Source organism: Pseudomonas sp. RGM 3321, from assembly GCF_022836805.1.
Classification (GTDB): domain Bacteria; phylum Pseudomonadota; class Gammaproteobacteria; order Pseudomonadales; family Pseudomonadaceae; genus Aquipseudomonas.
In genome coordinates, this window is sequence record NZ_JALHBH010000102.1 from 1 (window position 1) to 57671 (window position 57671).

A 57671-nucleotide genomic window follows, 5' to 3' on the forward strand; every position below is an offset into this window, starting at 1 on the left:
CTCAAGCGCTGGTCATGCTCGCCCGAAAGTTAGCTTGAGTAGTCTTCGCTCTGTTAAAGAACCAGAGCGAATATCAAACAAAAGTGGCTTGAGGGCTTTCCCAAAACCATAGAATCTCCTACGGCCTGCGGCCAGAAGCTGGGGATCACGGTTTGCTTCTGCCCGAAGGGCGTAGGAGCGAACTTGTTCGCGAAGACTGGCTTTCACACAACATAGCTTCCGGAAATAAAACGCCCGTTTTCGAGCATCAAAGTGCGAAGCGCGACACCATGCTGTTGAGGTCCACGGCCAGGCGTGACAGTTCGGTGCTGGCTGCGCTGGTCTGGTTGGCGCCAGTTGTGGATTGTGCGGACAGGTCGCGGATGTTGACCAGGTTGCGGTCCACTTCGCGAGCGACTTGCGCCTGCTCTTCGGCGGCGCTGGCGATGACCATGTTGCGTTCGTTGATCTCTTCGACCGCGACGTTGATGGTGTTCAGCGCCAAACCCGCGCCCTTGGCAATGTTCAAGGTCGATTCGGCGCGTTCGGTGCTGTTGCGCATCGAGCTGACGGCCTGCTCCGTGCCGGTCTGAATGCTGCTGATCATGCGTTCGATTTCGCTGGTCGATTGCTGGGTGCGATGGGCCAGGGCACGGACTTCGTCGGCCACTACGGCAAAGCCACGTCCTGCTTCACCGGCCCGCGCTGCTTCGATGGCGGCGTTCAATGCCAGCAGATTGGTCTGGTCGGCCAGGCCGCGAATCACGTCGAGCACCTTGCCGATATCACGCGACTCATTGGCCAGGCTGATGATCAGCTCGGCGGTGCCTTGCACGTCGCCACTCATGCGCTCGATGGCGCTGACGGTTTCCTGAACCAGGTCGCGGCCATCGCCCGCAGAGGTCGCTGCGCTGCGCGATGCCTGCGAAGTGCTGGTGGCGTTGCGCGCCACTTCTTCCACGGCGCTGGTCATCTGGTTGACCGCAGTGGCAGCCTGTTCTATTTCGTCGTTCTGCTGCACCAGCCCGCGTGCGCTTTCGTCAGTGACGGCATTCAGTTCTTCGGCTGCTGAAGCCAGTTGCGTGGCCGAGCCGGAAATACCCTGCAAGGTATCGCGCAGCTTGTCCTGCATGGTTTTCATGGCCAGCAGCAGACGACCGGCTTCATCGGTGCCGTCGATACTGATCGGCCGGGTCAGGTTGCCTTGCGCGATGGTCTCCGCCGCAAGCAGTGCGGTGGCAATCGGTGTGGTAATGCTCTTGATCAGCATCCAGGCAAACACGAGGGTCAGCAGGGTGGCGGCGATCAGCAGTCCGATCACCATATTGAATGCCGAGTCATACTCGATGGAGGCCTGCTCCTTGACCTCATTCAATTGCGCCGTATTGATATCCACCAGCTTGCGCAGCACAACGTTCATCTGGTCGGAGTTGCTGACCATTTCTTTGTTGAGCAAACCCTGCAATTCGTCGATTTTGTTGGCACTGCTCAGCGCCTTCAGACGGTCTTCAAGCTGGCGATACTGCCCCAGCAGCTGCACGTACTGGCTATAGAGATTGCGCTCGTCGGGGGTACTGATCAGCTTCTCGTAAACGGCCTGAGCGTCAGTGATCTGCTTGTTGCGCATCGCCATCAGCTCGATGGTTTTCTGCTGGGTTTCCGGATCGCGATTGACCAGCAATCGATAGGACAGCACCCGCAGACGAATGCTGACTTCAGCGAAGCGATCGAGGCTCTTGATGCTGGGCACGTTGCTATCGGCCAGCACCTCGGTGGCGCTGCGGATCTTGCTCATCTGTGACAGTGCAAAGACGCCCAGAATCAGCATGAGGGTGCCGATCATGGCAAATCCAAGAAACGCTCGAGGCGCGATGTTCATATTTCGCAGGGACATAGAAAGCTTCCAGGGTCATTCACGCGTTCCATGCGATTTAGAGACGGAGATAAAGCCGTAAGTGGGGTGCCTATCGGACGTGCGACTAAAGTCTTGAGCCGATAGGCACTTATTGGGGGTGACTTAATCGTGACGATTTCTTCATCTCGCTCGCGGCTCGGACGCAACCCCTTGAAAAGACGGGGTGGGTGCTTTTTTCGCGATGGCAGTCTGCCCATTGGCTGCGCGCATTTGTCGCAGTTTCAGACGGTCTGACGAACAGCAGGAACCGGATTCCGAATACGTAGTCACAAGCCCCCTACGCGTCTACGTTATCGACATGTCAACGTCATGACAGATCAGTATCAAAGCCTGAGCGCTGGCATGCGCAGCGACTTTTCTTTATCGTACGCGCCCGTTGAAATTTGCTCGAGAAATCAAAATGTTGGAAGCCTCCCTTAGCCAATTGGAACAACTTGTCGGTGATCTGGTGCAACAGAACCAGGCCCTTCAAGACACAAATGCACAGCTCGGTGCCGAGCTGGCAAAAGCCAAGGACGAGAACGAGAACTTGCAACTGAGCCTGATGGAGCAGGAAGAGAAGCAGGGCAGCACCGCCGCCCGTATCCAGGCACTGGTTGACCGCGCGACCAGCGCAAGTGCTGTTGGCGCATGAACGTCGATGGCAACGGTGTAACCGTTCTCACCATTCTGGGTAACGAGTACTCGGTCAAAGCCCCGGCCGGTGAAGACCTGACCCTCATGAAGGCCGCAGCGATGCTCAACGCGTCGCTGGCCGACACCAAGCGCAAATACCCGACGTTGATCGGTGACCGTCTGCTGGTTCTGGCAGCGCTGAACCTCTGTTCGCAGCAAATCGAGCTTGAGCAATTGCACAAGGTCGAGCTCAAGCGTTACCGCGAGCAGGTGGACGCGACGGTGGATGTAATCGCCAAGACCATTTCCCAGAGCTGAGCGCAGGTCGCAGTCAAAAAGAGTGCGATTGTTTACGTCTGCGCCATTGCCCAAGTCGCTCTTCCAGTAGTCGCGGGCTGTCGATCTGCTGACGACGTGCGTGGCTGAACAGGATCAGCGCCAGTTCTGCGGTGACCAGTGCATCAGCGCTGGCGTTGTGACGCTCTTCGGCATGCAGGCCAAAAAATTGCGTCCAGTTGTCCAGCCCTGCATGACGCAGGTTGGCTTGCTCGCAGAGCATCGGGGCGATTTCGGCGGCATCGAAAAACGGATGCTGCAAGCGGTAGCCCAGGCTTTCTTTCAGCGCGCGCGACAGCATGTGCTGATCGAACGGCGCATGAAAGCCCAGAATCGGGCTTTCGCCGACGAACTCCATAAAGTCCAGCAATGCCTCGGCGGGCTCGCTGCCCGCGGCAATCGCACTGGGCGCCAAACCATGAATAAGCACGGCCGGGCTGACCTTGTGATCGACGCGCAACAGCGTACGCTCGAACTGCTGGCCCAGATCGATGGCACCGTCTTCAATCACGACCGCGCCGATGGACAGCACTTGATCGCGGTTCATGTTCAGGCCACTGGTTTCGAGGTCCAGCACTACCCAGCGCTGTTGGCGCAACGGCTTGTCGCTGAGGTTCGCGCAGACCGGCAGCTTTTTGAGGCGATCCAGTTGATGCGCTTGCAAGGGTGTCTTTTTCGCGCGCGGCTTGAGCCATTCGAACAGGTTCATAGTTGGTAACGCAGGGTCAGGCTGGTTTGCAGTCGCTGCGCCTGGCGAAACGATTCGCGCAGAATGCGTCTGTCCAGATGGTTGAGCGTGTCAGGGTCGATGCGATTGGAGTAAGGAAGATTCTGGCGGCTTTGCAGTTGATGTTGCTGCATGCGGGTCTGCTGAATGAAGTGGTAAGCCTCTTCATACGCAGCGCCATCCAGCGGGTCGATGACTTCACGTTCGACCAGTTGGCGCAGGCGTTCCTGGGTATTGTTGACGCCGACTCCGTTGGCCAGCGCCAGCAGGCGCGCCCCGTCGACAAAGGGCGTCAGGCCTTCGGTCTTGAGGTCCAGGGTGTCTTTTTCGCTGCCTTTTCGCGCCAGCACGAAATCCTTGAAACGGCCCACCGGCGGCCGTTGGCGCAGAGCGTTCTCGGCCATCATGCGCTGGAACAGCTTGTTGTCTGCCACCTGATCCAGAATGCCGCGGCGCAGTTGCTCGCCGCCACTTTCATCGCCCCAGACCACGCGTAGATCGAAATAGATACTCGATGCCAGCAGGTTCTCCGGAGTTGCTTCGCGGATAAAGGCTGCAAAGCGCTTTGACCATTCGAGCCGGGACAGGCACAGGTCGGGGTTGCCGGCCATGATGTTGCCCTTGCACAGGGTGAAACCGCACTGCGCCAGGCTTTGATTGATGCGCTCGGCAATCGGTAGAAGTAACGTTCGGATCTGCTCTGCTTCTGCCGCATCGCTGGCTTCAAACAGAATGCCGTTGTCCTGATCGGTATGCAGCGTCTGCTCGCGGCGGCCTTCGCTGCCAAAGCACAGCCAGCTGAATGCAATGCCGGGGTCGCCTTTTTCTGCAAGCGTCAACTCGATAACGCGGCACACGGTGTGGTCGTTGAGCAGGGTGATGATCTGGGTTATCTGGGTCGAAGAGGCACCGTGGGCCAGCATGCGGTCGACCAACTGGACGATATCGCCCCTCAAGCCGGCGAGCGCTTCGATACGCGGTGCATTGCGGATGGTCCGTGCCAGATGGACCAGGTCGACCCGTTGCAAGGAAAATAGATCGCGCTCCGACACCACGCCACACAATCGCCCGTCTCTGACCAGGCACACGTGGGCGATGTGACGTCCGGTCATGGCGATGGCCGCGTCGAATGCGCTGGCGTCCGGGCTCAGATGGAACGGCGACAGGCTCATGGTGTGTCTGACCGGCGCGCTGAAATCGGCATTCACATCGGCAACCGCTTCACGCAGGTCGCGCAGGGTAAAAATCCCCAGTGGGGCCTGCTGCTCGTCGACAATCACGATGCTGCCTACCTGCTGTTCATGCATCAGTTTCACCGCATCACGCATGGGTGTTTCAGGGCTGCACATCACCGGGTGACGCATGGCCAGTTCGCCGAGACGTGTATTCAGGGAATACTGCGTGCCCAGGGTTTCAGCGGCGCGCTGCTGAACTTGCTGATTGACCTGATCCAGCAGGCTGCTGACACCGCGCAGGGCAAAGTCGCGAAACGTTGTGGAAAGCGCGAACAGCTTGATGAACGCCTGCTTGTTCAATTGCAGGCAGAAGGTGTCCTCGGCGGCCAGGTGCTCGGTGCGAGTGGCACGCTCGCCCAGCAGGGCCGCAAGTGGAAAACACTCGCCAGTGGTAATTTCAAATGTTGTTTCTGTGCCGCCTTTGGCAGAATGCGGACGTTCACCAACGATTCGCCCTTGTTTGACGATGTAGAAGTGTTCTACCGGGCCATCGCCGGGCTTGATGATGCTTTCATCTGCGGCATAGAACCGGAGCTGACACTGCTCTACGAGGTACGCCAGATGAGCGTTTTCCATCTGGTTGAAAGGCGGGAATTTTTGCAGAAACTGCATGGTGCCGTGTATGTTCTGTAGCACGGCTGTCTTGCCTGCCTGGGTGAAAGCATCTGCCTTGCTCATGGCCTGTTCCGCGTTCTTGTTATTGGTGCTCATGGTCGGCCGCTTGCAGCCGGGTGCCCATTGGACGTAAGTCTTACGCTTGAACCGAGTGACATGGCCGTGTCTGCTGCTGCGTAACTGATTTGACGAACGCAATGGATTGCGAGCGAAGACCGGCCGGGATGCCGACGAAATGCATCGCAGATTGACCCATATCTGCTGTCGGATTAGTTCAGGGAAAGATGGGATTGCAATGATTGACCACGACATTTTGAGCGATGACGAGCGCAATGCCCTCCATGAGGTCATGCTCACGCCCGTCCGTGACGCACCGCAACGAGTCCTGATCGTCGATGACGACAGCGACGCGCGCGAGCTGCTGGCCGAAATTCTGAGCCTCAACGACATCAGTTGCATGACCGCACCCGGTGGCGACAGCGCGCTTGAAATGATCCAGACGCGTCAGTCCATCGGACTGCTGATCACCGATTTGCGTATGGCGCCTTTCGATGGGTTGGACCTGATCCGCAAGGTACGGGAGTCGGATCGCTCCGAACTGCCGATCATTATCGTCTCAGGCGATGCCAACGTGCGCGATGCCATCGATGCCATGCACCTTAACGTGGTGGACTTCCTGCTCAAGCCGCTTAACACCAAGCAACTGGTGAAGCTGGTGAAGCGAGAGTTGGGGATAAGTTGAAGCAGTGAGCCTTTGCGGATTGCTCATCCGGCAAGGACAAGCACCCGCAATGGCTCAGACGACTCGTTACAGACCTTTACTAGCCTTGAACTCACGACGGCGACGATGCAATACCGGCTCGGTATAGCCGTTAGGCTGCCGCGTGCCTTCGATCACCAGTTCTACGGCTGCCTGGAAGGCAATGTTGCTGTCGAAGTCTGGTGCCAGGGGGCTATACAGCGGGTCATTGGCATTCTGGCGATCCACGACCGGTGCCATGCGCTTCAAGCTTTCCAGCACCTGAGCTTCGGTGACAACGCCATGACGCAGCCAGTTGGCCATGTGCTGGCTTGAGATGCGCAGCGTTGCGCGGTCTTCCATCAGACCGATGTCGTTGATGTCCGGTACTTTCGAGCAACCCACGCCCTGGTCGATCCAGCGCACCACGTAGCCAAGAATGCCCTGTGCGTTGTTGTCCAGTTCGTTCTGGATTTCTTCGGGCGTCCAGTCAGTGTTCGGTGCAAGGGGAATGGTCAGAATGTCATCCACCGATGCCTGCTCGCGCTGAGCCAGTTCGGCCTGGCGAGCGAACACATCGACCTTGTGATAATGCAGGGCGTGCAGCGCGGCCGCTGTAGGCGAGGGCACCCAGGCAGTGTTTGCGCCAGCCAGCGGGTGGGCAATTTTCTGTTCCAGCATGGCTGCCATCAGGTCGGGCATGGCCCACATGCCCTTGCCGATCTGCGCACGACCTTGCAAACCGCATTTCAGGCCGATGTCGACGTTGGAGTTCTCGTAGGCACTGATCCATTTCTCGGCTTTCATCTGCGCCTTGCGCACCACCGGGCCCGCTTCCATCGAGGTATGAATTTCGTCACCGGTGCGGTCGAGGAAGCCGGTGTTGATGAATACCACGCGCTCGCTGGCTGCCTGAATACAGGCTTTGAGGTTGACCGTGGTACGGCGTTCCTCATCCATGATGCCGACTTTCAATGTGTTGCGCGGCAAGCCCAGCACCTGCTCGATACGCCCGAACAGTTCGTTGGTAAACGCGGCTTCCTCCGGCCCGTGCATCTTCGGTTTGACGATATACATCGAGCCGCTGCGGCTGTTGCTGCGCGAGCTATTGCCGTTGAGGTTGTGGATCGCAGCCAGACTGGTCAGCAGGCCGTCGAGAATACCTTCCGGCACTTCATTGCCATGCTTGTCGAGGATCGCGTCGATGGTCATCAAGTGACCTACGTTGCGAATGAACAGCAGCGAACGACCGTGCAGCGTGGCTTCGCCGCCTTGTGGCGTGGTGTAGACCCGGTCCGGGTTCATGGTGCGGGTGAAGGTCTCGCCGCCCTTGGACACCGATTCCGCCAGATCGCCTTTCATCAGGCCCAGCCAGTTACGGTAGACGACCACTTTGTCGTCGGCATCGACGGCTGCAATGGAGTCTTCACAGTCCATGATGGTGGTCAGCGCGGCTTCCATGAGGATGTCTTTCACGCCTGCCGCATCGGTTTGGCCAACCGGGCTGGAAGCGTCGATCTGCAATTCGAAATGCAGGCCATTGTGCCTGAACAGCACGGCGAACGGCGCTGAGGCATCACCCTGGAAACCCACCAGTTGTGCATCGTCGCGCAGGCCAGTGTTGCTGCCGCCCTTGAGGCTGATGACCAGTCTGCCGTCGATCAACTTGTAAGCAGTCGAATCAACGTGGGACCCAGCCGCCAAAGGGGCAGCCTGATCGAGAAACGCGCGGGCGAAGGCGATCACCTTGTCGCCACGCACCTTGTTGTAACCCTTGCCTTTCTCCGCGCCGCCTTCTTCGCTGATGGCATCGGTGCCATAGAGCGCGTCATACAGCGAGCCCCAGCGGGCATTGGACGCATTGAGCGCAAACCGTGCGTTCATCACCGGCACGACCAGTTGCGGTCCGGCCATGGAGGCTATTTCTTCATCGACGTTTTGCGTGGTGATCTGGAAGTCCGCTGCTTCTGGCAGCAGGTAGCCGATCTCCTGAAGGAAGGCTTTGTAAGCCGAGGCGTCGTGAGCCTGTCCGGCACGCGATTGGTGCCACGTGTCGATCTGCGCCTGCAATTCATCTCGTTTGGCGAGCAGTGCCTTGTTCTTTGGCGCAAGGTCGTGGATCAGTTGGTCCGCACCGGCCCAGAACGCAGTGGCGTCGATGCCGGTTCCGGGTGTGGCTTCGTTCTGCACGAAGTCGAACAGGACTCTGGCGACTTGCAGGTCACCGACTTGAACGTACTCAGTCATTGCACTTGCCTCACTCTGCTCAGCAGGGTCGAGCACACTCGGGGAGCGCTCTGTTATTGATCTTGGTGTCATGTAGTGCGAGATTTCGGATACTACATGAGCCGCCGTCGCGTGAAAACGTCGCTGAATATGTCACTAAACGACTGGATATTCATATCGGGTCACGATGATATTCATTGTGTTCCCAAAAGCGCTCGGGATTGTTCCATAAAGCGTGGTAAACGGTACACGATTTACCGCGCACGGGCTGCCCTCGGGTCTGTCTATACTCGTGCGACCGACGCCGTTTTCAAATCACCTGCACAGAAAGAGGAATTGACCGTGGATCATCTCGTCGTAACGCTGGTTGCTCCCGACAAACCGGGTCAGGTCGAACGTATCGCGCAGTGCATTGCCGAGCAGGGCGGCAACTGGCTGGAAAGCCGCATGTCGCGCATGGCCGGGCAGTTTGCCGGGATCCTCAAGGTGGGTGTCGAGCCGGAAAAGTACGATGACCTGATCAAGGCGTTGAACGCCCTGTCAGCCCACGGCATTCGCATGCTGTTGGCCGAAAGCGTGATAGAGCCAACCGCCCCGACCCAGTTGATCAGCATGCAGCTGGTCGGTAACGACCGCCCCGGTATTGTGCGCGACATTACCCGCTTGCTGGCCGGGCAGGGCGTCAACGTCGAACACTTGATCACCGACGTTTCCCCTGCGCCCATGAGCAGCGAGTTGCTGTTCCACGCCGATGCCGTGCTGGGCGTACCGCTGGGCTTGTCGCTGGATGAGTTGCAGGCAGGGCTTGAGACCCTGGCTGATGATCTGATGGTGGAGTTGGTGTTGCGGAGTGAGGAGTGAGGCTATACTCAGTCACCAATGTAAGGTTGGCGACTGAGCGCACTTATCATCCCAAGTCAATTTAAAGCCCGATTTACCGTTGGCTGAGCGACAGTTCTTTATGAGTTCAAGAATAGCAAGGGGATTGTCCTTGTCATGTGACTCTGGGTAAAAAATCAGGTCAGTGCCCAGAGGATGTTCCATGACGCTGACAAAGTGTGAAATAAGTGTGTCATGTTCATCTTCGGAATTAACATCAGCCTGCCATATTTTATTCATGAGTTCGATGAGCTCCTGTTCAGTATAGTCTTCGAGCCTTTCTTTAAGATTCATTTTTTTCTCCTTGGATTCTATGAGCAGCATCGTGCTCCCTCGGATTGGGTACTTGCTTGCCTCAAGTAAAAGTAAAGATAAACTAACAGGGTAGAGCTCAGTTACCAAGTTGATGTTGGGTAACTGAGCGGGTGTTCATAATTAGGGAGTTTTGAAGCCCGTCTTGCTGTTAGCTGCTCGCCATGCTTTAACTTCTGCGACTATCGCTTCAGGGCTTTCCTTACCTTGTTCAGGATAAAATAACAAATCCGAACCAGCAGGGTGTTCTGAGATTTCTTCAAAACTAATGACTGCGTCGTTATGAGCACTTTCAGAGGGGTAGTTAGCTTCGCTGATGTTTTTAACGAACAGAAGAAATTCAAGTTCTGTCATGTCGTTTATATTATTGCTCATTATTAAATTCCTTATGAATCTCAATGTGGCGGGTTGGTGTGGTCACATAAATGTTATCAACATTATAAATATCTCCTCCATGAAATAGGTGAATTTTATGATGCAATTCATATTTATTTCTGGCGCCACGTCGTTCGGTTTTTCTAACGAATGCGGCGTACCCCTTCTTCATTGCCATAATGTTAATAGGAGAAAACTGTCTGGACAATTCAGTATCATTGGCAACAGCCTGCCAAAAAGCTTCCCGAAATGCCCTGAAATTTCTAAAATTCTTTCCGGTTAATTGAAGGGCTATTTGCGAGGGAATGGGTGCTCCGCCGCCGTCAGAGGCTGCGCCCAGCCATATGCCTGTTACAGGATGCCCGGCACCTGTTGCCGTTCCTGGCTCGTCGCGTCGATCCTTGAACATGACGTAAACAGGCGGTAGGCCGGAATCTGACGGAAAAACAGTAATGAAGTCATCGAACCCTGCTTCAATAATCCCCGGGAAGCTGTCAATTCTGCCTGCAACAGGCGTGATTGTTGCTCCGGTGTAGGACACTGACCCTGACTGCTCGGCAGGAATCGATGTTGACGCATTTTCATTGGAAGCAATGGGCGTCCAGATTATCGTTCGTGGCGGTATGTCCGCTGTTATGACGGTGTACTCTTCTTGCACCGTATTATAAACAGCCTCAATTACCTTGACTTTGGAAGGTATGGCGACCCCGTCGGTTTTGACAATAATGAGTTCCGACTGTCCTGCCGCAGCTGTTTTCGAGCTGATGCGAGCAGGTAAGCTCACTGTTCCGCCCGCGTCAGCCAATGTCGGCCAAAGCCCTTCTCGCCCAGTAATATTTGATAAGGGAGTACTGAATGCATAGCGTTCAGGCAATTCGCCATCAGCCAGTTTTGACGGATACACCAAGGCGGCGATGCCGACCATCAAGCCTGACGCAGTGCCCGCAGCCACACTGGTGACTGCTGCCACGGTTGTGCGAATGGCAGCTTCCAGGGTAAGTGCGGCTCCATCAATGACCGCCACGGCGCCAGCAGAAGTCGTGAAGATTGATTGAGATGTTGATATCGAGCCTGACATGCGGAATGTATGAGCAGTTTTTACTGCATCTGCCACATTGCGCGTCTGCTCATCGACGATACGTTGAGCTTCCGCTTCAGCATTAATGCGATCTTGTTCAGCGGCCATTCGCTCGGCTTCAATTTCCATAGCGATGCGTATTTGTTCGTCCGCAATGCGCTTTGCTTCAGTCTGCATAGCTAAATGTATTTGCTCGTCTGCCATTCGTTTTGCCTCAGCATCTTGATCAAGTACACGCAGTCGCTCAATCAAGCCTTGAAATGCATTTGAGGTCACGATCAGATGTCGTGCGGATTCAGATTTCAGCAGCGCTTGGTGATAGCTTAGCCATTTGACTCCAAGCGGTGTATTGAGCTGTAAGTAAACCAGTTCGTTCAGCGCTTCGAGTTCTGGTTTACTCAATGGAGCATTTATCTTGGGGTTATTTGCAGGATACGTGATGGTTATGCCTCTTCCAGAATGTGGAGGCGGAGCATGAATGGGTCCAATTTCGTTGGTTTTGGTTTCGGCCATATGGTCTAGTGTGGCCCTGTAGTGAGCAAGTGCTTGTACGGGTGTCTGACCTGCCACCGAACCGGCTGCTGCGATGAGTTCGGATTGTAGGAACTCGGGGAGTTGTTGGACGTGTATATCTCGCTCTGAGTTAATAACATCAAATCGTTGATTTTGTACTGCATGCCAACTTGAGTTATTGAAGGATATGGCTGCCTGCACGCCTCTTGCTTGATTTGCCAAGTCTGAAAACTTGGACGCGAGAATATCTATAGAAATAGATAGTGCTTTTAATTCCATTGCTGATTTATATACGTTATCAAATAATGCATATAATTCGATAAGTGATTCTCGTGTGGCATTTCCTGAGTTTAATAGCTCTCGCATTTTTTGGCGTGGTAACACCATCATCAAAAAATAAGGGCTTTGTCCATAAAAGCCATAAATGTTCGGTGCTGTATTTGAATATTGAGACGCTTTGACGTGAATAAGGTCTAGCGTGATTACTCGATCCAGTTCTACAGACTCTTCAGTCGTGAGAGGCCTACCGTTTTTAGTTTCATCTTTTTTTTCTTGTAGTTCATGCTCTGTATTGCTAACTATCGTTTCGAACCGTCCGCCGTATTCACGGTCGATCTGGGCTTGGCTATGAATCTGCTCATTCATGAACTCCGCCATTACGTTGGGTAATGCGATTTCACGATTTCTGCCGCTACTGCCGCTTTCACCTCTGCGTGGTCCTTCTTGAGGTCCCCAACCGTCCCCATTGCCTGTGTAGCCACCTCCGATGTGCTGCCCAAAAGTCTGTACACGGTCAGGGGTGATAATCAAGGGTCTAATTTCATAAACCTGGCCTGGTGTGTATCCTTTCTCTGTCATATGTGAATCTCCATGTTAAGCGAAAATGTAACTGTCCATGAGTTTCATCCGGCCGTCGGAACACTAGGTTTTCCTGCATGTTTCGTTATTGCTCAGTAGAGAAAATACTTATTGATGCGAGTAATAGATAACATAGTTGGGTGCGAGTGGAGTTGTCGATTAAAAAGTGTTATCAATTTATGACGATACGCAATGGCATCCCATTGTCAGGTTGTAGAATGATATCGGGGCTTTTGAGGGTGTCGCGATATTATTTCGTCAGCATGATGTTTTTAAGTTGACGGCCTTTGAGTGGGATGGAGGTGATATCTTTATGCCCCCTGGCCGCTTAGGGCGTGCATTATTGGAATAAAGATTGCCGGGTCTTATGGTATAAAAACAGTATGACTGTCGATTGAATACTTTTTAGATGCTTCACTAGATATAACCGGTCGAGAATCTTTGGTTGACGGGCTTTTCAAGAAGCTGAATATATCAGCGTATAACTTCTTTCGAGGGACGGGGGGCGGTACCTGGTAGAGCAGTGCTTTTTGATCCGCTCTGCCTGCACGCGACGCTTGCTGGTGGTCTGATTGTGGAGTTGGTGTTGGGTACCGAGGACTAGATCCACTTTCAGGTTATCCAAGTTAACCGTGCACCTGCCTGTGGATAACCTGGGGGAATAGCCTTGCGCGCCACGTTCGCCGTGGCCTGGCGAAAGTTGATCAAAAAACCAACAGTTTCAAAGGCTTGTGCACAGATAAGGTTAGCCTGCCTGTGGATAACCCTTGGAGAACCTCTTGCAGGCCACGGGGAGCGTGGCCTGCGAGGGTTTGTGTGTTTTTTGATCAGCTGCGACCGCGGGATTTCAGCCAGATATCCACACTGTAGATTGCCAGCCCCGCCCAGATAAAGGCGAAGGTGATGATGGTGCTGGTGGTCAGATGCTCGCCATACAGCAGTACGGCCAGCAGCAGAACCAGCGTGGGCGCGAGGTATTGCAGGAAGCCCAGGGTGGTGAACGGCAGGTGGCGGGCTGCGGCGTTGAAGCACACCAGCGGGATCAGCGTTACCGGGCCCGCGGCTGCGAGCCAGATGGCCTGGGTGGTGGTCCAGAATTGTGCTTGTGCGCTGATGGCTGTCGGGTTGAGTGCCAGCCAGATCAATGCCAGTGGCACCAGCATCCAGGTTTCCACCACCAGGCCAGGGAGGGCGGCAACCGGGGCTTTTTTACGGATCAGGCCGTAGAACGCGAAGGTCAATGGCAGCGCCAGTGACACCCAAGGCAGGCTGCCCACGTGCCAGACCTGTTGGGCGACACCAATGGCGGCGAAAGCGACCGCCAGCATTTGCAGGCGCCTGAGCCGTTCGCCCAGTAACAACATGCCCAGCAGTACGTTGACCAGCGGGTTGATGTAATAGCCGAGACTGGCTTCAAGCATGCGGCCGTTGTTCACGGCCCACACGTAGACGATCCAGTTGGCCGCGATCAGCGTGCCGCTCAGTGCCAGTACGGCCAGTCGCTGTGGGTTGTTGCGCAGGTCACGCCACCAGCCGGGATGCTTCCAGAACATCAGCACAATCGAGCCGAAGAGGGCTGACCAAAGCACACGATGGATGATGATCTCGATGGCCGGAACGGCGGAGATAGCCTTGAAGTAGATGGGGAACAGGCCCCAGATGATGTAAGCACTCAGGCCCAGAATGTATCCACGGCGTGGATTGGCAGCTTGCATGGAGCGTCCCTTTAATACAGAAATTTCCGGTTTTATTGTCGGGTGATGCGGTTGATGGTTTTGGTCGTGCTCACGCTGGAGCGCTCGATGTTATACACAGGTTCGGTTGATTCACGACATCTGTGCCGCGTCGCTTGTTCAGGATCGGACGCGGAGCGCCGCACGATAGTTGAGATTATCGTTCCTCACGCTCCAGCGTGGGAATGCCTTGGGTGACGCTCCGCGTCACAGATTTGCGCCGCACCGGACATTCAGGATCGGACGCGGAGCGCCGCACGATAATCTGGGACTCATCAGGTCAAAACAGTTTCAACGGCTCTTCATTCAGCGCCGACATCTGCTCACGCAGGGCCAGGATATGGTCGCCCCAGTAACGCTCGGTGCCGAACCATGGAAAGCTGTGCGGGAACGCAGGGTCGTCCCAGCGACGGGCGAGCCAGGCGCTGTAGTGCATCAGGCGCAGGGCACGCAGTGGTTCGATCAGGGCCAGTTCGCGTGGATCGAAATCATGAAATTCGTTGTAGCCGTCCATCAGCTCCGACAACTGGCCGAGGCGCTCCTGACGATCACCGGCCAGCATCATCCAGATGTCCTGAACGGCAGGGCCAAGGCGGCAGTCGTCCAGGTCGACGATGTGGAACATTTCGTCACGGCACATCATGTTGCCGGGGTGGCAGTCGCCGTGCATGCGAATGTTGGTGTGCGGCGTGGCGGCGTAAACGTCTTCGACACGCTTGAGCAGGTCGCGGGCTACCGACTCGTAAGCCGGAAGCAGGCTGCGCGGGATGCAGTTGTTTTCCAGCAGGTAATTGACCGACGCATGGCCAAAATTATTCACGCCCAGTGCTTCGCGGTGCGCGAACGGTTTGGTCGAGCCGACCGCATGGATACGCCCCAGTAACTGGCCCAGGCGATACAACTGATCCAGATTGCCCGGCTCTGGCGCGCGTCCGCCGCGGCGCGGGAATAGCGTGAAACGAAAACCGGCGTGTTCGAACAGGGTTTCGCCGTTATGCACCATGGGCGCGACGACGGGCACTTCGACCTCGACCAGCTCGTAAGTGAAGCTGTGTTCTTCAAGGATGGCTTCGTTGGTCCAGCGTTGTGGACGATAGAACTTGGCGATCAGCGGCTGACCGTCTTCGATACCGACCTGATACACGCGGTTTTCGTAGCTGTTGAGCGCCAGGATGCGGGCATCGCTGAGAAAACCGATGCTTTCGACAGCATCCAGAACCAGATCGGGAGTAAGTGTTGCAAACGGGTGAGCCATGACTACTCCTGCGCGCAGCAGGTTGCCGCGTCGGACCGCTGATGGTAACGCAGACCGGTCCCGGTTCGCTAAACCCCTTCTGTTTAAAGTGCCCAAGGGTCGAGTTGTCACCAAACGGTCATCCTCCGGTCGCTGTTTAGCCATGTTCGCCACTTAGAGTTGCCGCCAATGAGATCGATCTCAAGCGAGCGACCATGACTGATTTGAAAGAAGTTGCACGACTGGCCGGGGTTTCCCGGGCCACCGCTGCACGCGCCTTCGCAAACCCTGAGGTGGTGCGAGCCGAGACCCGCGAGCGAGTATTCGTCGCTGCCCGTGAACTTGGCTTTCGCCCCAATCGGTTGGGCAGACAGTTACGTCTGCAAACCACCAATCTGATTGGCGTCATTGTGCCAAACCTGCTCAACCCGGTGTTCGCCGAGCAGTTTCAGGCTATGGAGGGAGCGGCGCGGGCACGGGGCTACAACCTGTTGCTGGCGACCACCGACTACAGCGCCGAGCGTGAAAGCGCCGTGGTTGAAGAGTTGCTGCGCCAGCGAGTCGACGGGCTGGTGCTGACCGTAACCGACGCCGAGCACAACCGTGTGCTGGAGAGCCTGGCCATCGAGGACACGCCGTTCGTGCTGGCTTATCACCAGACCGACAATGAGGATTACAGCGCTGTGTCTGTGGATAACCGCGCAGGCATGGCGCTGGCGACGCGGTATCTGATCGACGCCGGTCACCGGCGTATCGCCATGGTCGCAGGCCCGGTCATGCAGTCCGACCGCGCCCGCCTGCGTTACGGAGGCTATCGCGATGCCATGAACGAGCATGGGCTTGAGACGCGGCCGGTGATTGAAATGCCCGCCCATACCAACGCCGATTTCGCCGCGCTCGAACCGCTGTTACGTGGCCCGACCGCGCCCAGCGCGCTGGTCTGTTCCAACGATCTATTGGCTATCAGCCTGATTGCCGAATTGCGTCGCAACGGCTGGGGCGTTCCCGAACGCCTTTCGGTCATCGGCTTCGATGGCATCACGCTGGGCACGCAGATGCACCCGACGCTGTGCAGTGTGGTTCAGCCGATTGGCGAACTGGCGGACATCGTCATCGACCAGTTGCTGTCGCGAATTGCCGGCGCGGCACCGGTTTCTCATTGTCTGCCGTGCCATATCCGGCCCGGCGAAAGCACCCAGCCCTACCAGGAGATGCTTCATGCTCAGCCTAAGTAAAACCCTCGCGGCACTGCTGTTATGTGGTGCGGCCAGCCTCGCCCAGGCCGCCGAAACCGCCATCTGCTACAACTGCCCGCTTGAATGGGCTGACTGGGGCACGCAGCTCAAGGCGATTGCCGACAGCACCGGTGTACAAGTGCCGCTGGACAACAAGAACTCGGGGCAGGCGCTGGCGCAGATCGTCGCCGAGCAGGCCGCGCCGGTTGCTGACGTGGTGTATTACGGTGTGACCTTCGGCCTGCAAGCGCAAAAGGCCGGTGTGGTCGATACCTACAAACCCAAACACTGGGACGACATTCCCGCAGGTCTGAAAGACCCTGAAGGGCACTGGTTCGCCATTCATTCCGGCACGCTGGGCATCATGGTCAACGTCGACGCGCTGGGCGGTCTGCCGGTGCCGCAAAGCTGGGCGGATCTGCTCAAGCCCGAGTACAAGGGCATGGTCGGCTACCTCGACCCCTCCAGTGCATTCGTCGGTTACGTGTCCGCCGTTGCGATCAATCAGGCCATGGGCGGCACACTGGACAACTTCGGTCCGGCCATCGACTACTTCCAGAAGCTGGCGAAGAATTCGCCCATCGTGCCCAAGCAAACCGCGTATGCCCGCGTACTGTCCGGTGAGCTGCCGATTCTGGTCGACTACGACTTCAACGCCTATCGCGCTCGCTACAAGGACAAGGCCAACGTTGCTTTCGTGATTCCCAAGGAAGGCACCATCGGCGTGCCGTACGTGATGAGCATGGTTGCCAAGGCACCGCACCGCGCCAATGCCGAGAAGGTGCTGGATTTCGTCCTGTCTGACGAGGGCCAGGCGCTGTGGGCCAAGGCTTATTTGCGTCCAGTGCGCTCGAAGATGCCTGCCGACGTGGCCGCGCAGTTCCTGCCCGACAGCGATTACGCTCGTGCCGGTGTGGTGGATTACCAGCACATGGCTGCCGTGCAGGAAGCCTTTGCTGCCCGTTATCTGCGTGAGGTGAAGTAATGTCAGCCTCGCCGGGACACGCGCTGGCTCTGCACAAGGGCGGATTTATGAGGCTGCGGCTGCGCCCGACCGCTGCGGTGGCGCTTGCTCCGGCGCTGGCGGTATTGCTGGCATTCTGGCTGTTACCGCTGACCCACCTGATCCTGCTCGGCGCGCAAGGCGCTGACGGCAATGGCAGCGGTTACTGGCAGGTGTTGAGCAGTGCTCAATACCTCGGCAGCCTGGTGCAGACCTGTCTGTTGGCTCTGGTGGTCACACTTGCGGCGTTGCTGGTCGGCGGTATCAGCGGTGTGTTTCTGGCCCGCAACCAGTTTTTCGGACGCTCTGCGCTGGTGGCGTTGCTGACCTTTCCGCTAGCGTTTCCCGGCGTGGTGGTGGGCTTTCTGGTGATTCTGCTGGCCGGTCGCCAAGGCATCTTCGCGGCACTCGGGCTGGAGCTGGCTGGCGAACGCTGGATATTCGCCTATTCGCTGACCGGTTTGTTCATTGGCTACCTGTATTTCTCGATTCCACGCGTGATCCTCACCGTCATGGCCGCTTGCGAAAGCCTGGACCGCAGCCTTGAAGAAGCTGCGCATTCGCTGGGCGCGGGTCATTGGCGCGTGGTGTGCGATGTGATCGTTCCGGGGCTGGTACCCGCTCTGGTGTCCTGCGGTGCAATCTGCTTCGCCACGTCGATGGGCGCATTCGGTACGGCATTTACGCTTGGTACACGCCTGAACGTCACGCCGGTGGCGATCTACAACGTGTTCACCAATTACGCCAACTTCACCGTAGCCGCCGCGCTGTCGGTGATCCTCGGGCTGGTGACGTGGGCGGTGCTGTTACTGGCCCGTCGCATGGTCCGGACATCAGGGGTTGCCCTTTGAAACGTTCACCATTGTTTGCTGCGCAACTAGCGTTCACGTTGCTGGTTTGTGCGTTCATGCTGGTCCCGGTAGTGCTCTCGCTGCTTGCCGGGCTGACCCGCAATTATTTTCTGGGCCTGTCGAGCGGTTTGACATTCGACTGGCTGGTGCAGGTCTGGCAGGCCTATTCACCAACCGTCTGGTTGTCGCTGCAACTGGCTGTGGCCTGCGCGATTTGCGTGTGCCTGGTCGGCGTTCCGGCGGCGTATGCGCTGGTGCGCATGAACAATCGCTTCAGCCGGGCATTTGAAGAACTGATGGTTCTCCCCGTCGCCATGCCCGGCCTGGCCAGCGCCCTGGCGTTGCTGCTGACCTACGGCCAGTTCGGCAGCTTTCGCAGCAGCTGGCTGTTCATTCTGGTGGGCCATGTGTTGTTCACATTGCCGTTTCTGGTACGCCCGGTCATGGCGGTCATGCAGCGTCAACAGTTGCCGGTTCTTGAAGAGGCTGCCGCCAGTCTGGGCGCTGGCCCGATCAAGCGTTTTTTCAGCGTAGTAGTACCGAACTGCCGGGCCGGAATTCTGGCCGGTGTGCTGATGGTTGTGACCCTGTCGCTGGGCGAGTTCAACCTGACATGGATGCTGCACACGCCGATGACCAAGACTCTGCCGGTCGGTCTGGCCGACAGCTACGCCTCAGCCCGACTGGAAGTCGCCAGCGCCTACACCCTTCTTTTTCTGTTGCTGATTGTGCCGCTGCTGATTGCGTTACAGGCCATCAGTGCGCGTCTTGCCCGTGGAGAGAACCGATGAGCGGAACCACCATTCGCCTGAAAGGCTGCCGCAAGGCATTTGCCGACGGCACCGTTGCTGTACAGGATTTGCACTTGACCATCGAACCTGGCGAAACGCTGGCGATTCTCGGTCCGTCCGGTTGCGGCAAGACCACCACCTTGCGTCTGATCGCAGGGTTGGAGCGGCCGGATGTCGGTCAGGTGCTGTTCGATGATCAGGACGTCACGCGCCTGCCTATCGAGCGGCGTGACGTCGGTATGGTGTTTCAGAACTACGCGCTGTTCCCGAATCTCGACGTGGCCGGCAACATTGTCTACGGCCTTAAGATTCGCGGCCTGTCGCCTGTCGAACGAAGCAAGCGTTGCGATGAGTTGCTGGAACTGGTTGGCCTGACCGGTCATGGCAATCGTCGTGTCAACGAACTCTCCGGCGGTCAGCGTCAACGGGTCGCGTTGGCCAGAGCGCTGGCACCGCGTCCGCGGGTGCTGCTGCTCGACGAGCCGCTGGCGGCACTGGATGCGCAGTTGCGTGAGCGCTTGCGCAGCGAGCTTGACCAGTTGTTGCGTGGGTTGGGCATCACCTCGGTGTTCGTCACCCACGATCAGGGCGAAGCCATGGCCTTGGGCGACCGGATTCTGGTCATGGAAAAAGGCTGCGTGTCGCAGTTGGCGACGCCCAGGGAAATCTATCAACAGCCGGCCAATGCGTTTGTCGCAGGATTTGTCGGCAACCTCAATGCGTTCAGCGTGGTCGAGCACACACCATCCGGTCTCAAGGTACGCGGCGGCGAGCTGCCATGGAGTGGCACTGATCTGCCGGGCACGGTGTATTGCCGCCCGGAGCATCTGCGTTTGATGCCGGAGCGCGGGCACCTTCAGGGTCGCCTGGTCGGGCAGTTTTTTCAGGGGGCGCAAAGCCGCTTGCTGGTCGATGTCGGTGGTCCGCAACCACTGTTGGTAGACAGCACCGACAACGTTATTCACGCCACCAACGCTGCCATCGCCTTGAGTGTCGAGCCGCAGGCGCTGTTCACCCTGCATTCGTAACATCGTTTCCGTAGAGAGATTATTTTGAATCGTCCGTTTCTTATTGCCCAGATCAGTGACTTGCACCTCAAAGCCGACGGCCGCCTGACCTATGGCGTGGTCGATACCCTGGGTGCATTGCGCCGCGCAGTCGCACACATCAACGCCAGCAAGCAGCGTCCTGACATTGTGGTGATCAGTGGTGATCTGGTGGACTTCGGGCGTGAGGACGAATACGCCGTGCTCAAGCCTGAGCTGGAACGCCTGCACATGCCGTTCTATCTGGTGCCCGGCAATCATGACGATCGACACAACCTGCTGGCGGCGTTTGCCGAACAGGTGTACCTGCCATTGTCGGCCAGCGGACCTCTGGACTGGGTGGTGGAGAAATACCCGGTACGTCTGATCGGCATGGACACGACCATTCCCGGCGAGCATGGCGGGCGACTGGATTACTGTCAGTTGGACTGGTTGCACGCGCAGCTGTCACGTCGTCCTTATGTACCGACGGTGATCATCCTGCATCATCCGCCGTTCATTACCGGCATAGGGCACATGGACCGCGAACCCTTCGGCAACGCGTCGGCGCTGGAGCGTGTGATTGCCCAGCATCCGCAAGTGGAGCGTTTGTTGTGCGGGCATTTGCATCGCCCCATGCAGCGGCGTTTTGGTGGCAGCGTGGCAAGCATCTGCCCTGGCACCTCACACCAGATCGTGCTGGACCTCGACGACGCCGCGCCTGCCCATTTCAACCTGGAACCGGCCGGCTACGTACTGCATCGCTGGCATTCGGAACAGGGGTTTGTCAGCCACAATGCTGTGTTCGGCGACTTTGAAGGGCCATACCCGTTCTACGATGTGAACGGGTTGATTGATTGACTGATTGCTCATCGTTCCCACGCTCTGCGCCCGGCGTGATACTCAAGTCTTGATGAGCCCGGAAAGCGGGGCTCGACGCGCAGTATCAGGCGGAGTAAAGATCCTTGTGGGAGTGAGCTTGCTCACGAAGACGATGTTTCAATCGATGCATTTTCTACGATCATGCAGCCCTCTTCGCGAACAAGTTCGCTCCCACGGCCTCCGGCCAGAATCAATAGCAGACCTTTATATAACGATGAGCGATCTGCGTCCTCTTCCTGATTGCCGATCAGGCGCCGATAACGCCGCCATCTTCCCGGGTGATGACCATCACCGATGAGCGCGGTTTACCGTTGGGCAAATGCTCGGGGAAGGTAGAGCCACCGTTTTCGCCGGGATGCTGAATGCCGATGAACATGGTTTTGTAGTCCGGCGCAAAGCTGATGCCGGTGATTTCGCAACCAATCGGCCCGACCAGAAAACGACGAATTTCGCCGCTGGCAGGGTCGGCGCAGAGCATCTGGTTGTTGCCCATGCCTGCAAAATCGCCCTTGTTGCTTGAGTCGCCATCGGTCTGAATCCACAGCCTGCCGGCTTCATCAAAGCTCAGGCCGTCGGGGCTGTTGAACATGTTCTGCGCGTTGATATTGCTCGACCCGGCCTGCGGCGTACCGGCATGCACAGTCGGGTTACCCGCGACCACGAACAGGTCCCAGTCGAAGGTCATCGCTGAGGGATTGCTGTCTTCTTCGCTCCAGCGCAGGATCTGCCCGTACTGGTTCTTGGCGCGCGGATTAGGCCCGCCTACAGGCTGACCCTCTTCGCCACGTTTGACGTTATTGGTCAGTGTGCAATAGACCTGACCGTCCTTGGGGCTGACCACGATCCACTCCGGGCGGTCCATGCGCGTGGCTTTTACAACGCTGGCCGCCAGGCGCGCGTGAATCAGCACTTCTGCCTGATTGTTGAAACCGGCAGCCGCATCCAGGCCATTCTTGCCATGAGTCAGTTCGACCCACTGGCCCTTGCCTTTCGGATGATCCGGATTGCTGTCGCCTGCATCGAACTGCGCCACGTACAAGGTGCCGTGGTCAAGCAGGTTACGGTTGGCTTTGGGGTTCTGATGATCGATCTTGTCGCGGCTGATGAATTTGTAGATGAACTCGCCACGCTCGTCGTCGCCCATGTACACCACGGCGCGGCCACCCTTGGTTTGGGTGAACGCTGCATTCTCATGCTTGAAGCGACCGAGTGCAGTGCGTTTGACGGGTGTGGACTTGGGATCGAACGGATCGATCTCGACCACCCAGCCATGACGATTGATCTCGTTGGGGTTTTTCGCAACGTCGAAGCGTGGGTCGTGCGGGTGCCAGTTGATCTCCTTGCTGGCGGCAACCACGCCATAGCGCTTCATGCCGGCGTCGAACTTCTGCTCGGCGTTGCTGCTGCCGAAGCAATCAGTGAAGTTCTCTTCGCAGGTCAGGTAAGTGCCCCACGGCGTCTGGCCGCTGGAGCAGTTTTGAAATGTGCCGAGCGCCTGGGTGCCGGCCTTGTCGGCCTCCGTTTTGAGCCAGTCGTGCCCGGCTGCCGGACCACTCAGGCTGATCGGCGTGTTGCCATGAATGCGACGGTTGTAGCGCGAGTCCTGAACGAACTGCCATTTACCATTGTGCTGCTGCACTTCGATCACGGAAACGCCTTCTGCAGCCAGTGCCTTTTGCACTTCTTCAGATGATTGCGGCTCTTTGCCGTGATCGAAAAGGTAGCGGTAGTTGGTGTATTCGTTGTTGATCGCCATCAGCGCGCGATCCTTGTGGCCTGGCATCGGGAACAGGCACATGCCGTCGTTGTTGTCGCCGAACTGCACTTCCTGAGCCTGGGCTGTGCCCTTGCCGCTCGGGTCGAAAGCCGGGCCGCCTGCCTGCAAAGGCTGGCCCCAACTGATCAGAACCGATGAGGTGTAGCCTTGCGGCAGGCTGATGCTGTCGGCGGTGGCGGCAGGGATGCTCTGGAAACCCAGCAATGTGCCCGACGCTGCGCTGATGCTGTTCGCGAGAACCGAGCGGCTCAACAGGTTGCCACCCAGAAACATCGCTGCGCCGCACAGGGCACCTGCGCTGATGAAGCCACGGCGGGTGAGGCCGACCTTGTCCGTGCCGACCAGGTTTTCCAGATCGGTGGTTTGATTTTCTTCTAATAGTTTCATGATCACGGCTCCCTCAAATATGGCAGCCACCTTAGTGCGCGCATATGACGGAATTGTGTCGCTGTAATGACTTGCCGACGCTTACATCGGTATGCCCAGCAATACCAGTGAAGCGGCAAATCTTGCCTGCACCGTGGAGCCCGTTTTCAACTGCTGTGCTTGCAGGTGCTCAGGTGTCGCCAGGGCGCACAGCGTCTGGCCGCCGGGGAGTGTGATGCGTACTTCGCTTGGGCCATCTTCGGCGTCGGTCACGGTGTCGATTCGGCCGATCAGGCAATTGTTTCTATTTGTTTCTTCGCTGTTGTCTGCATGCAATTCCAGCCAGCCGGCCTTGATCAGTGCAACCACTTCCGTGCCGTTCTCCAGCTCCAGACGCAGGGTGCTGTCATGGGTGACCTGTGCTTCGATAAACACCTCGCCAGCCAATTGCAGGCGAACCTGATCGTTGTGCCCCTGACGGTTGATGCTGACGATCCGCCCCAGCAACTGGTTGCGTGCGCTGGTACGCAAGGTCAGGCGATTGAGCAGGTCAAGGTCGCTGCTGTCTTCGGTCACTTCCAGCACTTGGGCCTGCAATGCCTGCACTCGCTGATAAAGACGCAGCACTCGCTCGCCCTCTACCGACAGCTTTGCGCCGCCACCACCGCGTCCGCCGACACTGCGTTCTACCAGCGGCTTTTGCGCCAGATTGTTCAGCTCATCAATGGCATCCCAGGCCGCCTTGTAGCTCAGGCCTGCGCTTTTCGCGGCACGGGTGATCGAGCCCTGTTCGGCAATGTGCTGCAACAGCGCGATACGTTGCGGGCGGTGGACCATGTGTTGCGTCAGCAGGGTGGGTAGCGACATGGCGATCTGCGATAGTCGAGTAGGAGAGGGCAGTATGATCGCTCTCGCGCATGGCGTCGAAACCGGACGCGGAGCGTGTGCCGTATGACTATCGTGCCAATGCTCCGCGTTGGCATGCCTTTCGTGACGCTCTGCGTCACAATGCTGCGCCGCCCCGCACGCTGAAGATCGGACGCGGAGCGTCCAGGGCTGCGCTACCACGCGGAGCGTGGGAGCGATGAGAATATTAGCCCGCAGCGCCCAATCAATCCCCCGGCCTGGGCGTCCTCGCCAGGCAATACACATCCACCCGCCGCGCACCGGCGGTGTTCAATAAACCTGCAATGACCTCTGCTGTCGAGCCGGTGGTCAGAACGTCATCGACCAGCGCCAGGTGCCGGCCTTTTACCCAGTCGGGATCAATCAGGGTGAAAGCACCGCGCAGGTTGCGTTTGCGGGCCTTGGCGTCCAGGCCCTGTTGCGCGGTTGTCTCGCGGCTGCGCAACACATGCCCTTCGTCGACAGGCAGTTGCAGCTGTTTACCCAGCCACCCGGCCAGCATCGCCGCCTGGTTATAGCCGCGCTGGCGCAGGCGTTTGTTGGCGAGAGGAACAGGAATCAGGTAATCGGGACGTGGCAGGTCTTCCTCGAAACGGTGTTGTAGAAACTGCCCACACAGCTCGGCCAGCAGGCGTCCCATCGGCCATTTACCGTTATGTTTGAAACGGGTGATCAGGCTGTCCACCGGGAAGTCGTACAGCCACGGCGCGATCACCTGAGCAAATCCGGGAGGGCGCTTGCAACATTGCGCGCAGCTCATGCCGGAAATGGGTAACGGCAGCGCACAGCAGTCGCACTGGCTGCCCAGCCACGGCAATTCGGCTTCGCACGGCACGCAGACAGGCATCGGCACCTCGCTGCGCTCATCGCATAACAAACAGTTTTGTTTGTTTTTTAACCAGATGTAAACCTCGTATTGGCGGTTGGGTTGACAGCGCATGGCTCTTCCTTAAATATGCCCGACATCCGTGTAGCGCATGGTGCATTTACGCCCTCGCGCATTGCCCAGAAACACCAAGGAGCCGCCCGATGAGCGCCAGCACCACCGCCACTTTGCGTCACGACTGGACTTTAGCCGAGGTCAGGGCGCTGTTCGTACAGCCATTCAATGACCTGCTGTTTCAGGCGCAAACGGTGCACCGCGCTCATTTCGACGCCAACCGTGTGCAGGTTTCCACGCTGCTGTCGATCAAGACCGGCGCTTGCCCGGAAGACTGCAAGTACTGTCCGCAGTCCGGTCACTACAACACCGGTCTCGAGAAAGAGAAACTGCTGGAAGTGCAGAAGGTGCTTGAGGAAGCAGCGCGTGCCAAAGCCATTGGTTCGACCCGTTTCTGCATGGGCGCGGCCTGGAAGCATCCCTCCGCCAAGGACATGCCTTACGTGCTGGAGATGGTCAAAGGCGTGAAAGCCATGGGCATGGAAACCTGCATGACCCTGGGCCGTCTCGATCAGGAGCAGACCGAAGCGCTGGCCACTGCGGGCCTGGATTACTACAACCATAACCTGGACACCTCGCCGGAGTTCTACGGCAGCATCATCACCACCCGTACATACAGCGAGCGCCTGCAAACGCTGGCCTACGTGCGCGATGCCGGGATGAAGATCTGCTCTGGCGGTATTCTGGGCATGGGCGAGTCCCTTGACGACCGCGCAGGGCTGCTGATTCAGCTGGCGAACCTGCCGGAGCACCCGGAGTCGGTGCCCATCAACATGCTGGTCAAGGTTGCCGGCACTCCGCTGGAAAACGCCGAGGACGTCGACCCGTTCGACTTCATCCGCATGCTCGCGGTGGCACGGATTCTCATGCCGCAATCCCATGTGCGTTTGTCTGCCGGGCGTGAAGCGATGAACGAGCAGATGCAGGCGCTGGCATTTTTCGCCGGTGCCAACTCGATTTTCTACGGCGACAAGCTGCTGACCACCGCCAACCCGCAAGCCGACAAGGACATGCTGCTGTTCTCGCGTCTGGGCATCAAACCCGAAGCGGGCGAAGGGCACGCCGACGAAGTGCATCAGGCCGCCATCGAACAGGCTCTGGTCGAGCAGCAAAGCAGCTCGATGTTCTACGACGCTGCCTCTGCCTGATCCGTTGAACGGGCTGGCATGTTCCGGCCCGTTTTTGAATTGTCATCTTCCGGACCGGGGCCTGCATGTCTTTCGATCTCCGCACGCGCCTCGATGCCCGTCGCGCCGCACACCTCTATCGTCAGCGTCCGCTGCTGCAAAGTCCGCAAGGGCCGCAGGTCATCGTCGACGGCCAGCCTTTGCTGGCGTTCTGCAGCAACGATTACATGGGGCTGGCCAATCATCCCGAGGTGATCGCTGCCTGGCAGGCGGGTGCCGAGCGCTGGGGCGTGGGTGGCGGGGCGTCGCATCTGGTGATTGGCCACAGCACGCCGCACCACGAACTGGAAGAGGCGCTGGCCGAGCTGACCGGTCGTCCTCGTGCCCTGTTGTTCTCCAATGGCTACATGGCCAACCTCGGCGCGGTGACAGCCTTGGTCGGGCAGGGCGATACAGTTCTGGAAGACCGCCTCAATCATGCCTCGCTGCTGGATGCCGGTCTGCTCAGCGGCGCACGGTTCTCGCGCTATCTGCACAACGATGTGACCAGCCTCACAAGCCGCCTGGAGAAATCCGTGGGCGATACGCTGGTGGTCACTGACGGCGTGTTCAGTATGGATGGCGACATCGCTGACTTGCCTGCGCTGGCGCAGGCTGCGAAGGCCAAGGGTGCCTGGCTGATGGTGGATGACGCCCACGGCTTCGGGCCGCTGGGTGCAAACGGCGCCGGAATCGTCGAGCACTTCGGCCTGAGCATGGAGGATGTGCCGGTACTGGTCGGCACCCTCGGTAAATCGTTCGGCACCTCTGGAGCATTCGTGGCCGGCAGTGAAGAGTTGATCGAAACCTTGATCCAGTTCGCCCGGCCCTACATTTACACCACCAGCCAGCCACCTGCGCTGGCCTGCGCGACCTTGAAAAGCCTGCAATTGCTGCGTACCGAACATTGGCGCCGCGAGCATCTGGCGAGCCTGATCCAGCAGTTTCGTCAGGGGGCCGAGCAGATCGGCCTGCAATTGATGGACAGCTTTACGCCAATCCAGCCAATCCTGATCGGCGATGCCGGACGGGCTCTGCGTCTGTCGCAGTTGCTTCGTGAGCGTGGCTTGCTGGTGACGGCGATTCGTCCGCCGACCGTGCCTGCGGGCAGTGCCCGATTGCGCGTAACGTTGTCTGCCGCGCACAGTGAGGCCGACGTACAGCTATTATTAGAGGCTCTGGAGCAGTGCTACCCGCTGCTGGATGCAAGTGAATCAACGGAGCCCGTCCATGCGTGATCGTTTGATTCTACTGCCGGGCTGGGGGCTGGGCGTTTCGCCGCTGGAGCCGCTTGCCGCTGCATTGCGCGGGCTTGACGAGCATTTGCGGGTCGAAATCGAGCTGTTGCCGGACATCGACAGCTGCGACCTGTCTGACTGGCTCGACGAACTGGATGCCAACCTGCCGGATAACGCCTGGCTGGGCGGCTGGTCGCTGGGCGGCATGCTTGCCGCCGAGCTGGCAGCACGGCGTGGCGAAGGTTGCTGCGGGCTGCTGACCCTGGCCAGTAATGCCTGTTTCGTCACCCAGGGCGCGTGGCCGAATGCGATGCCCGCGCAGGATTTCGATGCGTTTCTGGCCGGCTGTTCTGCTGACCCCGATGCGACCCTCAAGCGTTTCAGCCTGTTATGCACTCAAGGCGCAGAAGACTCACGCGGTCTCGCCCGGTTGCTCAAGGCTGGCGCGCCGCACAGCTCCAAAACCGCTTTGGTCGATGGGCTGAAGATACTCCAGCAACTCGATACACGTGGCGCGCTGCAAACCTATCGCGGCCCGCAACTGCATCTGTTTGCCGGACTCGATGCATTCGTGCCGGCTGAAGCTGCAAGTGATCTGCTGGCCTTGTTGCCGGATGTCGAGGTCGGTCTGATCGAACAGGCCAGCCATGCATTTCTTCTGGAAAATCCCCACGGAGTAGCCGCTGCGATTCACGCCTTTCTGCACGAGTTGGACGATGACTGATCTTTCTATGCCCAAACCGCCCTCTGTCCTGCCTGACAAACGACAGGTCGCCGCGTCTTTTTCCCGGGCAGCGGGCAGCTATGACAGTGTGGCCGAACTACAGCGCAGAGTCGGCAGCGAGCTGCTGTCGCGTCTGCCTGCGCAGTGCAGCCCGGCTCGCTGGCTGGATCTGGGTAGCGGCACAGGCTATTTCAGCCGGGCGCTGGATCAGGTTTTCAGTGGCAGCGAAGGCATCGCGCTGGATATCGCCCAAGGCATGTTGCGGCATGCGCAGCCATTGGGTGGTGCACAGCACTTTGTAGCAGGTGATGCCGAGCACCTGCCACTGCGTGATCAGAGTTGCGGGCTGATTTTTTCCAGCCTCGCCGTGCAGTGGTGTGCGGATTTCGCCGCGGTGCTGCGTGAGGCTCACCGTGTATTGCAACCTGGCGGTGTGTTTGCCTTCGCCAGCCTGTGTGTCGGCACGCTGTACGAGTTGCGCGACAGCTGGCAGGCAGTCGACGGCCAAGTTCATGTGAACCGCTTTCGTCACGAAGATGATTATCGGCAGTTGTGCGGTGCCAGCGGTTTACAGGTGCGCAGCCTGGACGTGTGCCCGCAGATATTGCATTACCCCGATGTGCGCAGCCTTACGCATGAGCTGAAAGCGCTCGGGGCGCATAACCTCAACCCTGGGCGGCCCAGTGGCCTGACCGGACGCGAGCGGATCAAGGGCATGGTTCAGGCCTACGAAGCCTTCCGTCAGGAAGCCGGTCTGCCCGCTACCTATCAAGTGGTGTACGCGGTGCTTGAAAAAGCCTGACGGCTCCACGTTATGAGGAGGATTACCGAGATGAGCGCTGCCTATTTCATCACCGGAACCGATACTGACGCTGGCAAGACCACGATAGCTACCGGTTTGCTGCATGCCGCCCGGTTGAAGGGCTTGAGCACCGCCGCGGGCAAGCCTGTGGCGTCCGGCTGTGTGGTGACTGCACAGGGGCTGCGCAATTCCGACGCGCTGGCGTTGCAGGCCGAGTGCTCTATCGAGCTGGATTACGATGAAGTCAATCCATTGGCTTTCGAACCGGCCATTGCGCCGCATCTGGCTGCGCGCGAGGCAGGTGTCGTATTGACTGTCAACTCGTTGCTGCAGCCGATGCAGCATATTCTGGATAAACAGGCCGACTTCACCTTGATCGAAGGCGCTGGCGGCTGGCGCGTGCCCTTGGCCGGGCAGAGCAATCTGTCCGATCTGGCCATTGCGCTGGATCTGCCGATCATTCTGGTGGTGGGCGTGCGTCTGGGCTGTATCAATCATGCGCTGCTGACTGCCGAAGCCATCGCCCGGGACGGTCTGCACCTGGCAGGCTGGGTGGCCAACGTCATAGACGCAAACACCTCGCGGCTTGAGGAAAACCTCGCCACACTGGTCGAGCGTCTGCCTGCACCCTGTCTTGGACGAGTGCCACGACTGAACGAGGCAAGCGTCGAAAATGTGGCGCAATACCTTGAATTAGGGCAACTGCGCTGACAGCGTCGCTATCTTGCTGACAGGCAACATTGTTTTGGTTTTTTCAAGAGTCAGGCTATCATGCGGCCTAGTGCCATTAGTCTATTTGTCGAGTATTTACGCGCAAATACTGGTTCAATGACACGTGTTCGTTTTTTGAACTGAGGATCGGCTTATGCAAATCACAATGAACAACACCCTCTACCCGGGCCTTAGCGCTATGCAGGTCGGGCAAGGTCGTGTGGATCAGGCGGCCACCCAGATCGCCAGCTCCAACATCGAAGTGTCGGGCAGAAGTCAGTCTTCCGACTTTCAGCTCGAAAACCTGCGTTCCGTCGACCGCAGCCAGCGCTCTGACCTGTCTGCCAATATTGTCGAGCTCAACGCTGGCAAGAGCCAGGTCGAAGCCGGGGTTGCAGTTCAGAAGGCCAGCGACGAAGCGCTTGGTACCCTGATCGACACTTACGCTTAATACCCTGTGTTCTACAGCTTCGTGTAACGCCAACGCCGTGCCACACCTGCACGGCGTCGTTTGCTGAATTGCCCGCCATCACCCTCCTGTATCGCCCCCGTAACACCTTCCGCCCTCGACTAAACTTGCGCTTACGTTTTCCTGCGCCTGATGCCTTTGCCTGCGCGGTCTGTGGAGCAGCATGGACGAATGGTGCGCGCTTCGCTATTGACAAGATTTAGGCGTAAACGTATGTTTCAAACACCTGTTTGACCGCAAGGCATACGAGATTGTCTGGTGCTTGAGGCTATGCTTTCAGCGACCGCCCGGTCATTCGTTCCAGGATTCATCAGCAGAGGTTTATCGCTATGCCTGACTACAAGGCCCCCTTGCGTGATATTCGTTTCGTCCGTGATGAGCTGCTCGGTTATGAAGCGCACTATCAAAGTCTGCCAGCCTGTCATGACGCCACTCCGGACATGGTCGACGCCATTCTCGAAGAGGGTGCCAAGTTCTGCGAGCAGGTTCTGGCACCGCTGAACCGGGTGGGTGATACCGAGGGCTGCACCTGGAGCGAGTCGGGCGTGAAGACTCCGACCGGTTTCAAACAGGCTTACAAGCAATTTGTCGAGGGCGGATGGCCGAGTCTGGCGCATGACGTTGCGCATGGCGGCCAGGGCTTGCCCGAGTCGCTGGGTCTGGCGGTGAGCGAGATGGTCGGTGAAGCGAACTGGTCTTGGGGCATGTACCCTGGCCTGTCGCATGGTGCGATGAACACCATCTCCGAACACGGCACCCCCGAGCAGCAGGACGCCTACCTGACCAAGCTGGTCTCCGGCGAATGGACCGGCACCATGTGCCTGACCGAATCTCACTGCGGCACTGACCTGGGCATGCTGCGCACCAGGGCTGAACCTCAGGCTGACGGGACTTACAAGGTTACCGGCACCAAGATTTTCATTTCCGCTGGTGAACACGACATGGCCGATAACATCGTCCACATCGTGCTGGCGCGTCTGCCGGACGCACCGGCTGGCACAAAAGGCATTTCTCTGTTCATCGTGCCCAAGTTCCTCTCGGCTACCGATGGCAGCATTGGTGAGCGCAATGCGGTTAACTGCGGCTCGATCGAACACAAGATGGGCATCCACGGCAACGCCACCTGCGTGATGAACTTCGACGGCGCTACCGGCTACCTGATCGGGCCGCCGAACAAGGGCCTGAACTGCATGTTCACGTTCATGAACACCGCGCGTCTGGGCACTGCACTGCAAGGTCTGGCGCATGCCGAAGTGGCCTTCCAGGGCGGCTTGCAATATGCCCGTGACCGTCTGCAGATGCGTTCGTTGACCGGTCCGAAAGCACCGGACAAGGCCGCTGACCCGATCATCGTCCACCCTGACGTGCGCCGCATGCTATTGACCATGAAGGCTTTCGCCGAAGGCACGCGTGCCATGGTGTACTTCACGGCCAAACAGGTCGATATCGTCAAGTACAGCGAAGACCCGGAGCAAAAGAAAGCCGCCGACGCATTGCTGGCATTCATGACACCGATTGCCAAGGCCTTCATGACCGAAGTGGGCTTTGAAGCCGCCAACCACGGTGTGCAGATCTACGGCGGTCACGGTTTCATTGCCGAGTGGGGCATGGAGCAGAACGTTCGCGACAGCCGGATTTCGATGCTGTACGAAGGCACCACCGGTATTCAGGCCCTCGACCTGCTGGGCCGTAAAGTGCTGATGACCCAGGGCGAAGCGCTCAAGGGTTTCACCAAGATCGTCCACAAGTTCTGTCAGGGCAATGAGGGTAACGAAGCCGTTCAGGAATTCGTGACGCCGTTGGCCGCGCTGAACAAGGAGTGGGGCGACCTGACCCTGAAAGTCGGCATGGCGGCCATGAAGGATCGCGAGGAAGTCGGCGCCGCTTCGGTGGATTACATCATGTTCTCCGGTTATGCCTGCCTGGCCTACTTCTGGGCCGACATGGCGCGTCTTGCGGCCGAGAAGCTGGCGGCCGGTACATCGGACGAGGCGTTCTACCGCGCCAAGATTCAGACCGCGCGTTTCTACTTCCAGCGCATCCTGCCGCGCACTCGCACGCACGTTGCAGCCATCCTGTCGGGCGCTGCCAACCTGATGGACATGAAAGAAGAAGACTTCGGCCTGGCTTACTAAGCTTCGCTACGGTCATGAAAACCGCCTGATCGCTGATCAGGCGGTTTTTTTATGGGTGCGTTTTGGCTCATTGTTAACACCAATCTCAACGAGACTTTGGGGAGCGCTGACATCCCGATACCTCTCGTTCCCACTCCGCGTGGTAATGCATTTCGTGACGCTCTGCGTCATATTGCAGCCATAGCGCATCATTAAATCCGGTCCGAGATACAGGTAGCACCAACGCCCGCGACTTCCGCAATAAACATTTCCGACCTCCTGCCGTTACAGAAAGTAGCTCGTTTAGTGATCCTGCCGATGCATTGTTCGCTGGCGGAGGGCACAATGCCATCAGATCAGCCATTCATTCAGATGCCGGGTAGGAGATAACCCCTTTTGTTGCGTCCATCAGCTGCGCGATTGAGTCATTTTTTGCCTTCACTGGGTCTGTTGGTGGCGGGGCTGGCGGCTGCGTACGTAAAGGACCTGAACGTCTTCTTCACATCGCTTTTCAATGTGCTGCCCACGCTGGTCCTGCTGTTGGGCGGTGCGTATTGCTGTGTTTACCGGCGTCAGCGCGAGCTGTTTCTGATGCTCACCGTGTATATCGCCTACTACCTGCTGGATACCCAGACCGACTTTTACCGTGATAACGGCAAGGTCCGTGAGGATGCGGCGGTGATTTTCCACCTGGTCTGCCTGCTGCTACCGGTGCTGTTCGGGCTGTATGCCGCGTGGGAAGAGCGTACCCATCTGTTTCAGGATATGGTCGCGCGGCTTGCGGTATTGGTGGCGGTAGGCAGTGTGGCGCTGGGTCTTGAACAGAGTTATCCGGTCGAACTGCAAGTCTGGCTGGCCGACATCCGCTGGCCTGCGCTGCATGGCGCATGGATGAGTCTGATTCAGCTGTCCTATGCCATGTTCCTGGTGTCATTCGGGGTGTTGATCTGGCAATACCTGGAAAAACCGCGACCGCTGCACGCCGCGCAGATTGTCGGCCTGCTGGGGTTGTTCTGGGCACTGCCGAAAACCTTCATCCTGCCGTTCACGCTGAATATTCTCTGCAGTCAGGTGATGCTGATGATTGCCGCCGCCGTGGCCCACGAGGCCTATCAGATGGCCTTCCGCGACGAGCTCACCGGGTTGCCTGGGCGACGGGCGCTCAATGAGCGCATGCAGCGTCTGGGTCGCAACTATGTGCTGGCGATGAGCGACGTGGATCACTTCAAGAAATTCAACGACACCCACGGCCACGATGTGGGCGATCAGGTGCTGCGTCTGGTGGCCAGCAAGCTGTCGAAAATCACCAACGGTGGCGGCAAGGCGTATCGCTATGGGGGCGAAGAGTTCGCCATCGTTTTTGCCGCCAAGACCATTGATGAATGCATGCCGCATCTGGAAGCCATCCGCGAGACCATCGCCAATTACGAGATTCAGTTGCGCAACAAGGACAATCGCCCTCAGGACGATCAGCAAGGCCGACAACGCCGCGGTGGAGCGCAGGCAGGCAGCGTGTCGGTGACTGTCAGTATCGGCGTTGCCGAACGCCAGCCGGAGCATCGCACGCCGGAAGAGGTGCTCAAGAGTGCTGACCAGGCGCTGTATGCGGCCAAGGGGGCCGGGCGCAACTGCGTGGTCGCTTACGGGCAGTTGAACCGGCGCGGCGCTGTTCGTACGACCGAAGCGGCCACCTGAGGCAATCCTGCTATTTTTCCGTGACCTGCGGTGACTATTCAGTCATGACACGACCCTATGTCTCTGAAATGTTGTTCGGGTAGACTCGTGAAACTCGACTGCTGATCTGCGTCTCTGCATGCATCGATCAGCCTCCAACAGAATTTCGCTCCGTGTTCACGAGGTTTGCCATGGCTGACTACAAAGCGCCACTGCGCGATATGCGCTTCGTCCTCAATGAAGTCTTCGAGGTTTCCAGGCTTTGGGCGCAACTGCCCGAGCTGGCCGAAGCAGTCGACGCTGAAACGGTCGAGGCCATTCTTGAAGAAGCCGGTAAAGTCACCAGCAAGACCATTGCCCCGCTGAGCCGTAATGGTGACGAGGAGGGCTGTCACTGGAAAGACACCGTCGTGACCACACCTGCGGGTTTCCCCGAGGCCTACCGGATCTACGCCGAAGGCGGCTGGGTCGGCGTGGGCGGTAACCCCGAGTTTGGCGGCATGGGCATGCCCAAGGTGGTATCGGCCCAGGTCGAAGAGATGCTCAACTCTGCCAGCCTCGCTTTCGGCCTGTACGCGATGCTGACCTCCGGTGCCTGCGTGTCCATCAACACCCACGCCACCGAAGAGCTCAAGGCCAAATTCCTGCCCAATATGTATTCGGGCGTCTGGGCTGGTTCGATGTGCCTGACCGAGGCCCACGCAGGTACTGACCTGGGCATCATTCGCACTCGGGCCGAACCGCAGGCTGACGGTGCCTACAAGATCACCGGCAGCAAGATTTTCATCACCGGCGGCGAACACGACCTGACCGAAAACATCATTCATCTGGTCTTGGCCAAGCTGCCGGATGCACCGCCTGGGCCGAAAGGCATTTCGCTGTTTCTGGTGCCCAAGTTCATGGTCGGCGACGACGGCAGCCTTGGCGGGCGCAATGCCGTCAGCTGTGGCTCGATCGAGCACAAGATGGGTATTCAGGCTTCGGCGACCTGCGTGATGAACTTCGACGACGCTATCGGCTACCTGATCGGGGAACCGGACAAAGGGCTGGCAGCGATGTTCACGATGATGAACTACGAGCGCCTGGGCGTTGGTATTCAGGGGCTGGCGTCGGGCGTGCGGTCTTACCAGAGCGCCGTCGAGTATGCGCTGGATCGTTTACAGAGCCGCGCCCCGACCGGTGCGCAGAACCAGGACAAGGCTGCTGACCCGATCATCGTTCACCCCGATGTGCGTCGCATGCTCTTGACCATGAAGGCGTTCAACGAAGGCGGTCGGGCGTTTTCCAGTTACGTCGCCTTGCAACTGGATATTGCCAAGTTCAGCGAAGACGATATCGCGCGCAAGCGTGCCGATGATCTGGTGGCGCTGTTGACCCCGGTCGCCAAGGCGTTCCTGAGTGATATCGGTCTGGAAACCACCGTTCATGGCCAGCAGGTTTTTGGCGGTCACGGTTACATCCGCGAGTGGGGCCAGGAACAACTGGTACGTGACGTGCGCATCACGCAGATCTACGAAGGCACCAACGGCATTCAGGCGCTGGACCTGGTGGGACGCAAGATCGTCGGTTCGAACGGCGCGTTCTATCAGTTGTTTTCGGATGAAGTGCGCCAGTTCATCAATGGCGCAGATGGCGCACTCAACGAGTTCACCCAGCCGCTGGCAAAAGCCTTGAACATGCTGGATGAGCTGACTGGCTGGGTGCTGGATCGCTCGCGCGGCAACCCCAATGAAATCGGCGCTGCATCCGTGGAGTACCTGCATCTGTTTGGTTACACCGCCTACGGCTACATGTGGGCGATGATGGCCAAGGCAGCGCTCGGTAAAGAGCAGCAGGAGGAGTTCTATGCGAGCAAGCTGGGCACCGCACGCTTCTACTTCGCGCGCTTGCTGCCGCGTATCCACTCGCTGGACGCTTCGGTACGTGCTGGCAGCGAATCGCTGTTCCTGCTGGAGGCGTCACAATTCTGACTTGAAAAAGTCGTGTAAGCATTAACTTACACGACGTGGTGCACATTGGCCTCTTCCCAAAAAAGGGATCCAAAGTTAATCTTCACCCATGGACGTAGCGCAGGACGCGCAACAAGACATAACAGGGACACGTAGGGAAGCCTGCCAGGACGGTGGGGTGAAAGGGAAATCAGGGAAACAGTCTGGAAAGCCCCGCTTAGGCGGGGTTTTCTTTGTCTGCGTTTTAACGATTCGGTTTTTCCTGCCCGCAGAACTCTGTCTTGCGCATGCACTACCCATGCGTGTGGCAGTCATCTCCCGAGAAAGAATAATGGCGTCGTGCCAGAGCCGGTTGAACCCTCACCGACAGCAAGGGTCGATTAGCTGTATGGCCAATCAGAGCCAATTCAATCAGGAGCTTTTCATGGACATCATTCGTATCATTTTCGCCATTCTGCTGCCTCCGGTAGGCGTGTTCATGCAAGTAGGCTTTGCTGGCGCTTTTTGGCTGAATATCCTGCTGACCCTGCTGGGTTATATCCCCGGCATCATCCACGCGATTTACATCATCGTCTCGCGCAAGTAACACGGTCGCCCGACCACGCAGTTGCACTCGTTGATCGTTCCCTGATGCGGGAACGATCACACGGCTTGATCAGGCATCAAGCACATCCCGATAAAAACGCCATTCCTTCTCCAGAGCATCTGCCAGGTTACTCGCCTTGCGGAATCCATGATGCTCGTCTGCGTAGAAGTGCGCTTCCGTCTTGATACCGTTGTCTTGCAGGGCTTTGAGCATGGCCCGGGTCTGTTCGGGCACTACCACGGCATCCAGCTCGCCTTGAAAGAAAATCACCGGCACCTTAATGCGGTCTGCGTGCAATAGCGGCGTTCGATCCTGATAGCGCTCGATGTCCTTGTCCGGGTCGCCGATCAGCCAGTCCAGATAATCGCCTTCGAATTTATGCGTGGCCCTGGCCAGCGCCACCGGGTCGCTGACGCCATACAGACTGGCCCCTGCACGAAACACATCCTTGAAGGCCAATGCACAAAGCGTGGTGTAACCGCCTGCGCTGCCGCCGCGAATGAAGGCCTGCCCTTGGTCAATCAGGCCACGCTCCGCCAGATGCGTGACAACCGCACATGCGTCTTCCACGTCCGCCACGCCCCATGTCAGGTGCAGGCCTTGCCGGTAGACCCGACCGTAGCCGCTGCTGCCGCGATAATTGAGGTCTGCCACGGCGAAGCCGCGGTGTGTCCAGTATTGAATGCGCGGGTCCAGCACCGGGTAGCAGGCAGAGGTCGGGCCGCCGTGGATGAACACCACCAGTGGCGGCTTTTGCGCGCCGGTCATGGCCGGGTAGAAATAGCCGTAGGCCTCGGCCCCACCGCTGGGATAACGCATCGGCTGCGGGCGGCTGATCAGTTCGGGCGGCAGCGGCGAGCCTCCCCCTGCAAGCACCTGAACACCGGCTTCGTGACGAGAAATAGCCAGTACGGCGGATGTGCTCACCGCGGATGCCGCGATGCAATACACGAACTCTTCGTCAATGGCGAGGCTGCGAAAGCGGCTGTAGCCTGCGCTGAAATCCTCGACGTTGCCGTCAGCCTGACAAAGCCGCAGAACACTGGAGCCGTCTTCGATCCAGCTCGCCAGATAGCCATCGTTGATCGGCAACCAGGTACAGCTGCCCAGTTGCCAAGATGCGGAAGCGTGATCGGCCGGGCTGGCGGGAAGCGGCGCAAACCCGGAAGGCGATTCGCCCCACGGCTGCCAGAAACCTGCACGATCAGTCAGGCAATACAGACGCCCGTGTGCATCGAAGCGCGGTTGTTGCAGAGACTCTTGCGCACCATTGCCTGCAATGCATTGCGCAGTGGCCCAACTGCCGTCGTCCTGTTTCGTCGCACACATCAAGCGAGTGCTGGTCCACGGCTGATGCGGGCGCTGCCATTCAATCCAGGCCAGGCGTCTGCCGTTGGCACTGACAATCGGCGATGAGTAGAAATCAGCGCCTTCGGCCAGCAATCGGCGCTGCCCGTCAGCCAGATCGATAGCGACCAGCCGATGCGTATTGTGGTCTTCTTCAACGGTGAGAATCTGACCACCGCTGAAGAACAGGCCTCCATAACGCTTGTCGCCCTTCGTCAGCGCAACCGGCGTGCTGGTGTCCAGCGCCTGGCGGTACAATTGCTGGTCGCGCTCATTGACGAACACCAGCGCGTCGTCGGCCAGACAGAACGAACCACCACCGTATTCATACACCCGGCTGCGAACGCTGAAGCCTTGTGGCGTCAGGCAGCGTTTGCTGTTCGCGTACCAGTGCCAGATACGACAGGCGCCGTCTTCGGGGCGGTATTCGTTCCAGAACAGGCCTGCGGAACTGACGTCCAGTTCGGCGAAGTCGACGCCTGCGGCAACCGCTTGTGCGGCGCTCAGACGTTCAGGAGGATTTTGCGATGAGTCGTGAGTTTCGGTCATTGCGAAAGGCCAGCTCTTCAATGGTTTGAGTAGCGGTTTCGGACTCGTCACGAGCCTGAATGATGATCCCGTGGTGGTAGGACTTGCTGCACACCGGGTCGGCATTGGCGGCGTCGCCGGTCAGCATGAAGGCCTGGCAGCGACAACCACCGAAGTCTTTTTCCTTCTCGTCACACGAACGGCACGGCTCGGGCATCCAGTCGTAACCGCGAAAGCGATTGAAGCCAAACGAGTCATACCAGATGTGCTGCATGCTGTGGTCGCGCACATTGGGGAACTGGATCGGCATCTGTCGCGCGCCGTGGCAGGGCAGTGCGGTGCCATCCGGCGTCACGGTCAGGAAGATATTCCCCCAGCCGTTCATGCACGCTTTGGGACGCTCTTCGTAATAATCAGGGGTAACGAAAATCAGCTTGCACGGATGATTCTCCGCCTCCAGAAGGGCGCGGTATTCGTTGGTAACGGCTTCGGCACGGACCAGTTGATCCTTGGTCGGCAGCAGGCCGAGGCGATTCAGGTGCGCCCAGCCATAGAACTGACAGGTGGCCAGTTCGACGAAGTCGGCTTCAAGCGCCAGACACAGCTCGATGATCTTGTCGATGCGGTCGATGTTGTGCCGATGGGTGACGAAATTCAGCACCATCGGATAACCGTGCTTTTTCACCGCGCGGGCCATTTCCAGCTTTTGCGCGAAGGCTTTTTTCGAACCGGCGAGCATGTTGTTGACCTGCTCGTCGCTGGCCTGGAAGCTGATCTGGATGTGGTCCAGCCCGGCCTCTTTGAAGGCGATGATCTTCTCTTCTGTCAGGCCGATGCCCGAGGTGATCAGGTTGGTGTAGAAGCCCAGACGCCGCGCCTCGGCGATCAGTTCGGCCAGGTCCTGGCGCACCAGCGGCTCGCCGCCGGAAAAGCCGATTTGCGCCGCACCCATCTCCCGCGCTTCCTGCATGACCTTGAACCACTGCTCGGTGGTCAGTTCCTGGCCCTGCTTGGCGAAGTCCAGCGGGTTGGAACAATACGGGCATTGCAACGGGCAGCGATAGGTCAGCTCGGCGAGCAGCCACAGTGGCAGCCCGACCTCGGGATTGGGCGGTATGTAGGGTGTATGGGTAACGGGGGCAATGTCAGACAAGATCGATCCAGTTTTTCTTTTTGGCGCCTTCCATGAATTCGTCGACGTCCATGCCAAGTTCGGGAACATTGGGGAACTGCTGATGAAGCTCATGGATGATGGCGGCGATCGTGCGTTTTCCATCAATCAGCCCGCCAATCAGGGCCGCGCTCTCGTTAAGTTTGATCATGCCTTCAGGGTAGAGCACCACATGGGCTTTTTGCGCAGGCTCGTACTGAAAGCGATAGCCCTGATGCCATGTGGGGGTCAACTCCCGGAACTTCGGATCGTGCTTCATAGCGTAATCCCCTTATGCCAGACCTTTTGGTCTGTAACGCTGTGATACGGCGGGCGGTTCAACTCATAGGCCATGGACATCGCATCGAGCATGCTCCACAGGATATCGAGCTTGAACTGCAGGATTTCCAGCATGCGCTGCTGGCCTTCATAGGTAGTGTAGTGCTGTAACGTGATGGCGAGGCCGTGTTCCACGTCGCGTCTGGCCTGGCCCAGGCGAGTGCGGAAATACTCGTAGCCTGCCGGGTCGATCCACGGGTAATGCTGCGGCCAGCTGTCCAGGCGCGACTGGTGGATCTGCGGCGCGAACAGTTCGGTCAGCGAGCTGCTGGCCGCTTCCTGCCAGTTGGCGCGGCGGGCGAAATTTACGTAAGCGTCAACGGCAAAACGCACCCCCGGCAGCACCAGTTCCTGAGAGAGCAGCTGGTCCGGATCCAGCCCCACGGCCTGACCGAGGCGCAGCCAGGCTTCGATGCCGCCGTCTTCGCCGGGCGCGCCGTCATGGTCAAGCAAGCGCTGAATCCACTCGCGACGAATTTCGCGATCCGGGCAATTGGCCAGGATTGCCGCGTCCTTGAGCGGAATGTTCACCTGATAGTAGAAACGGTTGGCGACCCAGCCCTGAATCTGCTCGCGGGTCGCGCGGCCCTCGTACATCGCCACATGGAACGGGTGATAGATGTGGTAATAGGCGCCCTTGGCGCGCAAGGCCTGTTCGAATTCGGCGGGGGACAGCGCAGTCGATTCGCTCATGTCAGCTCCTAAAGCTCGATGCTCATGCCATCGAAGGCCACTTCGACGTTGCGACGAACCAGCTCCGCGCGTTCCGGGGAGTCTTCGTCGAGAATCGGGTTGGTGTTGTTGATGTGGATAAGCACCTTGCGCTGCTCGGGGAAGCCTTCAAGCACTTCCAGCATGCCGCCGGGGCCGTTTTGCGCCAGATGGCCCATTTCCCTGCCAGTTCGCGTGCCGACGCCACGGCGCTGCATTTCGTCGTCATCCCACATTGTGCCATCGACCAGCAGGCAGTCGGCATCACGCATTTTCTCGGCCAGTGCTTCATCGACCTTGCCCAGGCCTGGCGCGTAGAACAGCTTGCCGCCGGTGCGGGTGTCTTCGACCAGCAGGCCGATGTTGTCGCCCGGATGCGGGTCGAAACGGTGCGGCGAATACGGTGGCGCGGCGCTACGCAGCGGGAAGGGCGTGAAACGCAGGTTCGGGCAGGCGGGGATCACGAAGCTGCCTTGCAGCTCGATACGGTTCCAGTTCAGGCCGCCGTTCCAGTGCTTGAGCATTTCGAACAGCGGAAAGCCGGTGCTCAGGTCTTCATGGACCATGTCGGTACACCAGACCTGGTGCGGGCAGCCTTCGCGCAGGCTGAGCAAACCGGTGGTGTGGTCGATCTGGCTGTCCATCAGCACAATGGCGCTGATGCCGGTGTCGCGCAATGCGCGCCCCGGCTGCATCGGCGCAAAGCCCTGCAGTTGCGCACGGATATCCGGTGAGGCGTTGCACAGCACCCAGTTTATGCCGTCGTCGGACAGCGCAATTGACGACTGGGTGCGCGCGTGGGCACGCAGGCTGCCGTCGCGAAAACCTGCGCAATTGACGCAGTTGCAGTTCCACTGGGGGAATCCACCGCCAGCAGCAGAACCTAGAATCTGGATGTACATGACAGCTCCTGGCACACGTTCTGAAATAAAAAACAGCCACAACCATAAAAAAAGCCCCGGCGAACCGAGGCTTCACAGCGCACTGAAATCAACGGCTTGCGAAGTACATGGTGACTTCAAAACCGATACGCAGATCAGTGTAAGCAGGTTTAGTCCACGACATAAAAATCTCCTCGGATAAGTGCTGCGGTTGGTGACTACATCTTAGTGCATCGCTGAAGGCATACGTTCAGATAGTTAGGGAGCTATGTTACTCAATTTAACAATTGCGCAGGACTGGAATCTGCAGGAAAGACCATTACCGTTCAGGTAAGGATAGCGGGATGGCCGCGCTGGCAGGGCGATTGGCCACGATCAGCCAGCCGCCAGTGGCATTGATCAGTTGCTCCGCAGCAGTGAGTAACGAGTGTGTATCCAGATTTGACAGAGCGCTTTGCAACGCCTGCGAGTGGCTACCCTGATGCCCGGCAAGATGGGCTTGCCACTGCATGTCCGCCTGCTGCTGGTCCGGCATGCTCGACGGCTCGAATTGGGACGAAAGGGCTTTTATCTGCTCAGGCACATCTGCGTCGTGAATCCGCTCGGGCAATCTGCCTATGAACGCCTCAATGTGCTGAAAAAGCTGCCCCGCGGCGCAGGAGGGCGATTGAACGCCAAACAGTAGCCCGGTTCTTCCGTTGATCTGCCTGATGCCACTGAACACGGCGTAACCCAATTGCAGCTCGACCCGCAGCCGTTGGTAGAAGGGCGCTTGTGATACGTGTGCGAGCAGCCGCCAGGCAGCTTCATCTTCAATGGAGGCCGTAGGGGCCGGGCAAAACACCAGCACTGCGTCTTCCGACGAGGACGACGCTTCAGTCGCCCAGCGTTTGCCTGTTCGAGTGGCTGGCAGCGTTGGCGAGTCTGTTTGCCGAACGCCCGGTGCTGCATTCAATGTGGCATCTATCAGGGGCTGGCTGGCAGCACAGAAGCCACTGGCTAAGCTGATCCAGCGCGCAGCCGCCCATACGCTCGGCAGATCGCCAACCGTCACCTGCGGCTCGCTACTCAGGTAATGATCGGCAAGCTGTTTGAGCAACTGACGAATCGGAATCAGCTCAGGCTCGTCGCCTGCCAGCGATACAGGCTCAGGGTGCTGCAAGTGATGCAGAGCGTGTTCGATAACCGCAACCATTGGCTCGCGCAGGCCGTTCAGTTGAAGCTGCCAATAAGGCCCATAAGCACTGAATGTCAGGGTTACACCGGCCTGACGTGCGTCTTCGATCAATGGCTTGAGCCCTGCATCGAGCATCCGCCAGAGGGCTGGCTGCCGTGAGGGCAGCTCCCAGCGTAGATAAAACGCGGCTTCATCGCTGTTGTTGAGTGCCGTACCGAGAAACGGGTTCGGCGCTGGCAAACGCCAATTGACCTGCTCAATGCTGTGGGTATCGGCGAGTGCGGAACTGACCAGCGCGTCGGGCGTGAACTGTACAAGCAGCGCGCGCAATGCCTCTTTGCCTTGCTCGCTTAACTGCGCAGGCGTCTCGCGGCAGTAATGATGTGCCAGCGCCAACGCCCCGAGCATGTGCAGGCGGCGCTGTTCTAGGCGTTGGTATTGCTCGACCAGCAACGGCCAGCGAGCCTTGAAAAAATCGAGCCAGCTGAAAAACAGGTTGTTGAGGGTGAGAGTGTTCGCAAGGGCATCTTTCAATTCGATATCAATCAAGAGCTGCCCGCCGAACTGATACAGCGGTGCGGCTTTCATGGAGCGGGCAAAGCCCCTGTCGACCAGCTCGGCAATCAGTCCGCCCGGCTGAGCGGCATTAAGCCAGTGACAGAAGAACGCTACCGCTTCGTCAGACTTTTCCGGCAAGTCCTCAAAGGCAAACAGCAGGTGGTTTTGCTCGTCAGCCTTTGGTCGACTGACAATCAGCGGTGGAGGCGGTTGCTGTATGACCTTCACACCGCTGGCGAACATTGCGCCATGATTGATGGCCAGCGTTTCCAGCTCGGCCATTGGTAGTGGCCCGCTCAGGCACAGGGTCATCTGCCCGGCCTGATAGAAGCCTCGGTAAAAGTCTTTCAACGCTTGCTGAAAAGCCGGGTTGGGCACTGACAGGCTATAGCGATTGCCAGCATGAAAGCCGCGCAGTGGATGCTGTGGATTGATCGGTGCCAGCCGGCGCGCCTGATCGCTTGCTGCGCTATCGCCGACCCAGGCGATGAACTCGGCGTGCAGCACTTCGCGTTCGCGCAGTTGATCGGTCATGCTCATGCGCGGCCGGGCAAGCATGTCGCACAGTCGCTCCAGCCCTTGGGCAAAGACCGCCTGCGGCAGCTCAAAAAAGAAGTCGGTGGTGCGTTCGCGTGTGCTGGCATTGACCTGACCTCCATGGCGCTGCACGAACGTCATCAGGTTCTCGCTGGCAGGGAAACGCTCGGTGCCGAGGAACAACAGATGCTCCAGAAAATGCGCCAGCCCCGGCCAGGCCCGCGGCGCATCATGGCTGCCCGCCGCTACGCGCAATGAAGCCGCGCAGCGCTTGAGGCGCGGTTCATGACACAGCACCACATTCAGGCCGTTGGCCAGCGTGAGGCGTAGAGTGTCAGCGGAGTGTGCGGCGGGCATGAGGGGCGTCCGGAAAGCTTTGCAAGGCGAAGCGTCATGCTAGCGGATTAGCTGACCCATTCGCGAGCCTGCTTCTCAAACCTCCAAAATAGAGGACGCAGAGCGTCCAGAACGGCATGCCAACGCGGAGCATTGGCACGATAAGCGACGAGAATTACGATAAGCAAACGCGCTATTTCCAGAGGCGTGCCGGTCTCTTCAGGGTCAAGTCAGCGACGCATAAAGCCCCGGCCGACGATCAACGAAATAGTCGTTCACCGTCCTGGCCTGGGCCAGCAATGCCTTGTCCAGCGTCCCCACCAGCAAACCTTCGTCCTGACCTGCCAGCACCGGGCGGCTGCCGTCCGGTGCGCAGAGGCTGCTGAGCCCGCAGTAACGAATCTCGCCTTCGCTGCCGCAATAGTTGGCGTACACCACGTAGCAGTGGTTCTCGAACGCCCGAGCCCGTACGGTCACTTCACAGACAAAGTCGTAAGGCAGCATGTTCGCGGTCGGGACCAGTATCAACTCGGCCCCTGCCAGCGCGAGCCGACGGGTGTTTTCAGGGAACTCCACGTCGTAGCAAATCAGCATGCCCAGACGCCAGCCATTCAATTCGACCACCGGGTAATGATCCTCGCCTGCTGCGAACATCGACCTGTCCAGCTCACTGAACAGATGGGTCTTGCGGTAGTTGCACAGACGTGTGCCCTGGCTGTCGATCAACTGCACGGCGTTGTAGATCTGCTGGTCAGGCCCGCGCTCCGGGTAGCCGTACAGAATCGCAATGCTGCTGGCTTGCGCGATGGCGGCAATACGTGTCGCCGCCGGACCGTCCTGCGCTTGCGCCAGTTCACTGACCACCTGTGCTCCGATGTTGTAGCCAGTCAGGAACATTTCCGGGCAGATCAGCAGCTGGGCCCCTTGCTCTGCGGCAACCTGGGCCTGGTGTTCCAGACGCGTCAGGTTGCCGCTGACATCCAGCGGCAACGGCGAGCATTGATACAGCGCAATGCGCATGGGGGTTTCCTTCTGTCAGTCGCCCAGTGCAATCGGGCCGATTTCATGGAACACATCACCTGGGCCTGGGTTCTCTGCGTGAGTCTTGCCACCGAAGTGGTTCATGATGCCCCACACGGCGTTGAGCGAAGTTTGCACTGCGCCTTCAACCCAGGCCGGTGTCCAGGATACATCGTCACCGGCGATGAACATGCCGCGCTGTTCGCTGGGCATGTCTTGCTGCATGAAGTGCGCATACATGCGCTGGTTATAGCGGTAATGCCCCGGCAGCGCACCCTTGAAGGCGCCCAGAAAGTGCGGGTCGGCCTCCCAGGAAACGGTGATCGGGTCGCCGATGATGCGCGCTGCAATGTCCACTTTCGGATAGATCTTCTTCAGCGCATCAAGCGCCAGCTTCACACGCTTCTCGATAGGCTGCGGCAGCATCTTCAGCGCATCGCTCATCCACGAGTAAGACAGGCAGATCACGCCCGGCTTATCGTCGCCGTTATCGAACAGGTACGTGCCACGGGTCAGGCGGTCGGTGAGGGTCATGCTCATCAGGTCGCGGCCGGTTTCCGGGTCCTTGTCTTTCCAGAACGGACGGTCGACCATCACGAAAGTCTTCGAGGATTGCATGTAGCGTGTGCGGTCCAGGGCCATCCACATTTTTTGCGAGAACAACGATTCTTCGCACTCGATCTGCGTGGTCAGCAGCCAGCTCTGGCAGGTGGTCAGCACGGCGGCGTATTGCCGGGTGTCGCCCCAGTTGTCAGTCACGGAAAAGCTTCCGTTCTCGGCGCGGGCAATGCGTTTTACGCCAGGACGCGGTGCGCCGCAGTGCAGCGACGACAGGCTGGTGCCCTTGGGCCAGTGCGCGCAACGCTCGGGCACATGGCTCCACAAACCGACCGGCACCTGCTGCACGCCGCCCACAATCAGATGCTGGTGCTCATCGCAATTGGTCATCACCACGCGGAAGATTTCCAGCATCGAGTTGGGGAAATCCGAGTCCCAGCCGCCGGTGCCGAAGCCCACCTGACCAAACACCTCGCGATGATAGAAAGACAGTTTGGCGAAGGCCTTGGACGTCGCGACGAAATCGTAGAAGGTGCGGTCGTCCCACAGCGGCACCAGCTTGTTCCACAGCTCTTTGAGGCGCGGCACATCACGGTCACGGATAGCCTGCTGGATTTCACCGAACTGCGAGCCGCTTTCCAGTGCGTCGGCCCAGGCGTCGGCCACTTCCTGAAACAGCGCCGGCAGATCCGAGAGCATTTGTGCGTAATAGGTGGTGCCTTCCAGGTCGACGACGGTGCTGCCTGAAGCGGCGGTCAGCGGGTTGGGAAAGGGCCTGGACTCAAGGCCCAGTTTGTCGACGTAATGAAAGAATGCGGTCGATGACACCGGAAAGCGCATGCCGCCCAGTTCGGCAACGATGCCTTTGGCACCCTCAAACTCTTGCGAACGCAACCGTCCACCCATTTTGGAAGCTTCGTACACCACTGGCTTGAGGCCCATCTTCATCAGCTCGTATGCCGCCACCAGCCCGGCGATACCGGCACCGATAATCGCCACTTCCGCGCCATGATTTTCAGCCGGAATACTGCCCAGACCTTTCGGGTGTTCGATCCAGTCATCGAAGGCGAAGGGGAAGTCGGGGCCGAACATGGTGATCGGCTTTTTGCCGTTGGCAGGGTGACGGTTGTTCTTCATGACGGACCTTGATGGGCAACGGCGAAAAACAACAGTCTAGAGAAGGGTGAGCACGTAAATAAGACGCAAAGTGTCGTCGTTATGCTGTTTATTTGTGCGAAGTGACGAAAATTTTGGTCATTTTGTATGGTTTCGTCTAGCTACGGTTTGCTTATCCCGGTTGCCCGCGGTCGATCTTGCTGCTGAGGATAATCGATGTGGTGGTTTTTTCCACGCCATCCACGCTGCCGATCAGGTCCAGCAACTGGTCCAGTTGCTCCGGAGAATCCGTGCGCAGCCACGCGACATAATCGAACTCGCCACTGACCGCACATAACTGCTGCACCTGCGCCATGGCACTGAGGCGCCGCAACACTTCCTTGCCCGAACGGGGTTGCACGGTGATGCCGACATACGCCTGCAATCCGCCACTGACCACTCGCTGACCGAGGCGCACGCCATAGCCGGTAATCACCTTGCTGCTTTCCAGGCGTGCCAGCCGGGAGGTAACGGTGGTGCGGGCGATGCCCAGTTGACGGGCGAGCATGGCGACGCTTTCGCGTGCATTGATTTGCAGCGCTGCGATCAACTGGCGATCAATTTCGTCCAGCACGGGCGGGCGGGTATCGGGCACGGGTATTTCCTTAAAACTTCCAGCGTTTGGCGGTCTTGGCCAGGCGTGCCTGGAGCCCGTCCAGGTTCTGTGCCAATTGCTGAGTCATCAAGTGATAGCCCATCAACTCGGCTGGAATGATCGGATGCGCGGGAGCGCTTTCCGATGTGCGCACCAGACGCTCGGTTGCGCCGGTTTGCAGCGCGCGGGCCATGCCGATCAACTGACGACGGATTTGCCGGTAATCGCCATCCAGCGAAGTCTTCAACGACTCGCCCGCGACTTTATCCAGATCGGCGGGGCGAATATTGGCAAGAATTTCCAGGGTGCTCAGGCACATGCGGAAATGGCCTTGAATGGCGTCCAGTTCGACCATGGACATCTTCACTTCCTTGGAAACCGACGGCAGCAGCGAGCGCAATTGCAGCATCGTGGCGTTGAGCCTGGCGGTCAGCTTGAGATGCTCGTCAGCGGTGACCGGCTGGCCTTGCACAATACGTCCATAGACCTTGGCGCAGTCACGCAAGCCGCTGGCCAGGTTGTAGCGCCAGGAAAACACGGCATACAGCGGCAGGGCGAAGGAGAAGGCCAGCGCCAGCGCGATACCGATCAAAATATCTACGGTGCGCCACAACCCGTCACTGATCGGGTTGTAGCCATGACCGGCCACGATAAACAGCGTTATCGCCGACAGCAGCGCCGTGTAACCGCCTTTGCCGATAGCGTGATAAGCAAAAAAACCGCACAGCACTGACATCATTGCGTAGGTCAGCAAGGGCATTTCCAGATAGCCCTGCTGGACCACCACGATCAGGCCAAGACCAGCCCCGATCAACGTTCCGTAGGCGCGCTCGACTGACTTTTTGCCGATGTTGCCGTGGTGCTGCAAACCGCCGATGACGATCAGCATCGTCACCGACGCCCACTCGCCATGAGGCAGATTGAGGCCTGTGGTCAACAGAATCGTTACCAGCAAGCCCACCGCAATCCGCGCCGCGTGGATAAGCCGCGCATGCCGATAACGGCGATACGGGTCCAGCAGCGGACGCAGAACAGGGCGAAGCCAGGAGGGTATGAAAGCAGAGCGCGAATTCGTCATGCGTTAAGAGACCGCGAGGGTAGGGAAGAGATTCCCTGATTGGATGATGGCAGGTCTCAGTAAGCCACATTTTGAGAGGAGATGGGTGGGGTATGTTGGCGATCAGTGAACATGACATCGTGGATTCAAGCGGTAGGAACGACGCCCTGAATGCAGCAAGGATGACATCCGGCACTTTTTAAGATGCATTTATATGAGGCTTTATGGTCATTAATGTGTACTTTCGTGATCTATTATCTACAGGTTTAAGCCTGCAAACGTGCTACTTTGTGATTCTTTGAATTCCCGCGCCTGCTCGCTGGTAACTGCTCATGAAAGCTTTTTTCCCTGTTCAATGCACCGACACGCTGTTGCGGATTGCCCTGCTGGTAAAGCAGGCCCGGCTACAACAGGGCGTCCGCCAGGTAGATCTTGCCGAGCGGCTGGGCATTTCGCTGCGTACATTTCGACGCATCGAAGCGGGCAGTGCAGACGGCGTATCGCTGCGCGACTTCATGCTGGTGGTCTGGGGGCTGGGTGTGTCAGAGCGCTTGTTTCAGGGGCTGCGAGACGACGAGTCGTTTAGCGTCGAACAGCTTGAAGCCGCGGACCGTAAGCGTGTTCGCCTGCCCAGAAGCAAGCCGGAGGACTTCTGATGGCTCAGGCCTACATCTATATGGAGTGTCCTGTCAGCGGACAGACGCTTACGCTGGGCAAATTGACGATCCAGTCCGGTGTCGGGACGTTTCAGTATTCACCTGATGCAGTGCAGGAGAACATCTGGGTGCCGGACCCCGTCAGGTATCCGTTGTCTGCGCGGGCCTATTCCGTGCCGAAAAATGGCGGTGTGCCGGGCTTTATCGATGACGCTATGCCCGATGGCTGGGGGGAGCGGTTGTTGCATCGGGTTGAAAAAGGCCCATTGGACCCGATACAGCTTTTGCTCAAATCTCCCAACAGCGACAGGGCGGGCAACATCATGGCCGGACTGGCTCGCACTGCACAGGACGGACTGGGCCAGACGCCCCCCAAAGCCCTGCATGCCAAGGGGCTTGATCATTTCATCGATGCCTGTGAAGCGATCTACGACAGCCAGCTTAGTGGTGAGCAATTGGAGGCGCTGAAAGTCAGGGATCAGCGATCCTCCGCTGGCGGCGCTCGTCCAAAGCGAACGTATCTGGGTGACAGAAAACTGATTCTGGCCAAGCCTCGCGATAAGTTCGATCATTATGACCTGCCCTCTGTGGAGCATGCCTGCATGACGTTCGCAGGGCTTAAAGGGCTTCAGGCGGCCAACACCTCTTTGTATCGCGGCGAGAGAATCAATACGCTTCTGGTCGAGCGCTTCGACCGCGTCTTTGATGAGCCGACCGGGCGCTTTCGCCGGCTGCCGATGCTCAGCGGTTTGACCTTGCTGGACGCCGAGTGGAAGGCCCCGACACACCCGGACTGGCAATATGCAGCACTTGCAGATGAATTGTATCGCCGTGGTGCGCCAGACCAGGACCGACAGGAACTGTACCGACGCATTGCTTATAACGTACTGGTCGGTAACGCCGACGATCATCCTCGTAACCATGCCGTCATCTGGAAAGAAGGCGTCTGGAGGTTATCGCCGCTGTACGACGTACTGCCAATTCTGGACGAAGGGCCTGCTCAGGCACTCGCCATGTCAGTCGGTATCGAAGGGCCACGTCTTAACCGTGGCAATCTGCTCAGCCAGCACGCCCACTTTGCCCTGAACAAGGAAGAAGCCGAGGCAGCTCTTGATGAAGTGGCAGGCTGGGAAGCCGAGCTGCATGACTATTACAGTCAATTTCTGGCCGGTGCAGAGCTCGATGCTGCGGTCGATGCGACCAGTGCAGCGCGTTTGAAGCGCTAGTATATCCAGAGATGTTCGGACATTGGATATGCCTTTGCGGCGAGCCGAATACGGGTTTAATCGGCTCATAAGGTGAGCCGATTGTGCTGGCTATTCGGCTCATCGTCCAGACAAGGTTTCGGGCCGAAAAAATTCAACTACCTTTCGTCCTCCTTCATAGTGGTTCACTTGCTGGCGCAATGGAACCGTATCAGCCTTCCCGACACTTATGACGGCACAGCATCGCTCCTTGTGGGCAATCTGATGAGATCCCGGGCGCAATGGCCCAGTCATCACTAATGGCCAAGCGGAGTTTATCTTCCATGAAAAAAAGTATTTCCCTGCTCACGACGTTGTTTTTCTGCCATGGCGCATTGGCAGGAACGATGCTCGATGAACAGAGCATTACTTCGTACGTCGACAGTCACAGTGTCGAGCAGGTCGCGTTGCTTGAAAAACTGGTGAACATCAACAGTGGCACGGACAACGTAGACGGTGTCGTCAAGGTTGGGGATTTGATGAAGGCAGAGTTGGAAGCGCTGGGCTTCGATACCCGTTGGCACGAGCTGCCGGCAGGGATGAACCATGCGGGTAGCCTTGTCGCGGTGCATGACGGTAACAAGTCTGCGAAACGAATCCTGCTGATAGGCCATCTGGACACAGTGTTTCCGGCCACCAGCAAGTTTCAGGAGTATTCGTTGATAGATGGCGGCAAAAAAGCCAAAGGCCCCGGAGTGATCGACGATAAGGGCGGCCTGGTCACCATTCTTTACGCCTTGCAGGCGCTGAAGCACAGCGGCGCATTGCAGGACATGAATATCTCTGTGGTCCTGGTTGGTGACGAAGAGCTGGCGGCCAGGCCGACTGAAATTTCCAGAGAATGGCTGATTGCCGAAGCCAAAAGAAGTGATATAGCACTGGGCTTTGAATTCGCCTTGTCGCCCAACCAGTTGATCACCGAGCGCAGAGGGCTGAGCGAATGGTTTCTGACCAGTACCGGCATAGACAAGCACTCAGCGACTATTTTTCAGCCTGAAACCGGTTTCGGTGCGGTGTACGAGTCGGCCCGGGTGCTTGATGAAATTCGCTCCAAACTCTCCGGTGAGCAAGGCTTGACCATTAACCCAGGGCTCATTCTGGGTGGCGCCACAGCCCAGGAAGATGTGTCCAGCGGACAAGGCACTGCCTCGGGGAGAAAAACCACAATTGCCAGAATAGCGTCCGTGCACGGCGACCTGCGGTTCAGCAGCGAAGAACAGCGAAGCTCTGCCGAAGCCCGACTGCAGGAAATAGCCAGTCACTCGCTGGCACAGACCCATAGCGAGTTGAAGATCAAGGCAATCATGCCAGTCATGGCTGATCGCGAAAGTAATCGCAAACTTCTGCAAGCCTACAGCAAGGTCAGCCAGGACCTTGATGGACCTGCACTGGAATCGGCTCCGTCAGCGGAAAGAGGTGGTGCCGATATTTCCTATGTGAACAAATATGTAACGGCGAGCCTGGACGGTCTTGGCGCGTGGGGGCAGGGTGCCCACAGCGAGAATGAAACCATCGATCTGAGTTCGCTGCCCGTGGTGACCAAACGCGCCGCGCTGTTCATCAGCCGCTATGGCAAATAGCTGTTCTTCAGTCAGGCGCTGAGCCCTGCCTGGCTTGAAGAGCACAAGGACGGCTGCAGCACTTGATGCGTGTTGCCGTCCTTACCTGCAGTGTTGAGCGGCCAAGGAGAAAAGCCCAATGGAATTTGAACTGCGGTTGTCGCATGACAACGATCTGGAGCAGTTGCAGCGTCTCTCTGTGCGGGCTCGTCAGCGGTATACGATCATTCCCTCTTTGGCTCATGTCGCCGAAAGCCCACCGCTGGGCGCAGACAGATTCGAAGCCTGCCGGGTCATGGTTGCTGTCGACAGGCATAGCGATGAAGTCATCGGTTTCGTAGCCATGCGCCTACTGGATGATGACTTATACCTGGACAATATCTCGGTCGAACCTCTTGCTTCAGGCAAGGGCGTTGGAAAAAGCCTGCTGTCGTCTGTCGTGGCATACGCGCATTTGCGTCGGCTTGATGCGGTAAGCCTGACAACATTTTGCGAACCGCCCTGGAATGGCCCATGGTTTCGGCAGCATGGGTTCTGTCCGATGCCGACGGATTGTATTGGCGATGGGTTACGGCGCGTCATGAAGCGTCAGTCGCAGATTTTCGATCCTGCGACGCGTGAGACCCTGTGGCGTCTGCTTTAACCCGCGCCAAGTCATGGATGTAATCCACTTTAGCGAACTGCGCTTTCCTCATCGATCTGCAAGGTCGATACATAAATGCCTTGTTGGCTATCCGCCACCTTCGTTTTGTTGTTCAAGATTCATACAGCCAGTCTTTGCCATATTCGCCTTGCCAGCCTGCTCTTTCACCACGGTGAGAGCTGCAGCGCTCCAGCCAAAATGTATCAAAACAGAAATATCGTGGACACCTTGTCACCACAAAAGGCACGCCACTCGCTGATGGACCGGCTCTGACCCCATAACCAGAAATCTCAGGCATCTCCTTCAGACGAGCGAATATTTGCTGCCATGAATAACCTGAACCTGCTGCAGACCTGCCAGAACGAACAATCGACGGACGTGATTTACGGTCCGATTCAACCTGAACTGCTACGCGAGGAAGTGCTGGCCGATCTGCTGGAAGCCAGCGCCCGGCGCAGTCCGCAGCAAGTGGCACTGATCTTCGGCGAGCACCGGATCAGTTATGGGGAACTGGACCGGCAGGCTGATCAGGTAGCTTCTGCGCTGATCAAGGCTGGCGTAAGGCCTGGGCACATCGTTGGTCTGTGGTTGCCGCGAGGCATTGAGCTTCTGGTGATGCAGGCCGGTATCGCCAAGGCGGGTGCCGCTTGGTTGCCTCTGGATCAGGACACGCCGGTTGAGCGTCTGCAGATATGCCTGGACGATGCCAGCGCAGTGGGTCTGGTGTCCTGTAATGCGCTGAGCTCGTTGCTGGCTGGTAGCGGTCTGAACGTATGGATGGCCGAAGCGCTGCTGACACCGACCGACGCAGCGTTGGTGCGCCGCAGTGGTGTGCTTCCCGATCATCCCGCGTACGTGATCTACACCTCCGGTTCCACCGGCAAGCCCAAGGGCATCCTGATTTCCCAGCGCAGCATCTGCCATTTCCTGCGCAGTGAAAACGCGATACTCGGTATCCGCTCCAGCGACCGGGTTTATCAGGGCTTTTCCGTGGCATTCGACATGTCATTCGAGGAAATCTGGATTGCCTATCTGGTGGGCGCAACGCTGTGGATAGGCCCGAAGGAAACCAGCGGAGACCCCGAAACCCTGCCGCGTCTGCTGAACGAGCAGCGCATCAGCGTTTTGCACGCGGTGCCTACCTTGCTGTCGCTGTTCAGTGAGGATGTTCCCAGCCTGCGGGTGATCAATCTGGGCGGCGAGATGTGCCCTGAATCGCTAGTCGACCGCTGGGCCACGCCGAACCGGCAAATGTTCAACACCTACGGCCCCACCGAAGCCACAGTGTCGGCGAGCCTGGCGCGGTTGTCGCGTGGTCGCCCGGTCTCGATTGGTACGCCGCTACCCAACTATGGCCTGTTGGTAATCGCCAATGACCCAGCGGTCGGCAGCAGTCTGGCACCCAGCCTCCTGCCCCGTGGCGAAGTCGGCGAACTGTGCATCATCGGCCCCGGTCTGGCTGAAGGTTATCTGGGCAGACCGGAGCTGACCCAGGAAAAATTCCTGCCTAACCCGTGGTCCACCGGCTATCACGATGCGCGCCTGTACCGGACCGGCGACCTCGCGCGGATCGACGATGAAGGGCAAGTACAATGCCTGGGACGAGCCGATGATCAGGTAAAAATTCGTGGCTTTCGCGTCGAACTGGGCGAGATTGAAGCGCTGTTGGCGCAACAACCCGGCGTAGGTACCGTTGCCGTCCTGTTGCGCAACGAGGGTGGCGTTGATCAACTGATTGCTTATCTGGTTTGCGACACATCGACGCACTCCACATTCACCAGTCAGTTGCGCAAGGTCTTGCAGGCCCGGTTGCCGTCTTACATGGTGCCGGGGCATTTCGAGCTGCTCGACAGCATGCCGCGCCTCACGTCAGGAAAAATCGACCGCAAAACACTCAAGGCCCGCCCGTTGACGGTTGATGCCGCGGGTGCTGACGCAGAGTCCGACGTGGCTGAAACTGAAGGCGAAATCGCACTGTTTGCTGCGTTGGCCACACTCTTTCCTGGCATGCCGATCCGCCGCGATGCGGACTTTTTCACCGATCTGGGCGGGCATTCCTTCTTTGCAGCACGTTTGGCCTCGGCCTTGCGGGCGAACCCTCGCTTTGCACAAATCACCGTGCGCGACATTTACCAGCAGCGCCGTATCAGTGCGATTGCCGAAGTGCTGGATCAAGCGCCACAAGAAATGGCTGCCCCGGTCGACTGGACGCCTCCGTCTGCGTGGCGTCGCTGGCGCTGCGGCGTGGCTCAGGCCCTGGCATTGCCGGTAATGGTCAGCCTGCGAATGACCCAGTGGCTCGCGCCGTTCTTTACCTACCACTTGCTTACCGGCTCGCCTGACGACTCTGTGGCTCTGGCGACTCTGGCTTCTATCTCGGTGTTTCTGATTGCCACCGTTCTGCAGTTTTTCATCGCATGGGCGGCCAAATGGCTGATCGTTGGTCGCCTGAAGCCTGGAATATATCCATTGTGGGGCGTCACTTATTTTCGCTGGTGGGCCGCCGACCGTATGGTCGAGTCGGCACCGACTTACCTGTTGAGTGGTTCTTCGCTTTATCCCCTGTGGCTGCGCGCCCTGGGAGCAAAGATCGGTGAGGAAGTGATTATCGGCGGGGCCACAGTACGGGCCCACGACCTGCTGGAAATCGGTGACGGGGTCAGCGTCGGCAACGGCGTGAGCTTCGAGAACGCACGCGTCGAGCGGGGCCAGCTGCATCTGGGAAGTATCGCCTTGCAGGACAATGCCTGTGTGGGTTCCTACGTGATCATGGAGGGCAATACGGCTATCGGTCCGTGGGGGCATCTTGAAGCGCAATCGGCCATTGCTGACGGCAGGGAAGTTCCGGCGGGGCGTATCTGGCAGGGCTCGCCTGCGCGTGATGTCGGCGCGTTCGACACGCTCAGTCAGCCTGCGCGGCCCGTGGCAAGTCGTGCGCGCTTGCGTGCAGAAAAACTGTTCTTTGCCCTCGGCATTCTGTCGGTTGCCACGCTGTTCTTCATTCCGGTCTTCCCGACTTTTTTCCTGATCGACTGGTTCGATACCCGGCACGTGCTGCCGTGGTTTGAGGGCAGCGGGGCGGCGGGGCAACTGGCTCGCTATTTCATACTCGCGTTTCCGGCCAGTGCGGTGCTGATCGTTGCGACTGTTCTGGCGTCTGCGGCATTGCGCTGGATCGTCTTTCCACGTCTCAAGCCGGGTCGCTACGCGGTACACAGCAATACTTACTGCGCCAAGTGGCTGATCAGCCAGATTCAAGAGGCCAGCCTCAATGTGCTTTCCGGCATCTATGCCACGGTGTACTCGCCCTTCTGGTATCGACTGTTGGGTGCGAAAGTAGGGCGAGACGCCGAGATTTCCAGCGCCCAGGGCGTCATTCCGGACATGCTGACCCTGGGCGATGAAACCTTTATCGCCGATGCGGTGATGCTGGGCGATGAGCGTATCGATGGCGGCTGGATGACCATGCAACCCACAGTCGTATCCAATCGCAGCTTTGTTGGCAACGGCGGTTACATTCCAGATGGCACGGTGCTGCCGGAAAACGTCCTGATCGGCGTCCACTCCTGTGTACCGCATAACAGCAAGATGGCCGATGGCGATACCTGGCTGGGCTCACCACCGATCCACCTGCCAGCCCGCGAGCAGGTAAGAGGTGCTCCTGAATCGCTGACCTTCAAGCCTTCGGCATTGCGTCGTCTGGCCCGAGGTCTGGTCGAAGGTGTACGCATCGTCACCCCGCACGCGGTGGTGATTGCGGTTGGCTATACGGTGATGCTTGACCTGATGCCACTCGCCGACCAAGCGCGCTGGGGTGCTGTGCTGGCGTACCTTGCCGTAATCGGCCTGGCTTACAGCGTGGGTAACTTTCTGTTGATCGCAGCCTTGAAGCGGCTGGTCATGGGGCGCTATCGCAAACGCGCTGACCCTATGTGGACGCCATTCGTATGGCTCTCGGAAGGCATCACGAGCCTCTATGAAGGCATGGCCGCACCAAACTTCATGCGCTACCTGCGTGGTACTCCGTGGCTGCCGCTGGCCTTCAACCTGCTCGGCTGCAAGATTGGCCGAGGGGTTTACATGGACACAACCGACATCACCGAATTCGACTGCGTCAGCATCGGCGCAGACAGCGAACTGAATGCCGGTGCCTGCCCGCAAACACACTTGTTTGAAGACCGGGTCATGAAAATCGACCACGTCATCATCGGCGAGCGCGTGTACATGGGGCCACGCAGCGCCGTGGTCGGCAACGATGCACACCTTGGCCCACTGACCCTGGTGATGAAAGGCGAACACATCCCCGCGAGCAGTCGCTGGGCCGGCTGCCCGGCGGCACCTGACAAAGCATGAGGCCTGGAGCGAGCTGGACATTTGATGAAAATGGCCAGCTTGCCCCTCCCAGGCTATTCCCGCACCAAGGTGTATTGCTGGTCAGTTGCGTCACCAGGCCTGGCTCTGCAAGAGATGACGCGAGAAACCGCATTCGGACCTGCGCGCGTATAGCCGTGGAGCAGTGGCTCGAATTGCCCCCGGACGCGATCACGTTCATCAGCACTCCAGGTGTTGCGCCGCGATTGATGATCGACGGCCTGCCGGAGCCCGGTTTTTCCATCAGCCACGAAGCTGGATTTTCTCTGGCTGCGATCAATCTCAACGGAGCGGTGGGCGTGGACTTGATGCAGGTCTAGCCTGTACCGGACTGGCAGGTTGTTGCGCAGGATTATCTCGGGCCAGATGTGGGTGCGCGACTGCGGGATGTTTGCGAGGCGACACGCTCGGTCGCGTTTGCCAGGGCCTGGTGTGAGCGAGAAGCTTTTTTGAAACTGCATGGGCGTGAGTTGGGGGAATGGATAGAGGTGGGGCAGCTGGAGGGCGTGGGCATCGAGGTTGAATTGGGGACGAACATGGTTGGGGTAGTGGCTTTGGAATGGCCTGTGTGTAGCTCTGAGCCGTCAGGTCTTGGCGAGCAGATTCGGCAGCGCCGCCTCAATCGAGGGCTTACGCAAACCAGATGCGGAGCAGGGCATGATCAGCCTGAT

General features: G+C 58.3%; 48 protein-coding genes and 1 pseudogene. 26 read left to right on the forward strand and 23 right to left on the reverse strand.

Annotation, left to right across the window (positions count from 1 at the left end; genetic code table 11):
* Nucleotides 1-247 precede the first annotated feature (247 nt).
* Nucleotides 248-1873, reverse strand: coding sequence for a methyl-accepting chemotaxis protein (locus tag RGM3321_RS08955; RefSeq protein WP_244392699.1), 1626 nt, complete (start codon nt 1871-1873; stop codon nt 248-250).
* A 421-nt stretch (nt 1874-2294) separates the two neighbouring features.
* Between RGM3321_RS08955 and RGM3321_RS08960 the strand changes: the two genes are divergently transcribed.
* Both RGM3321_RS08960 and RGM3321_RS08965 read left to right on the forward strand, forming a co-directional pair.
* On the forward strand, nt 2295-2528 hold the full coding sequence (locus RGM3321_RS08960) for a hypothetical protein (RefSeq protein ID WP_002555595.1): 234 nt from the start codon (nt 2295-2297) through the stop codon (nt 2526-2528).
* Nucleotides 2525-2827, forward strand: a complete 303-nt coding sequence (locus RGM3321_RS08965; RefSeq protein ID WP_005735052.1) for a cell division protein ZapA — start codon at nt 2525-2527, stop codon at nt 2825-2827. Before RGM3321_RS08960 ends, RGM3321_RS08965 begins: the two co-directional genes overlap by 4 nt.
* Nucleotides 2828-2840: 13 nt before the next feature.
* Here RGM3321_RS08965 and RGM3321_RS08970 read toward each other — a convergent pair whose 3' ends face one another.
* Entirely contained in the window at nt 2841-3554 is a 714-nt protein-coding gene (locus RGM3321_RS08970) for a 3'-5' exonuclease (protein ID WP_244392701.1), read from the reverse strand.
* Nucleotides 3551-5485: a putative nucleotidyltransferase substrate binding domain-containing protein gene (locus RGM3321_RS08975; protein ID WP_244392844.1), complete on the reverse strand. Its 1935-nt coding sequence runs from the start codon at nt 5483-5485 to the stop codon at nt 3551-3553. The genes RGM3321_RS08970 and RGM3321_RS08975 overlap by 4 nt, the downstream gene beginning before the upstream one ends.
* Before the next feature lie 232 nt (nt 5486-5717).
* Between RGM3321_RS08975 and RGM3321_RS08980 the strand changes: the two genes are divergently transcribed.
* Complete coding sequence (locus RGM3321_RS08980) at nt 5718-6164, forward strand: response regulator (protein WP_244392702.1); 447 nt, start codon at nt 5718-5720, stop codon at nt 6162-6164.
* Between the two features lie 66 nt (nt 6165-6230).
* On the opposite strand, the gene RGM3321_RS08985 is transcribed toward RGM3321_RS08980, so the two are convergent.
* On the reverse strand, nt 6231-8408 hold the full coding sequence (locus RGM3321_RS08985) for a malate synthase G (RefSeq protein ID WP_244392704.1): 2178 nt from the start codon (nt 8406-8408) through the stop codon (nt 6231-6233).
* Between the two features lie 321 nt (nt 8409-8729).
* On the opposite strand from RGM3321_RS08985, the gene RGM3321_RS08990 reads away from it, so the two are divergent.
* A complete protein-coding gene (locus RGM3321_RS08990) occupies nt 8730-9248 on the forward strand; it encodes an ACT domain-containing protein (RefSeq protein WP_244392706.1) in 519 nt (172 codons plus the stop codon).
* Between the two features lie 12 nt (nt 9249-9260).
* Here the strand turns inward: RGM3321_RS08990 and RGM3321_RS08995 are convergent, their stop codons facing one another.
* The 5 genes from RGM3321_RS08995 to RGM3321_RS09015 all read right to left on the reverse strand — a co-directional run bounded on the left by RGM3321_RS08995 (nt 9261) and on the right by RGM3321_RS09015 (nt 15390).
* Nucleotides 9261-9560 (reverse strand): bacteriocin immunity protein, encoded by a 300-nt coding sequence (locus RGM3321_RS08995; protein WP_244392707.1) that lies wholly within the window; start codon nt 9558-9560, stop codon nt 9261-9263.
* Between the two features lie 141 nt (nt 9561-9701).
* A complete protein-coding gene (locus RGM3321_RS09000) occupies nt 9702-9953 on the reverse strand; it encodes a bacteriocin immunity protein (RefSeq protein WP_244392709.1) in 252 nt (83 codons plus the stop codon).
* Nucleotides 9943-12402, reverse strand: a complete 2460-nt coding sequence (locus RGM3321_RS09005; protein ID WP_244392711.1) for an S-type pyocin domain-containing protein — start codon at nt 12400-12402, stop codon at nt 9943-9945. Before RGM3321_RS09005 ends, RGM3321_RS09000 begins: the two co-directional genes overlap by 11 nt.
* 827 nt (nt 12403-13229) lie before the next feature.
* Nucleotides 13230-14117, reverse strand: coding sequence for an EamA family transporter RarD (rarD, locus tag RGM3321_RS09010; RefSeq protein WP_244392714.1), 888 nt, complete (start codon nt 14115-14117; stop codon nt 13230-13232).
* 298 nt (nt 14118-14415) lie between these two features.
* Complete coding sequence (locus RGM3321_RS09015; protein WP_244392716.1) at nt 14416-15390, reverse strand: serine/threonine protein kinase; 975 nt, start codon at nt 15388-15390, stop codon at nt 14416-14418.
* A 194-nt stretch (nt 15391-15584) separates the two neighbouring features.
* On the opposite strand from RGM3321_RS09015, the gene RGM3321_RS09020 reads away from it, so the two are divergent.
* The 6 genes from RGM3321_RS09020 to RGM3321_RS09045 are packed head-to-tail and all read left to right on the forward strand — an operon-like array spanning nt 15585 to nt 21135.
* The gene (locus RGM3321_RS09020; protein WP_244392718.1) at nt 15585-16604 is read left to right on the forward strand and encodes a substrate-binding domain-containing protein; all 1020 of its coding nucleotides are present in this window, start codon (nt 15585-15587) and stop codon (nt 16602-16604) included.
* Complete coding sequence (locus RGM3321_RS09025) at nt 16588-17589, forward strand: ABC transporter substrate-binding protein (protein ID WP_244392720.1); 1002 nt, start codon at nt 16588-16590, stop codon at nt 17587-17589. The genes RGM3321_RS09020 and RGM3321_RS09025 overlap by 17 nt, the downstream gene beginning before the upstream one ends.
* Nucleotides 17589-18458 (forward strand): ABC transporter permease, encoded by an 870-nt coding sequence (locus RGM3321_RS09030; RefSeq protein WP_244392722.1) that lies wholly within the window; start codon nt 17589-17591, stop codon nt 18456-18458. Before RGM3321_RS09025 ends, RGM3321_RS09030 begins: the two co-directional genes overlap by 1 nt.
* Nucleotides 18455-19249 (forward strand): ABC transporter permease subunit, encoded by a 795-nt coding sequence (locus RGM3321_RS09035; RefSeq protein WP_244392724.1) that lies wholly within the window; start codon nt 18455-18457, stop codon nt 19247-19249. The genes RGM3321_RS09030 and RGM3321_RS09035 overlap by 4 nt, the downstream gene beginning before the upstream one ends.
* Complete coding sequence (locus RGM3321_RS09040; protein WP_244392726.1) at nt 19246-20277, forward strand: ABC transporter ATP-binding protein; 1032 nt, start codon at nt 19246-19248, stop codon at nt 20275-20277. The genes RGM3321_RS09035 and RGM3321_RS09040 overlap by 4 nt, the downstream gene beginning before the upstream one ends.
* 24 nt (nt 20278-20301) lie before the next feature.
* Complete coding sequence (locus RGM3321_RS09045; RefSeq protein WP_244392727.1) at nt 20302-21135, forward strand: phosphodiesterase; 834 nt, start codon at nt 20302-20304, stop codon at nt 21133-21135.
* Nucleotides 21136-21403: 268 nt separating this feature from the next.
* On the opposite strand, the gene RGM3321_RS09050 is transcribed toward RGM3321_RS09045, so the two are convergent.
* From RGM3321_RS09050 to RGM3321_RS09060, 3 genes are all read right to left on the reverse strand, one after another.
* On the reverse strand, nt 21404-23320 hold the full coding sequence (locus RGM3321_RS09050; protein ID WP_244392729.1) for a PhoX family phosphatase: 1917 nt from the start codon (nt 23318-23320) through the stop codon (nt 21404-21406).
* 81 nt (nt 23321-23401) lie between these two features.
* On the reverse strand, nt 23402-24166 hold the full coding sequence (locus RGM3321_RS09055) for a TOBE domain-containing protein (protein WP_244392731.1): 765 nt from the start codon (nt 24164-24166) through the stop codon (nt 23402-23404).
* A gap of 244 nt (nt 24167-24410) precedes the next feature.
* Entirely contained in the window at nt 24411-25145 is a 735-nt protein-coding gene (locus RGM3321_RS09060) for a ComF family protein (RefSeq protein ID WP_244392732.1), read from the reverse strand.
* An 89-nt stretch (nt 25146-25234) separates the two neighbouring features.
* Between RGM3321_RS09060 and bioB the strand changes: the two genes are divergently transcribed.
* The 10 genes from bioB to RGM3321_RS09110 all read left to right on the forward strand — a co-directional run bounded on the left by bioB (nt 25235) and on the right by RGM3321_RS09110 (nt 36578).
* Nucleotides 25235-26293: a biotin synthase BioB gene (gene bioB / locus RGM3321_RS09065; RefSeq protein WP_002555574.1), complete on the forward strand. Its 1059-nt coding sequence runs from the start codon at nt 25235-25237 to the stop codon at nt 26291-26293.
* 65 nt (nt 26294-26358) lie between these two features.
* A complete protein-coding gene (gene bioF, locus RGM3321_RS09070) occupies nt 26359-27549 on the forward strand; it encodes an 8-amino-7-oxononanoate synthase (RefSeq protein WP_244392733.1) in 1191 nt (396 codons plus the stop codon).
* Nucleotides 27542-28273, forward strand: a complete 732-nt coding sequence (locus tag RGM3321_RS09075) for an alpha/beta fold hydrolase (protein ID WP_244392734.1) — start codon at nt 27542-27544, stop codon at nt 28271-28273. Before bioF ends, RGM3321_RS09075 begins: the two co-directional genes overlap by 8 nt.
* Nucleotides 28266-29075, forward strand: coding sequence for a malonyl-ACP O-methyltransferase BioC (gene bioC / locus RGM3321_RS09080; protein WP_244392735.1), 810 nt, complete (start codon nt 28266-28268; stop codon nt 29073-29075). Before RGM3321_RS09075 ends, bioC begins: the two co-directional genes overlap by 8 nt.
* A gap of 30 nt (nt 29076-29105) precedes the next feature.
* Nucleotides 29106-29786 carry a dethiobiotin synthase gene (gene bioD / locus RGM3321_RS09085; RefSeq protein ID WP_244392736.1) on the forward strand — a complete coding sequence of 227 codons (681 nt, stop codon included), beginning with the start codon at nt 29106-29108 and terminating at the stop codon, nt 29784-29786.
* 154 nt (nt 29787-29940) lie between these two features.
* Nucleotides 29941-30237 (forward strand): hypothetical protein, encoded by a 297-nt coding sequence (locus tag RGM3321_RS09090; protein ID WP_004654758.1) that lies wholly within the window; start codon nt 29941-29943, stop codon nt 30235-30237.
* Nucleotides 30238-30584: 347 nt separating this feature from the next.
* Complete coding sequence (locus RGM3321_RS09095; protein ID WP_244392737.1) at nt 30585-32390, forward strand: phenylacyl-CoA dehydrogenase; 1806 nt, start codon at nt 30585-30587, stop codon at nt 32388-32390.
* Between the two features lie 375 nt (nt 32391-32765).
* Nucleotides 32766-34064 carry a GGDEF domain-containing protein gene (locus RGM3321_RS09100; protein ID WP_244392738.1) on the forward strand — a complete coding sequence of 433 codons (1299 nt, stop codon included), beginning with the start codon at nt 32766-32768 and terminating at the stop codon, nt 34062-34064.
* A 170-nt stretch (nt 34065-34234) separates the two neighbouring features.
* Nucleotides 34235-36013: an acyl-CoA dehydrogenase C-terminal domain-containing protein gene (locus tag RGM3321_RS09105; RefSeq protein ID WP_244392740.1), complete on the forward strand. Its 1779-nt coding sequence runs from the start codon at nt 34235-34237 to the stop codon at nt 36011-36013.
* A gap of 403 nt (nt 36014-36416) precedes the next feature.
* Complete coding sequence (locus RGM3321_RS09110; protein WP_002555565.1) at nt 36417-36578, forward strand: YqaE/Pmp3 family membrane protein; 162 nt, start codon at nt 36417-36419, stop codon at nt 36576-36578.
* A gap of 69 nt (nt 36579-36647) precedes the next feature.
* On the opposite strand, the gene RGM3321_RS09115 is transcribed toward RGM3321_RS09110, so the two are convergent.
* The 11 genes from RGM3321_RS09115 to RGM3321_RS09165 all read right to left on the reverse strand — a co-directional run bounded on the left by RGM3321_RS09115 (nt 36648) and on the right by RGM3321_RS09165 (nt 48548).
* The gene (locus RGM3321_RS09115; RefSeq protein ID WP_244392742.1) at nt 36648-38474 is read right to left on the reverse strand and encodes a S9 family peptidase; all 1827 of its coding nucleotides are present in this window, start codon (nt 38472-38474) and stop codon (nt 36648-36650) included.
* Entirely contained in the window at nt 38437-39606 is a 1170-nt protein-coding gene (pqqE, locus tag RGM3321_RS09120; RefSeq protein WP_244392744.1) for a pyrroloquinoline quinone biosynthesis protein PqqE, read from the reverse strand. Before pqqE ends, RGM3321_RS09115 begins: the two co-directional genes overlap by 38 nt.
* Nucleotides 39599-39883 carry a pyrroloquinoline quinone biosynthesis peptide chaperone PqqD gene (gene pqqD / locus RGM3321_RS09125; RefSeq protein WP_244392746.1) on the reverse strand — a complete coding sequence of 95 codons (285 nt, stop codon included), beginning with the start codon at nt 39881-39883 and terminating at the stop codon, nt 39599-39601. The genes pqqE and pqqD overlap by 8 nt, the downstream gene beginning before the upstream one ends.
* Nucleotides 39880-40635 (reverse strand): pyrroloquinoline-quinone synthase PqqC, encoded by a 756-nt coding sequence (pqqC, locus tag RGM3321_RS09130; RefSeq protein ID WP_244392748.1) that lies wholly within the window; start codon nt 40633-40635, stop codon nt 39880-39882. The genes pqqD and pqqC overlap by 4 nt, the downstream gene beginning before the upstream one ends.
* An 8-nt stretch (nt 40636-40643) precedes the next feature.
* The gene (gene pqqB, locus RGM3321_RS09135) at nt 40644-41555 is read right to left on the reverse strand and encodes a pyrroloquinoline quinone biosynthesis protein PqqB (protein WP_058401010.1); all 912 of its coding nucleotides are present in this window, start codon (nt 41553-41555) and stop codon (nt 40644-40646) included.
* 88 nt (nt 41556-41643) lie between these two features.
* Complete coding sequence (gene pqqA, locus RGM3321_RS09140) at nt 41644-41718, reverse strand: pyrroloquinoline quinone precursor peptide PqqA (RefSeq protein ID WP_003422658.1); 75 nt, start codon at nt 41716-41718, stop codon at nt 41644-41646.
* Between the two features lie 135 nt (nt 41719-41853).
* Entirely contained in the window at nt 41854-44163 is a 2310-nt protein-coding gene (gene pqqF / locus RGM3321_RS09145) for a pyrroloquinoline quinone biosynthesis protein PqqF (protein WP_244392749.1), read from the reverse strand.
* A gap of 204 nt (nt 44164-44367) precedes the next feature.
* Nucleotides 44368-45162, reverse strand: a complete 795-nt coding sequence (locus tag RGM3321_RS09150; protein ID WP_244392750.1) for a carbon-nitrogen hydrolase family protein — start codon at nt 45160-45162, stop codon at nt 44368-44370.
* Nucleotides 45163-45177: 15 nt separating this feature from the next.
* Entirely contained in the window at nt 45178-46857 is a 1680-nt protein-coding gene (locus tag RGM3321_RS09155; RefSeq protein ID WP_244392754.1) for an NAD(P)/FAD-dependent oxidoreductase, read from the reverse strand.
* 151 nt (nt 46858-47008) lie between these two features.
* A complete protein-coding gene (locus tag RGM3321_RS09160) occupies nt 47009-47470 on the reverse strand; it encodes an Lrp/AsnC family transcriptional regulator (RefSeq protein ID WP_244392755.1) in 462 nt (153 codons plus the stop codon).
* Between the two features lie 10 nt (nt 47471-47480).
* Nucleotides 47481-48548 carry an FUSC family protein gene (locus RGM3321_RS09165; RefSeq protein WP_244392758.1) on the reverse strand — a complete coding sequence of 356 codons (1068 nt, stop codon included), beginning with the start codon at nt 48546-48548 and terminating at the stop codon, nt 47481-47483.
* 311 nt (nt 48549-48859) lie between these two features.
* Here RGM3321_RS09165 and RGM3321_RS09170 point away from each other — a divergent pair, with 311 nt between their 5' ends.
* The 6 genes and pseudogenes from RGM3321_RS09170 to RGM3321_RS09195 form a co-directional block, all read left to right on the forward strand.
* Nucleotides 48860-49183: a helix-turn-helix transcriptional regulator gene (locus tag RGM3321_RS09170; RefSeq protein ID WP_193601240.1), complete on the forward strand. Its 324-nt coding sequence runs from the start codon at nt 48860-48862 to the stop codon at nt 49181-49183.
* Nucleotides 49183-50409, forward strand: a complete 1227-nt coding sequence (locus tag RGM3321_RS09175) for a type II toxin-antitoxin system HipA family toxin (RefSeq protein ID WP_244392760.1) — start codon at nt 49183-49185, stop codon at nt 50407-50409. The genes RGM3321_RS09170 and RGM3321_RS09175 overlap by 1 nt, the downstream gene beginning before the upstream one ends.
* Nucleotides 50410-50711: 302 nt before the next feature.
* A complete protein-coding gene (locus tag RGM3321_RS09180; protein ID WP_244392762.1) occupies nt 50712-52007 on the forward strand; it encodes a M20 family metallopeptidase in 1296 nt (431 codons plus the stop codon).
* A gap of 118 nt (nt 52008-52125) precedes the next feature.
* Entirely contained in the window at nt 52126-52629 is a 504-nt protein-coding gene (locus RGM3321_RS09185; protein ID WP_244392764.1) for a GNAT family N-acetyltransferase, read from the forward strand.
* 327 nt (nt 52630-52956) lie between these two features.
* Entirely contained in the window at nt 52957-56982 is a 4026-nt protein-coding gene (locus RGM3321_RS09190; protein ID WP_244392765.1) for a Pls/PosA family non-ribosomal peptide synthetase, read from the forward strand.
* Nucleotides 56979-57566: pseudogene (locus RGM3321_RS09195) on the forward strand (4'-phosphopantetheinyl transferase superfamily protein); the annotation flags it as partial. The gene RGM3321_RS09190 and the pseudogene RGM3321_RS09195, both read left to right, overlap by 4 nt.
* Between the last annotated feature and the right edge of the window lie 105 nt (nt 57567-57671).

Excerpts from the sequence above, each read along its gene's own strand:
- RGM3321_RS08955 (WP_244392699.1), bottom strand. The coding sequence starts at position 1,873 with ATGTCCCTGCGAAATATGAACATCGCGCCTCGAGCGTTTCTTGGATTT.
- RGM3321_RS08960 (WP_002555595.1), top strand. The coding sequence starts at position 2,295 with ATGTTGGAAGCCTCCCTTAGCCAATTGGAACAACTTGTCGGTGATCTG.
- RGM3321_RS08965 (WP_005735052.1), top strand. The coding sequence starts at position 2,525 with ATGAACGTCGATGGCAACGGTGTAACCGTTCTCACCATTCTGGGTAAC.
- RGM3321_RS08970 (WP_244392701.1), bottom strand. The coding sequence starts at position 3,554 with ATGAACCTGTTCGAATGGCTCAAGCCGCGCGCGAAAAAGACACCCTTG.
- RGM3321_RS08975 (WP_244392844.1), bottom strand. The coding sequence starts at position 5,485 with ATGAGCAAGGCAGATGCTTTCACCCAGGCAGGCAAGACAGCCGTGCTA.
- RGM3321_RS08980 (WP_244392702.1), top strand. The coding sequence starts at position 5,718 with ATGATTGACCACGACATTTTGAGCGATGACGAGCGCAATGCCCTCCAT.
- RGM3321_RS08985 (WP_244392704.1), bottom strand. The coding sequence starts at position 8,408 with ATGACTGAGTACGTTCAAGTCGGTGACCTGCAAGTCGCCAGAGTCCTG.
- RGM3321_RS08995 (WP_244392707.1), bottom strand. The coding sequence starts at position 9,560 with ATGAATCTTAAAGAAAGGCTCGAAGACTATACTGAACAGGAGCTCATC.
- RGM3321_RS09000 (WP_244392709.1), bottom strand. The coding sequence starts at position 9,953 with ATGAGCAATAATATAAACGACATGACAGAACTTGAATTTCTTCTGTTC.
- RGM3321_RS09005 (WP_244392711.1), bottom strand. The coding sequence starts at position 12,402 with ATGACAGAGAAAGGATACACACCAGGCCAGGTTTATGAAATTAGACCC.
- rarD (WP_244392714.1), bottom strand. The coding sequence starts at position 14,117 with ATGCAAGCTGCCAATCCACGCCGTGGATACATTCTGGGCCTGAGTGCT.
- RGM3321_RS09015 (WP_244392716.1), bottom strand. The coding sequence starts at position 15,390 with ATGGCTCACCCGTTTGCAACACTTACTCCCGATCTGGTTCTGGATGCT.
- RGM3321_RS09020 (WP_244392718.1), top strand. The coding sequence starts at position 15,585 with ATGACTGATTTGAAAGAAGTTGCACGACTGGCCGGGGTTTCCCGGGCC.
- RGM3321_RS09025 (WP_244392720.1), top strand. The coding sequence starts at position 16,588 with ATGCTCAGCCTAAGTAAAACCCTCGCGGCACTGCTGTTATGTGGTGCG.
- RGM3321_RS09030 (WP_244392722.1), top strand. The coding sequence starts at position 17,589 with ATGTCAGCCTCGCCGGGACACGCGCTGGCTCTGCACAAGGGCGGATTT.
- RGM3321_RS09040 (WP_244392726.1), top strand. The coding sequence starts at position 19,246 with ATGAGCGGAACCACCATTCGCCTGAAAGGCTGCCGCAAGGCATTTGCC.
- RGM3321_RS09050 (WP_244392729.1), bottom strand. The coding sequence starts at position 23,320 with ATGAAACTATTAGAAGAAAATCAAACCACCGATCTGGAAAACCTGGTC.
- RGM3321_RS09055 (WP_244392731.1), bottom strand. The coding sequence starts at position 24,166 with ATGTCGCTACCCACCCTGCTGACGCAACACATGGTCCACCGCCCGCAA.
- RGM3321_RS09060 (WP_244392732.1), bottom strand. The coding sequence starts at position 25,145 with ATGCGCTGTCAACCCAACCGCCAATACGAGGTTTACATCTGGTTAAAA.
- bioB (WP_002555574.1), top strand. The coding sequence starts at position 25,235 with ATGAGCGCCAGCACCACCGCCACTTTGCGTCACGACTGGACTTTAGCC.
- bioF (WP_244392733.1), top strand. The coding sequence starts at position 26,359 with ATGTCTTTCGATCTCCGCACGCGCCTCGATGCCCGTCGCGCCGCACAC.
- RGM3321_RS09075 (WP_244392734.1), top strand. The coding sequence starts at position 27,542 with ATGCGTGATCGTTTGATTCTACTGCCGGGCTGGGGGCTGGGCGTTTCG.
- bioC (WP_244392735.1), top strand. The coding sequence starts at position 28,266 with ATGACTGATCTTTCTATGCCCAAACCGCCCTCTGTCCTGCCTGACAAA.
- bioD (WP_244392736.1), top strand. The coding sequence starts at position 29,106 with ATGAGCGCTGCCTATTTCATCACCGGAACCGATACTGACGCTGGCAAG.
- RGM3321_RS09090 (WP_004654758.1), top strand. The coding sequence starts at position 29,941 with ATGCAAATCACAATGAACAACACCCTCTACCCGGGCCTTAGCGCTATG.
- RGM3321_RS09095 (WP_244392737.1), top strand. The coding sequence starts at position 30,585 with ATGCCTGACTACAAGGCCCCCTTGCGTGATATTCGTTTCGTCCGTGAT.
- RGM3321_RS09105 (WP_244392740.1), top strand. The coding sequence starts at position 34,235 with ATGGCTGACTACAAAGCGCCACTGCGCGATATGCGCTTCGTCCTCAAT.
- RGM3321_RS09110 (WP_002555565.1), top strand. The coding sequence starts at position 36,417 with ATGGACATCATTCGTATCATTTTCGCCATTCTGCTGCCTCCGGTAGGC.
- RGM3321_RS09115 (WP_244392742.1), bottom strand. The coding sequence starts at position 38,474 with ATGACCGAAACTCACGACTCATCGCAAAATCCTCCTGAACGTCTGAGC.
- pqqD (WP_244392746.1), bottom strand. The coding sequence starts at position 39,883 with ATGAAGCACGATCCGAAGTTCCGGGAGTTGACCCCCACATGGCATCAG.
- pqqC (WP_244392748.1), bottom strand. The coding sequence starts at position 40,635 with ATGAGCGAATCGACTGCGCTGTCCCCCGCCGAATTCGAACAGGCCTTG.
- pqqB (WP_058401010.1), bottom strand. The coding sequence starts at position 41,555 with ATGTACATCCAGATTCTAGGTTCTGCTGCTGGCGGTGGATTCCCCCAG.
- pqqF (WP_244392749.1), bottom strand. The coding sequence starts at position 44,163 with ATGCCCGCCGCACACTCCGCTGACACTCTACGCCTCACGCTGGCCAAC.
- RGM3321_RS09150 (WP_244392750.1), bottom strand. The coding sequence starts at position 45,162 with ATGCGCATTGCGCTGTATCAATGCTCGCCGTTGCCGCTGGATGTCAGC.
- RGM3321_RS09155 (WP_244392754.1), bottom strand. The coding sequence starts at position 46,857 with ATGAAGAACAACCGTCACCCTGCCAACGGCAAAAAGCCGATCACCATG.
- RGM3321_RS09165 (WP_244392758.1), bottom strand. The coding sequence starts at position 48,548 with ATGACGAATTCGCGCTCTGCTTTCATACCCTCCTGGCTTCGCCCTGTT.
- RGM3321_RS09170 (WP_193601240.1), top strand. The coding sequence starts at position 48,860 with ATGAAAGCTTTTTTCCCTGTTCAATGCACCGACACGCTGTTGCGGATT.
- RGM3321_RS09175 (WP_244392760.1), top strand. The coding sequence starts at position 49,183 with ATGGCTCAGGCCTACATCTATATGGAGTGTCCTGTCAGCGGACAGACG.
- RGM3321_RS09180 (WP_244392762.1), top strand. The coding sequence starts at position 50,712 with ATGAAAAAAAGTATTTCCCTGCTCACGACGTTGTTTTTCTGCCATGGC.
- RGM3321_RS09185 (WP_244392764.1), top strand. The coding sequence starts at position 52,126 with ATGGAATTTGAACTGCGGTTGTCGCATGACAACGATCTGGAGCAGTTG.
- RGM3321_RS09190 (WP_244392765.1), top strand. The coding sequence starts at position 52,957 with ATGAATAACCTGAACCTGCTGCAGACCTGCCAGAACGAACAATCGACG.